Raw genomic sequence first — 54,161 nt, forward strand, 5'->3', positions numbered from 1 at the left:
TACGGTGAGCAGTACGTCGGCCATGCCGACCACCTCCGGACGTCGTTGTCGGCAGATACGGGTCAGACATGGGTCAGTCTGCACCCAGCCACTGACAATCACCCCTGAACGCAGCATCCGGGCAGTTCAGAGCGCTTTCGGCGTCCGATGGCGATGTGGGGTCCGTCTCCCTGTGAGCACCGGGGCGATCGCTCGCGTATGGGAGGGCGGGGACTGGTGCGTCGGTGAGGAGATTGGGGCGTTCGATGGCGGCATTCCGTGGTCCGAGGGTGTGGCTGTGGCGATGGCGGCGCAACCCGCTGCGGCGCCGCAGCGACGAACTGGAGTCCTGGCTCCTGCTCGCCACCTGGGCCCTGACGCTGGTCACCGGGCTGCTCGCCGGACTGGCGACGGCACACGCGGTCGAGAGCAGCCTCGCCCAGCAGCGCGCCGAGTGGCATCCCGTCCTCGCGCTGACCAGTAAGAACACGCCCGCCGCGAGCACATCCGCGGCCAGCCACGAACGCGTGTGGGCGGAGGTGCGCTGGACCGCGGCGGACGGTTCGCCGCACACCGGCCAGGCCCGTGTCGAGCCCGGCAGCACGGCCGGTACCCCGGTCGTCGTGTGGACGGACCGCGACGGCCGCCTCGTCACCAAGCCCGCCAGCGCGTCCCAGGCCGGACTGCGGGCCGGAATGTCCGGGGTGCTGGTGGGGGCGAGCGCCGCCGCCGTGCCCCTCGGCGGCGGGCGGCTGTTGCGCAGGCGTCTGGAGCGGCAGCGCATGGAGCAGTGGGACGCGGAGTGGGAGAAGTTCGGCCCTCAGTGGGGATGGAAGACGGGCTGAGGGGCGGGCCGAGCCGAATCGGTGCCGCCCGGAGCCGTACGGCCGATGGTCGTGCCGCTGCGAAGCCCTGCGCCCAGTGGTCAGACGGACCGGTGGTACTGATCCGGTACGTGCACCTCGCCCCCGAGTTCGCGCGCCGCGTGCCGGGCCCATGAAGGGTTGCGCAGCAGCTCCCGGCCCAGCAGTACGGCATCTGCCTCACCGTTGGCGAGGATCTTCTCGGCCTGCTCGACATCGGTGATGAGACCGACGGCGGCGACGGGCATGGACGTCTCGCTCTTCACCCGGGCCGCGAAGGGAACCTGGTAGCCCGGGCCGATGGGAATGCGGACACCGGAGGCGTTGCCACCACTGGAGACGTCGAGCAGATCGACGCCATGGGCGGTCAGTTCGTCGGCGAAGCGGACCGTGTCGTCGGCCGTCCAGGCGTTCTCCTCCAGCCAGTCGGTGGCCGAGATACGGAAGAACAGAGGCTTGTCGTCCGGCCATACGGCCCGCACGGCGTCGACCACTTCGAGGGCCAGGCGCGTGCGGTTCTCGTACGAGCCGCCGTACGCGTCCGTGCGCCGGTTGGAGTGCGGGGAGAGGAACTCACCGATCAAGTAGCCGTGCGCACCGTGGATTTCGACGATCTCGAAGCCGGCGGCGAGAGCGCGGCGCGCGGCGTCGGCGAACTGGCCGACGACCTCCTGGATCCCCTCGACCGTGAGCTCGGTCGGCACCGGGTGGTTCGCGTCGAAGGCGAGCGGGCTGGGCCCGAGCGGCTGCCAGCCATGGGCGTCGGGGCCGACCGGAGCGCCGCCCTTCCAGGGACGATCAGTCGAGGCCTTGCGGCCGGCGTGCGCGAGCTGCACGGCCGGAACGGTGCCCTGCCCCTTGAGGAAGCGCGTGATCCGGCGGAAGGCCTCGGTCTGTGCGTCGTTCCAGATGCCGAGGTCGTACGGCGAGATCCGGCCCTCGGCGCTGACGGCCGTGGCCTCGACGACGATCAGGCCCGTGCCGCCGGTGGCGCGCGCCGCGTAGTGGGCGAAGTGCCAGTCGTTCGGAGCACCCATGTCCGGGCCCTCGGGCGCCGCCGAGTACTGGCACATCGGGGGCATCCAGACCCGGTTCGGGATGGTCAGATCGCGCAGGGTGTAGGGCTCGAAGAGCGCGCTCACGGCGGACTCCAATCGTCACGGGGCCGGGTTACGACTCGTACGATAGGCATCGTAGTACGGGAGATGTCAAACTACGATAGCTCTCGTACAATGAAATCCTCCGGAGCGATGGAGCCCCCAGAAACTTCGGAGACCGCCGGAACCTCCGGACCAGAAGGCCTGAGCACTCTGAGCACAAGGACTGGAGCCGCCGTGACGACCGCCACCCCGACCAGCAGCAGCCGCGAACTCCCGCACCCCGCACGCGAGGAGATCCGGCTGGAGTCCGTGCTGCACGCGCTCTCCGACCCGATGCGGCTCCAGGTCGTACGAGAGCTCGCCGCCGACGGCGACGAGCTCTCCTGTTCGCATTTCGACCTTCCCGTCACCAAGTCCACGACCACGCACCACTTCCGGGTGCTGCGCGAGAGCGGAGTGATCCGGCAGGTCTACCGGGGCACCGCCAAGATGAACGGGCTGCGTCGGGACGACCTAGACGATCTCTTCCCGGGACTTCTTGCCAGCGTCCTGACCGCCGCCGCTCGCCAGGCCGTCCGCCTCGGGGGCGGCTGAACCACCCTTTGAACCGCCCTTCGAGGGAAGGTGGTTGAAGAGCAGGTTCAGCACGATCGCCGTCAGGCAGCCCGCGCTGATCCCGCTGTTCATCACCGTCTGGAACCAGTCCGGGAACTTCTCGTAGACCGTCGGCACCCCGACCGGCAGCATCCCCACGGCGACCGAGACAGCCACGGCCGTCAGGTTGTCGTTGCCCTTGAAGTCCACTTGCGCCAGCGTCCGCAGACCGCTCGCGGCGACCGTCCCGAACATCACCAGACCCGCGCCGCCGAGCACCGGCGCCGGGATCGCCGCGACCACCGCACCCAGCTTGGGCAGCAGGCCGAGCAGAACGAGCATGCCGCCGGCTGCCGCCACGACCCAGCGGCTGCGGACCCGCGTCATGCCGACGAGGCCGACATTCTGCGCGTACGCCGTGTACGGGAAGGTGTTGAAGACACCGCCGAGCACCGTGGACAGGCCGTCGGCGCGCAGACCGTCGGCGAGCGGGCGCGGCTCGACCTTCCGACCGGTCATCTCGCCGACCGCGATGAAGTCACCCGTCGTCTCGGTCATCGTCACCAGCGCCACGACCAGCATCGACGCGATCGCCGACGCCTCGAAGGTGGGGGCGCCGAAGTGGAACGGCGTACTGATCCCCAGCCAGTCCGCGTCCCCGACCCCGCCGAAATCCGTGAAACCGAAGGGCACCGCGACGGCGAGGCCCACGGCGATGCCGATCAGTACCGCGATCCGGCGCAGGAACACCGGGGCGAACCGCTGCACACCGAGCACCACCGCGAGCACGAAGGCTGCCAGCGCCACGTTCTTGGGCTCGCCGAAGTCCTCCGAGCCCGCGCCACCGGCCGCCCAGTTGCCCGCCACCGGCAGCAGCGAGAGTCCGATGATCAGGATCACCGTGCCGGTGACCAGCGGCGGGAAGAACCGCAGCAGTTTTCCGAAGACCGGTGCCAGCAGAATGATCGCGAGTCCGGCGACGATTACCGACCCGTAGATCGCGGGCAGTCCGCCGCCGCCCGTACCGATCAGCACCATCGGCGACACGGCCGCGAAGGTGCAGCCCTGCATGATCGGCAGCCGCACACCGAAGCGCCAGAAGCCGACGCACTGGATGAGCGTCGCGATACCGCACAGCAGCAGATCGGCCGTGATCAGATACGCCATGTCCGCGGGCGACAGCTTCATCGCACTGCCCACGATCAGCGGGACCGCCACGGCGCCCGCGTACATCGCGAGCACGTGCTGCAGCCCGAAGGCGGCCAACTGGCGGACGGGTGGGACCTCGTCCACCGGGTGCACAGGACGTGCGGGTGTGGTGGTTGCCATGGGCACTCCAGGAGCGGCGGGGGAGCGGAGCGGGGACTGCACGTGACCGTAAGGGGCTTGAACAGTTTGTTGATTTCCTCGCTGTTGCCGTCAGGTGTCATGCCCTCCGAGGCCCGCTCGACCCTGCTACGGCCCCGCCGTCCGCGCCGCCTCCATCAGTGACGACCAGTCGGGCAGCTTGACCACGCTCCGCCCGAGCGAGGCCCCGAGCTCCGCCTCGGCCCGCTCGATCGCCAGCCAGCCGGACCACTCGACCGGCCGCAGGCCCTCCGCACGCAGCACCGCGAGGGGATCGTCCGGCACCTCACGGTGTACGAGTACGGGGGCGTCCTCCAGCAGTGAGGTCACCGTCTCCTTCGCGCAGGGCCGGTTGGTGCCGATGACGCCTGTCGGACCCCGCTTGATCCACCCCGCCACGTACTCGCCCGGTGCCACCGAGCCCTCGCGCAGGACCCGTCCCGCGAGATGCGGCACCGTGCCGTGCTCCCCGTCGAACGGCAGGCCTTCCAGCGGTACCCCGCGATAGCCGACCGAGCGCAGGACCAGTTGCGCCTCGATGTCCTCGTACCGCTCTGTGCCCGTCACACCACCGTGCCCGTCCGGCGTCGTCCGCTCGAAGCGCACGGCGCCCACGCGTCCTCCGCCGGGGAGCAGTTCGACCGGGCGGAGGAAGAAACGCAGCCGGATCCGCCGGGAGGCGCCCTGCGGTGGCCGCGTGGCCCAGTCGCGCAGTACCTCCACGTTGCGGCGCCGGGCGGCGGGGAGCGCGGAGGGGTCGGCGTACGCCGGATCGAGCGCCAACTCCTCGGGGTCCACGATCACTTCGGTGTCGGGCAGCGCGCCCAGCTCCCGTAGCTCCTTGGTGGTGAAGCGGGCCTGGGACGGGCCGCGCCGGCCCACCATCTGGATGTCCCGCACCTGGCTGTGGGCCAGCGCGGCGAGTGCTCCCTGCGGCATGTCGGTGGGGCTCAGCTCGGCGGCGCCCCGGGCCAGCATCCGGGTCACGTCCACCGCGACGTTGCCCACGCCGATGACGACGGCCGCACGCGCGCCGAGCACGAAGCCGTCGGCGATGGCGTCCGGATGCGCGCTGTACCAGGACACGAACTCGGTCGCCGACCAGCTGCCCGGCAGCTCCTCGCCGGGCACTCCGAGACGCCGGTCGGTGGCGGCTCCCACGCAGTACACGACCGCGTGGTACAGCTCCCGCAGCCGGGCGGCCGACAGCCCGTCCGGGCCGACCTGGACGCCGCCGAGGAACCGCACCCGTTCGTGCTCCAGGACCGTGCGCAGATTGTTCTGCAGCGACTTGATCTTCTCGTGGTCGGGCGCCACGCCGTACCGCACCAGTCCGTACGGGCACGGCAGCCGGTCCAGGACGTCCACGCGGACCTCCGGCACCTGGCTCTGCTGGACGAGACTCTGCGCGGCGTAGACCCCACTCGGCCCCGAACCGACCACGGCGATGTGCAGCACGGCGGAACTCCTTCCCGTAGGAGCTACCTCCACAATCGCACCGAGCCGCCCCCCACGGGAGGGCCACGAACGCGTCGCTACGCCACCGGAGTGCACCACCGCGCGCTCTGCCCGGCCCGCCCCAAAGTCGCGCGCCACCGGCACCTTCCATCCGACGCGCGCCGCCCGCGCCGGGCCGACCCCGCAGAAGTGGCATACGCGCCCCGGGTCAGGGCATGTCCCTCATCTTGTTGATCTCTGTCGTCTGCTGGGCGATCACGTCGTCGGCCATTTCGCCGATCTGGATGTTGTTGCCCTGCGCGAGCACATCCGTGGCCATGGTGATGGCACCGTCGTGATGGGTGATCATCAGCTTGAGGAACAGTTCGTCGAAGGCTTTGCCCTTCGCCGCGCGCAACTTCTTCAGCTGGGCCTCGGTCGCCATGCCCGGCATCGCCTCATGGTCGTGCGCCTGGTCGCCCTTCTTGTCGCCGCCGTGGGCCTGCTGCCAGCCCTTCATGGCGTCGATTTCCGGCCCTTGTGCGGCCGCGATCCGCTCGGCGAGGCGCTTCACCTGGGTCGACTCGGCGCGTTTCGGGGCGAGTTCGGTCATGTCCAGGGCCTGGGTGTGATGCTCGATCATCATCCGCGCGTATGTGAAGTCCGCCGAGTTGGGGGAGTCGTCGGGCCGCCGCTTCTCGGCGTCCTCGGCGGAGAGCGTCTCAGCCGCCTCGCCCGGTTTCCCCGGAGCGATCACCGAAGGACCCTTGCCCGACGCGGACTTGGGCTCGTCGTCCGAGCCGGTGCAGCCGGCGAGCGTGAGCACGGCGACCGTCACGGAGGCGGTGACCACGTGACGGTACGTACGACGAATGAGCACAGCGGCCTCCTGCGGCACACGAAATGGCGGACACCTTGTGGGTGTTGGGAACCGTCCTACCCCGTTGCCGATCGCCGATGACACGTTGCCGTTCGTGAATGATCAGAAGAATTCGTTACGGCTGCATTGCGCCCTGTTGTTCTGAGCATGATGAAGACGATACTGCGGTGGTGCCTTAACCGTTCAACTGCGAACGGCTACAAGGGAGGACGCAGTGACCCTGTTGAACAACCACCGAACACGGCGCAGACGACTGGGAGTTGTCGCGACCGCGGCCGGACTCCTGGCCGCGCTGCTCACGGCCGGTCCGGCGGTCGCGACCCCCGACCCCGGGGACACGCCGGCCACCCCGGACAAGGTCTCCAAGAGCAAGGCGGCCGAGGTCAGGGAGGCGATAGAGAGCGGCGAAATCCCCGGGAAGGACGAGATCGTCCACTCGGACAACATCACCCACCTCGCCAACATCCCCAAGGACGCGCTGCCGGGCACCAATTCGGACCTGGCCTTCCAGGGGAAATACGCGTACTCCGGCAACTACGACGGCTTCCGCGTCTTGGACATCAGCAACCCGAAGGCCCCGAAGACGGTCTCCCAGGTCCTCTGCCCCGGCTCGCAGAACGACATCTCCGTCTCCGGCGACCTGCTCTTCCTCTCCACCGACTCCTCGCGCAGCGACAACTCCTGCAGCAGCACCACGCAGCCCGCGACCGAGAAGTCCTCGTGGGAGGGCATGAAGATCTTCGACATCAGCGACAAGCGGAACCCCAAGTACGTCGCCGCCGTCGAGACCGCCTGCGGCTCGCACACCCACACGCTGGTGCCCGAGCGCAGGGACGTCTACGTGTACGTCTCCTCGTACTCGCCCAGCGCCACCTTCCCGGACTGCCAGCCGCCGCACGACGGCATCTCGGTCATCAAGGTGCCGCGCAAGGCGCCCCAGAAGGCGGCGGTCGTCGGCTTCCCGGTGATCTTCCCCGGTGAGGGCCCTGACGGCGGCGGCAATCCCGGCGCGCCCACCAACCCAGGTGTCTCCAAGACCACCGGCTGCCACGACATCACCGTGCTGCCCTCCAAGGACCTCGCGGCGGGCGCCTGCATGGGCGACGGCATCCTGTTCTCCATCAAGGACCCGGAGAACCCGAAGGTCATCGACCAGGTCCAGGACAACGTGAACTTCGCGTTCTGGCACTCGGCGACCTTCAACCAGAAGGCCAACAAGATCGTCTTCACCGACGAGCTGGGCGGCGGCGGCGCGGCCACCTGCAACGCGGAGATCGGCCCGAACAGGGGCGCCGACGGCATCTACGACATCGTCGGTAAGGGCGACAAGCGCAAGCTCGTCTTCCGCAGCTACTTCAAGATCGACCGCCACCAGGCGCCCACCGAGGTCTGCGTGGCCCACAACGGCTCGCTGATCCCGGTCAAGGGCAGGGACATCATGGTCCAGGCCTGGTACCAGGGCGGCGTCTCCGTCTGGGACTTCACCAACTCCTCGAAGCCCAAGGAGATCGCCTACTTCGAGCGCGGCCCGGTGGACACCGAGCGGCTCACGACCGCCGGCCCGTGGTCGGCGTACTACTACAACGGCTACATCTACTCGAACGACATCGCCAAGGGCTTCGACGTCCTGAAGATCAGCGACCGGCGTACGGACCCGGCGAGGTGGATCCGTATGTCCGAGCTGAACGCGCAGACCCAGCCGGACTATTTCGACTGGCGAGGCTGACCGGCTCGGCCGGCCCGGCCTGCCGCGCCGGCTTCGGGGTCCTGGGGCGAGAAGAACCGTGACAGGTCCCCGCCATTGGTCCCGCCGGGCGCCTCGGCGTCCGGCGGGACACCCAGCTCCCAGTCGAGCCCATAGCGCTTGAACAGCTCGGCCCGCAGAGTCGGCAGCGGCATCGGGACGCCCGGCACCAGGGCCGCGTACACCGAGCCCATGAGCAGCGCCCGCAGCATCGGATACTCGACGGCGGGGTCCTGCGAACCGTAGCGGGTGACGGTGTCCCTGAGCAGTTCCGCCAGGCGTTGCTGCTCCGGGCACTGTACGAACCCCTCGGCCTGCAGGATCCCGGCCATGTGCTGGCGCATCAGCAAGGGATGGTCCCGGGCCAGGCCCAGGATCGCGTCGATGGCGCGCGCCATGCGCTCCCGGCCGTCCTCGGTGCGCGGCTCGCGCTCCAGTGCCTCCTGGAGCGTGCAGTGCATCAGCCGGTGGACCGCCGACTGCACGAGCTGACGCTTGCCCGGGAAATAGTACGAGACGAGTCCGCGCGCGGAGCCCGCGCGGTCAGCGATGTCGCCAAGTGTTGTCGCCTCGTAACCATGCGCGCTGACCAGCTCAAGGGCGGCCTGCAGCAGCTTTTCCCGGGATCGCCGCCGCAACTCTTCATTGACCGAGCGGCTGCGGGGGGACATTCTGTAACTCCTGGGTTGACTGGCTGCCAGCCAACTATACTCAGCGCGTCCATGGTAGCCCCTTCCCAGGGGTCCCCTTCGGGCTGCCGTCCGCCTGGGCGACGCGGGGGATCGTCCAGGCGGACGGGAATCTCAGAGCTCTCAGCCGACCAGGTCCAGGACCGGGCGGAGCCCGTCCGGACGCTTGGTCACCGGCAGATGGTCGACGAAGTGCACCGCGCAGCCCAGAGCCGCCGCGCCGCCGTCCGCGCGGCGGTCGTCGCCCACCATCAGCGTCTCCCGCGGATCGACACCGAGCGCGTCGCAGGCGGTCGCGAACAGGCGCGGGTCCGGTTTCTGGATGCCGTGTTCGTACGACAGGACGTACGCGTCGACGTACGGATCGAGCCCATGGTCCCGGAAGACGGGCCGTAGGTCCCAGCCGATGTTGCTGACCACACCGACCACCACACCGCGCTCACGCAGCGCGCCCAGCACCTCGGCCGTGTCGGGGTACGGGCGCCAGGCGGTCGGTGTCATATGGCGGTCGTACAGCGCGTCGTGCAGGGCCGGATCGGGCAGCGACACCTGACGGGAGAGGCCGGTGTAGGCGGTCCGGTGCAACTCGGCGCTCTTGTCGCGGATCTCCCACACCGGGGCGAGCTCATCGGGGATCCGCCCCGAGGGGAAGGACCCGCCCGGCAGCGCGCCCACCGTGTCCAGGGCCCGGGCAGCCCGGATCAACTCGGGCTCGGGGAGGGAGATTTCGGTCTCGGCCAGCACCGCGCGCAACCAGGACTCGGTGGATTCGATACGGAAGAGCGTTCCGGAGAAGTCGAACAAGACAGCAGCCACGCGCCGGACCTTACCGGTGTTCCTGTTCGGCGAGTGGCCGCTGTGGCGCATCGGCCGAAGGCGCCGGCCACCGCTCGTACGCCACCACCGTGAGCGCGACGGTCAGCGCGCCGAGCAGCCAGCCGCCGAGCACGTCCGTCGGCCAGTGCACGCCCGTCCAGACCCGGGTGAGGCCCACGCCGACGACGGAGACCGCCGCGAGGGTCACGGCGATACGCCACAGGACGCGTCCGACGCCGTACAGGTGCAGGAGCCAGAGCAGCAGGCCGCACACCACCGCCGCCGTCATGGCGTGGCCGGACGGGAAGGCGGCGTAGTGGGCCGAGTCCACGGGGTCGGGCCACACGGGCCGCTCCCGGCCTACCGCGGCCTTCATGCCCTGCTGAAGCAGGGTGCCGAGGAGGGTGGCGGCTCCCAGCCAGAGGGCGGGCCGCCAGGCCGAGCGCCGGATGATCAGCCAGAGCACGGTCGCGGTGGCCAGGGCACGCATGGTCCAGGGGTCCCACACCCAGTCCGTCAGGATGCGGGCCGTCTGCGTGACGTCGGGCTCGTCGACCGCCCACTCGTGCGTCGTACGCGCGATGTCGCCGTCCAGGTCCATCAGCGGGTCCCAGGACAGGACGACCAGTGCGAGCAGCAGCACGGAGGGAACGACGAGGGCCACCGCGGCCCGGACGGCGGCTGTGGGGGCCGGCGTGCGGGGCGGCGAGTCGACAGTGGGGGAGTGCATGGAACGATTCTCGCGGACCGCTGGGGCCGAAGGCCAACTCCGGGGCGTACGTCGACTTGTGCGCTTGGTTACCCCAGCGCCCGCAGCCCCGGCACGAACGCCACCAGCAGTGGAACCACCGGTACCAGCGCCGCGGACGCCGTGAGCCGCAGCCGGTGGACGGGCGGCAGGCGGTCCGGAGGAGTGAGCAGACGGTTCACGCGCTGCGGGACATGGGCCTGCGGAGTGGGACAAGGGCCGAACACACCCCGGTCCTCGTTCAGTTCCACCAGCGCGAGGGCGGTCGTCAGCCGGCCGAAGCGGCGGGAGGCCATGTCGTCGGCGGCGAGTTCGACCAGCCGGTGCATCTCGTCGCGGAACGCCGCGAACACGGGAACCTGCGGAAAGCCGTTGGCCAGTGCCGCCGAGGAGTGCAGCAGCCAGTCGTGCCGGGCCCGCGCGTGCCCCTGCTCATGGGCGAGCACGGCGTCCAGCTGGCTCCCCTTGAGGCGGCGCAACGTGGCGGTGGTGATGACGAGTCGGGGCGCCGCCCCGGGCAGCCACCAGGCGTCCGGACGCTCGCCCTCCAGCACGACGAGCCGGTCGCTGCCGGGCTCCTCGCCGGGCAACAGCGGGGCGCGTACGCGGAGTTCGGCCCGCTCGCGGCGGCGGCGCGCACGGGCCCGTACGATCTCGCGGACCAGCATCGCCGCGCTCCACAAGCCACCGCAGGCGAGCGCCACGGCGGTCGCCGCGGCCCAGGGGCTCGCTTCGGCGAGCGCGTAGGCGTCCACGACGTGGTGCGGGGCGGGGGCGAACACATGGCCGCGCACCGCCTGCCAGGCGGCAGCCGCACTGAGGGTCATCGACAGCACGCAGCACAGCAGGACCGCCGCCACCACGCACTGCCACACCCACAGGGCGACCACCGGTTCGCGGTCCGCCCAGTTGGCTCGGGCGAGCAGCCGCGGAGCCAGGACGGCGGCCAGAGCGCCGAGCAGCAGCAGTGCCGCGGGGACCATCATGAGGGCAGCCTATGAGCGGGGCGGCGCCAGGGGATACGGGCTGCCGTGGCAAAGTGACGCAGACCACGGTTTCGTACAGTCGGGTCACAGTGTGAGAAGCATCGCGAGCATCCCGATGCCCATCGAGAGTCGGCATGCCAGCGCCAACTCCGGACGGTCTCCCCAGCCGACCGTGCGGGTGCCCCCTTCGGGTGCGTCGACGACGGCCGGCATCAGGCGCGTCCCGGTCCACAGCACGTATCCGGTGAAGTACGCGAAGAGTGCCCCGGTGAGCACGGGCAGCCCGGAGTGTGTCCCGCCTGCCATCACCACCGCCATGTAGAACATCGCGGCCGCGCCCACCAGATGGTGCAGATGATGGCGGCAGGTCCGCGCCGCCCACAGGGCGCGCAGCGCGGCCGCGCCGAACACGGCCGCGCAGACGAGCCAGGCCCATCTCGGCGGCGTCAGCACCGCGGCGGGCACGGCCATCGCGGCCATGCCGAATCCCATGAGCGCCTCACCGCCCGCCGTGCGCCGCTGCTCCTCGACACAACTGCGCATCCGCAGCAGACAGTAGGCCCCGGTCGCCGCGCACAACGCGACGAGCAGCCAGAGCGCCGACACCGGTCCGTGCACCGCGCACCTCCCCGATCGACGGTGTTCGGACAGTCCGGTCGAAGAGATGCCCTGGCCTGCTCGCGGGCACGCGAGCGCAAGGGTGTACACGGGGAGCGTGCGGGGGTGCACCTGCCTCGGGAGCGGGTGCTGCGCGCCGGGCAGGCCGGACGCCGTACGCTCGCAGCGACGGTACGACGGCAGGGACTGCGGGCACTCGGGGGCGCACAGCATGACGACAGTGAACGGGCGGGCGATAGCGGGGGACACCGTCGCGACGGTGGTACGGCAGTGGCGGACGGTCCACCCCGACCTCGACACCGGACCCATCGAGATCATCGGCCGCATCAACCGCTGCGCCGCCCTGCTCCAGCAGGCGGAGGATGCCCCGCTGCGCCATGCCGGGCTCACCCGTCCCGAGTTCGAGCTGCTGGCCGCCCTGCGCCGCACCGGCCGTGAACTGACCCCCAGTGAGCTGGCCCGGGAGACCTTCTCCTCCGGCGCCGCCGTCACCAAGCGGCTCAAGCAGCTGACGGGGCGCGGCCTCGTCGAGCGCCGCGGTGACAGCCGTGACCGGCGTGTCGCCCATCTGCGTCTCACGGACGCCGGACGCGAGCTCGTCGACGAAATCGTCCCCGGCCAACTCGCGTACGAGACGGCCGTCCTGTCCGGGCTCGACCCTTCGACGCAGGGTGAACTCGGTGCGCTTCTCGGGGAGTTGCTGGGCCGACTGGAAGAGCGGCTGGGCGCGCCGCGGGTCTGAGTGTTTCTGTCGCGTCGGAAACTTCTTGGTTACCGACCGTTGACATGAGACCTGTGTCACTCCTAGCGTTCGGCACGCCGGTTCGGGAAACCGGCTGACGTACGAAATGTCGAACGACTCTGGGTGTGGGGGAGGTGTGTCCGCGATGTCGAACCGGTTCGACGAGGTGGCCGAAAACAGCCGCGCCCCCATCCAGGGCGACCGCACCTCTGCGGCCAAAGACAGCCGCATTCCCGTGAACAACGGCAGCCCCACGTCCGTCAACATCGGCGAGATCGCCCGGCTCGCCGGTGTCTCGCGCAGCACGGTCTCGTACGCCCTGAGCGGCAAGCGGCCGATCTCGGAGCGGACCCGGCTGCGCATCCAGCAGGTCATCGACGAGCACGGCTTCCAGCCCAACGCCAGCGCCCGCGCTCTGGCCCACGGCCGCACCCAGACCATCGGCGTGGTGTTCCCGCCGGCCGGACGGCGCTACACCGACATGCAGCTCGACTTCCTCAGCGCGGTGATCGACGCCGCCGCCGTGCACGACCACGACGTATTGCTGTCCCGCAGCGGTGAGGGCTGGGACGAGGCCTTCGACCGGCTGGTGGGCCAACGCCGTGTGGACGGCGCGATCCTGATGGAGATACGCGTCCAGGACTCGCGCGTGGACAGGCTCCTCGGCAGCGGATTCCCCTTCGTCACCATGGGGCGGACCGCGGACCCCGATGCCCTGTCCTGGGTCGACATGGACTGGACGGAGCTCACCGCACGCTGCGTACGGCATCTCGCCGAGCTCGGTCACCGGCGGCTCGCCCTGGTGAACCGGCCGCGGAAGCTGTTCGCCGTGGGGTACGAGGCGGCGCACCGAGCCGTCGACGGCTTCCGGACGGCCGTCGCCGAGCTGGGGCTTGCCGGCGAGATCCACCACTGCGGGGACGACGCGGCCTCCGGCGAGGCGGTCGTCCAGGAACTCCTCGACCATGACCCGCTGACGACCGGGATCGTGGTGCTCAACGAGGCGGCGCTCGTGGGCCTGTACCGCGGGCTCGACCGGGCGGGCCTGTCCGTGCCCGGCGATGTATCGGTGACCGGCGTCGTCGGCGCCCGCTGGGCCGAGACGGTCACCCCGATGATGACCGGCTTCGACAACTCGTCGGACGTCATGGGCCGGCTCGCCGTGGACCTGCTGCTGGAACGGCTGGCGGGCTCCTCGACGGCAAGGCCCCGGCAGCACCTGCTCACCCCCGAACTCACGGTCCGCGCGAGCACTGGCCCCGCGCAGACGCGCAGTTGATCCACGCACCCTCTGGGAGACGCACATGTCGAACCGGTTCGACCGCCGCTCGTTCATGCGGATATCGGGCACTGGAGTTCTCGCCGCGGGCCTGGCCGGCCCGCTCACCGCCTGCGGCGGCTCGGAGAGCAGCTCGTCCGGCTCGAACGAACTCGTCTGGTGGGACTACCTCGTCGAGGAGGCCCGCCAGCCCGGGATGAAGGCCCTCATCGCCGACATCGAGAAGCAGGTCGGCGTCAAGATCACCCGGCGGACCTTCCCCTTCGCCGAGCTGGAACCCGCGATCATCAAGGGCGCCGCCTCCGGGGACCTGCCGGACATCGCGATCGTCGACAACACCTCGATGAACTCCTTCGTCCCGCAGGGACTCCTCACCGACCTCACCGACCGCGTGAAGAAGTGGGGCCAGTCGAAGGCGTACTACGAAGGCCCGTGGAACAGCGGCGTCATCGACGGCAAGACATACTCCGTGCCGAACAACTCCAACTGCCTCTGCCTGTACTACAACACCGAGATGCTCGAGGCCGCGGGCGTCGAGCCCCCGAAGACCTGGGACGAGCTCGCGGAGGCGGCGAAAAAGCTCACCAAGGGCGACACGTTCGGGTTCGCCATGAGCGCGATCAAGACCGAGGAGGGCGTCTTCCAGTTCGAGCCCTTCCTGTGGTCCACCGGCGGCGACCTGGACACCTTCGGCACCGACGGCGCCAAGGCGCTCGGATTCCTCAAGGAGTTGGTGGACGCCGGCTCGCTGTCGAAGCAGAGCGTGGGCTGGACGCAGCAGGACGCCAACACCCAGTTCGTGTCCGGCCGCGCGGCCATGCAGATCAACGGGCCCTGGCAACTGCCCGCCCTGCAGGACCAGACGAAGGTCAAGTGGGGCGTCGTCCCGATTCCCGTCGACAAGGAGCCGGCGAGCTGCCTCGGCGGTGAGAACTGGGTGATCCTCAAGACCAGCAGCAAGGCCGACCAGTGCTGGGAGGCCATCGTGCGCAGCCAGGAGAAGACGGTCCTGGCCAAGTACCTCGACGGGCTCGGCCTGTTGCCCGCCCGCTCCGACATGGCCGACGCGGGCAAGTGGGCCACCGACCCCACCCTGAAGGTCTTCGTGCAGGAGTTCGCCAACGCGCGCCCCCGCTCCTACGGCCCGAACTACCCGCAGATGTCGCAGGCGATGGCCGAGGCCCTCCAGGCGTCCCTCACGGGCAGCTCCAGCCCGCAGGCCGCCGCGCGGAAGGCCGCGTCCGCGATCACGCCCAAGCTGCAGAAGTAAGGCAGGGAATGAGCCTTCAGGTGAAAGCCCCCGAGCCGCTGAAGGCGGTGGAGAAGACCCAGACCGTGCGGCGCGGCCGATCCCTCTCGGCGCGTCGCACGGGGGCCGGGTACGTCATGTCGGCGCCGGCCCTGCTGTTCCTCGGCGCGACCATGCTCTTCCCGCTCGCCTACAACTTCTGGACGTCCGTCCACGATGTGGCCATCGGTGATCTCATCACCGGGGACTGGCAGTTCAGCGGCGCCGACAACTACGACAGCGTCGTCTCCGAAGGCGCCTTCTGGCATGCGATGCGCATCTCGCTGGTGTTCACGGCCGGCTCGCTGTTCTTCCAGTTCACGATCGGTTTCGCGCTGGCGCTGCTGTTCGCGAAGACGTTCCCGCTCGCGGGCCTGTTCCGCTCGCTGATGCTGGTGGCCTGGCTGCTGCCGCCGATCGTCAGCGGCACCCTCTTCCGCTGGATGCTCGACGCCGACGCGGGCGCGTACAACGAACTCCTGCGCCTTGTCGGCCTCGACTCCCTCGCCCACAACTGGCTCACCGACCCCAGCACCGCCCTGCCCGGCGTCATCGCCGCCAACATCTGGGTGGGCGTGCCCTTCAACATGCTGCTGCTCCTGGTCGGCCTGCAGTCCATCGACCCGACGCTCTACGAGGCGGCCGAGATCGACGGCGCCGGCCCCTGGCAGCGGCTGCGGCACATCACCGTCCCGATGATGAAACCGGTCTCGGCGGCCGTGCTGCTGCTCGGCCTGATCTACACCTTCAAGGTCTTCGACCTGGTCTTCGTCCTCACCGGCGGCGGACCCGTCGACAGTACGAGAGTCCTGCCGCTGTACGTGTACGAGGTCGCGTTCAAGCTCTTCCAGCTCGGCCGGGGCGCGGCGGCGGGCGCACTCCTGCTGGTCATCCCGCTGATCGTCGCGATCGTCTACGTACGACGCCTGCGCAAGGAAGGAGCCGCCTCATGACCCGTACCGAACGGCCCTGGCTGCTCACGCTCGTCGCGGGCGTCATCACGGCCTTCTTCCTGCTGCCGCTGTACTGGATGATCGCCACCTCGCTGAAGAAGCCCGACCAGGTGCTCGTCTCACCACCGCAGTGGATCCCCTCGCCGTTCACCGGCGAAAGCTACTCGCGGGCCCTCGACAAGCCGATGCTCGGCCAGGCGCTGCTCAACAGCGTCGTCATCTCGCTCGGCGTCGTGGCGCTGACGCTGCTGCTCGCGGTGCCCCTGACGTACGCGGTCGCCCGGATCCGGATGCGGGGCTCCGGTGCGATGGTCCTGTCGCTGCTGGTGGCGCAGTTGCTGCCGAGCATCGTGCTGGCCGCGCCGCTGTTCATCGTGCTGCGGCAGGTGGAGCTGACCAACACCCTCATCGGGCTCGTCATCGCGGATACGACGCTGACCTTGCCCTTCGCGGTCATCGTGCTGCGGCCACTGGTGCGGGCCATGCCCGTCGAGGTGGAGGAGGCGGCGCTGGTGGACGGCTGCGGCCTGCCCGGGGTGCTGTGGCGGGTCGTGCTGCCCATCATGCGGCCCGGACTGATCGCGATCGGCGGCTTCTCGTTCCTGCTCGGCTGGGGCGAGTTCGTCTTCGGGATCACGCTGAACAGCGATCCGAAGGTGCAGCCGGTGACCGTCCTGCTCAACACCTTCGTCGGTCAGACGGGTACCGACTGGGGGCCGCTCATGGCGGTCGCCACGCTCGTCAGCATCCCCGTGGTGTGCGTCTTCGCGATGCTCCAGCGCTACATCGTGGGCGGGCTGACCGCCGGAAGCGTCAAGTCCTGAGGTCCACCGCGACCGACTCGGCGACTTCGTGGCCGCCCGGTAGCCGTCGGGTCGGCGGCACCGTCCGCCGACCCGCGACCCCTGCGGACAACTACCCGGTCTCGCCCGGCAGTTGAGCGCCCGCTGCCGCGGCGTCGTCCCCGCCCACGGGGTGCAGCACCCGTGGCTGCGCGGCCTCGTGCCCGCGAAGGGAAGGGGCCGTGCCGTCCCACCAGTCGGCGTTGCCGTCCTCGATGCAGCGGAGCAGGATTCCTTCGCGCAGCGCCCAGGGGCAGATGGTCACCTCGTCGATACCCATCAGCTTCATGGTGGTGTGCGCGACGATCGCCCCGGCCAGGGACTGTCCGGCGCGGGCAGGGGAGATGCCGGGCAGCACGGCGCGTTCCGCGGTCGGCAGCTCGGCGAGCCGGCGTGTGGCCCTGCCGAGGTCTGCGAGAGTCATGCCGCGCGGCGTGAAGGGCCCCGACCGGCCGGGCGGCGCCCCGCACAGCCGGCCGAGCTGCTGGAACGTACGCGAGGTGACGACGGTCGTACGCGGCGCCTCCCAGCGAATGCGGGCCGCGACATCGCGCAGCTGGTGGCGGACATGGCGGCGCAGCGCCCTGACCCTGCGCTCCGAGGGCGGGTCCTGGCCGCGGAAGTGCTCGCGGGTCAGCCGGTTGGCGCCCAGCGGCAGCGAGATGGCGAAGTCGGGCAGCTTGCTGCGGCCGAAGGCCACTTCCAGCGAACCGCCCCCGATGTCCAGCATGGCCAGCGGCCCCGCACGCCATCCCATCCACCGCCGCGCGGCCAGGAACGTCAGCTCGGCCTCGACCTCACCGGGCAGGATGTGCAGCGGCACCCCGGTCTCCGCGGCGACCTTCCGCAGGATCTCCGCGCGGTTCGGGGCGTCCCGCACGATCGCCGTGGCGAAGGCGAAGGGCGCCGTCACACCCCAGCGCATACCCTCCTCTCTGGCGGCCGTGACGGCGTCGACAAGCCGGGCCACCTGCTCGTCCGGCAGGTGGCCGCCCCGCTCGACGTACTCCGACAGTCTCAGCCGCCGTTTCGAGGTGTGCACGGGCAGTGGAACAGCACCGTCCGTCTCGGCGATGACCAGCCGTACCGTGTTCGAACCGACATCAAGCACTCCCATACGCATGGCTTCCCAGTACCCCGGGCGGTGTCCGCCATGCGGTGGCCCGGCGCGCCCGCGTGCGCACCCCAGAAGGGCTCGCGAGGCACCGTTTCAGCTGGTCCTCAGGGGTACACGAAGGATATGGACACCTTCGGCAGAGGTTTGGCCGTCCCTCACGAGATCGCGGCAGGGGCGATCCCCTTCGTGATGGGGGTGGTGATCGCGTCGATGCTGGTGCTCGCGGTGTGGTGGGGCATGCGCGTGCGTGACCGGGAACCCGGGCCGCCGGACCCCGAGGACCAGCCCCATCTCCCCGAATCCGGCCCCGTCCACGAGATCCGCGAGATGCGCGAGCCCGACGAGGTGCCGCATGACGGAGGGGTGCTCCTCCCGCACGAGCTGCGGGGCTTCGGCAACATCCGCTCGCACACCGCGAAGGACCAGACGCCGCCGACCTGGAGCCCGAACAGCAGCGGCGGTTTCGGCAGCGGCTCGCCCGGACACCACTGAGGGTCGCCGGCCGGTCTACGAAGGGGCGGGGCTTGTGACGGAGCCCCGTCCCGTCGAGGGCTGCCCGCGCGACCCGGCCGGGTGGGGCTTTGGGCCGGGCGTCAGCAGCAGGGAGCGGCCGTGACCGCCATGCAGCCGTTCCTCGACCGGCTCGACCACCCCGTGTACGTGGTGACCGTCGCGGCCGACGGAGAGCGAGCCGGCTGCCTGGTGACCTTCGCCTCGCCGTGCTCGATCAAGCCCGCCCGTTTCATGGTCTGGCTGTCGACGCTGAACCGGACCTACCGGGTGGCAAGGTCCGCCGAACAACTCGCCGTACATCTGCTCGGCCGCGACCAGCACGGGCTCGCGGAACTGTTCGGCGGCGAGACCGGCGACCGCGTGGACAAGTTCGCCCGCACGGCCTGGACGCCGGGCCCCGGTGGCGTTCCTGTGCTGGACGACACGCTCGCCTGGTTCGCCGGCCGGGTCGAAGGGCACGTCGACACGGGCGATCACATCGGCTTCCTCCTCAGCCCTGTCGCGGGCGAGGCACAGGAGCGAACGGAGCGGGAGCCGCTGTGCCTGAGCGATGTCGTCGACGTCACCGCAGGGCATCCCGTCAGCTGAGTTCGGGCAGTTCACACACGGCGATCCCGTCCTCCAGGAGGCTGCCCAGCACCAGGGCGCCCTCGTGTGCGTACACGCTGGTCACCATCCGGTAGCCCGCCCTGCGCCGCCTGAGGTCGTGGCGGACGCCGCCGTCGGGGCCGATGCCCATGACGCGTGCGACCGGCAGCGGGCGGATGTGCAGGGGGCGTACGGCTCGCCAGACCGCCCGGCGGACCTGGACCGGCGCGTGCCGCAGCCAGTCGAGGGGCGCTTGCCGTGGGCCCGCGAGGGCGACCCAGATCGCCCCGTCCGCGGCACGGGAGAGGTTGTCCGGGAAGCCCGGGAGGTCCTCGATCAGAGTGTCGCGGTGGCCGGCCCGCGGCCCGGACAGCCACAGCCGGGTCAGACGGTACGCGCCGGTCTCGGCCACCACGACACAGGACTCGTCCTCGGACAGCACGACTCCGTTGGCGAAGTCGAGGCCGTCCAGCAGGACCTCCGGCGCGCCGTCGTCGGGCCGGAGCCGGAACAGCCGGCCCGTCGCCGTGTGCTCCATCAGATCGCCGAGCCAGTCCTGAAGGCCGTATCGCGTGCTGGAAGCGGTGAAGTACACGGTGCCGTCCGCCGCCGCGATCGCGTTGCTGCAGAACCGCAGCGGCGCGCCCGCCACGGAGTCGACGAGAACCTCGACCTTGCCCTCGCCGGAGCCGCCGGAGTCGGGGGTGACGCGCAGCAGTCCGCGCTCCGCGTCGCACACCAGCAGCCGTCCGTCCGGCAGGACCTCGAGCCCCAGCGGCCGTCCTCCGGTGCGGGCGACCTGCTCCACCCGGGCGGGACCGTGGGGATGGACGCGCAGGATGCGACCGTCCTCGACGCCCGTGACCACGCGCCCTTCGTGGTCGACGACCACGTCCTCCGGGCCATTACCGCCGAGCGGGATCCGACGCGGGGACGGCAGCGGTCGAGGGGCGGTTCGTCGTGGTGTCATGAAGAGCGTTGTGCCCGGATGCAGCGCCTCAACTCCTCGGCGTAGGGCAGCGCGACACCGGCACCGATCACCACGCCCAGACCCAGCAGATAGGGGGCGGGCAGCGGCCTGTCCTTGGGCAGCAGCTTCCAGTCGTCGCGGCCGGGACCGCCACGCAGCGTCGCACGCACCTGATCCGCGTGCAGGCAGCCGATGAAGGCGAGCCCCGCCAGCGGCAGCACCTCCAGGAAACTGTGGATGTGCTGCTCGACGGGACGGACTTCGCGCTTCTCGGTCGCCAGGGTCACGTCGTAGAGGGCGGTGGCGCCGTGGGCCGCCGCGGCCCCGCCCATGACGGACAGGACAAGGGGATTGATCCGGGCCAGCAGGCCCATGACGACCGGGACCCCGGCCTCGGTCATCATGAGCGCGTGCACGACGGACTCCTTCGTGCCGGACGTGTGCTCGATCCGGGTGCGCCGGTGCATCCACCAGTCGGCGACCGCGGGCACGACCCACAAAGGCAGCACACCGTAGAGCAGAAACCTCCGGTTCGCGTCCTCCACGTCGGTGGAAGAGAAGGAGACCGGCAACCGGGCGCGTCCCCGCCGCCAGTGCCTCCAGGAGTCGGTCAGGGACTTGCCGGGCAGAGCCATGGAAACCTCCGTCGCAACACGAGGATGTGACGTGCCCGGCTCCGGTACCCGGCACCGGCCCGGGCACACTCACCGTCGGCCGTCGCGCCGGGCTTGCGACGGGCTCGGCGTCAGCGGTCCCGCAGCGCCTTGATCAGCTCGTCCTTCGACATCGAGGAACGGCCCTTGATGCCGACCTTCTTGGCTTCCTCGTAGACGTCCGACTTCGACTGTTCCTCGTACTTGCCGCGCTTGCCGCCCTTGCGGGAGGAGGACGTCGGGCTGTTGGCGATCCGCGCCGCCTTCTCCTTGCTCGCGCCCTCACGGCGCATCGACTGATACGTCTTCTAGTCCTTGATCTGCGGCCTGGGCATGAAGATCCCTTCCTTCCTCGAAAGCAGGTTTCGGGTACCCCCGACCGGCCACCCGGAACACATGGTGCGAATCGGATACACGATGATGACCGAGCAGGCCGGCCCCCGTGAGCTCGTACGGCATGTGGTGGCCGCGGAGCAGGCCGGATTCGACTTCTCCGTCACCTCGGACCACTACTTCCCGTGGCTCGAGGAACAGGGCCACGCCCCGTACGCGTGGAGCGTGCTCGGCGCCGCGGCCCAGGCCACCTCCACGATTCCCCTGATGACGTACGTGACCTGCCCGACGACCCGCTATCACCCGGCGGTCGTCGCGCAGAAGGCCGCCACCACGCAGCTGCTCGCCGAGGGCCGCTTCCGGCTCGGGCTCGGCTCCGGCGAGAACCTCAACGAGCATGTGGTGGGCGGCGGTTGGCCCGCCGCGCACGTGCGGCTCGAGATGCTGGAAGAGGCCGTGGAGATCATCCGCGCCCTGTTCACCGGTGAGACGCTGAACCACCACGGCGAGCACTTCGACGTGGTCAACGCCAAGCTGTACGACCTCCCCGACGAACCGACCCCGATCGGCATCGCCGCCTCGGGCGAGCACTCCTGCGCACTCGCCGGCCAGCTGGCCGATCTGCTGATCGCCACCGAGCCCAAGCCCGAGCTGGTGGACTCCTTCGACCGCCACGGCGGAACCGGCAAGCCCAGGGTGGGCCAACTCCCCGTCTGCTACGACCCCGACAAGGACGCCGCCGTCACCCGGGCCCACGAGCAGTTCCGCTGGTCGCTCGGCGGCTGGCCGGTCAACGCCGAACTCCCGGGCCCCGCGAACTTCGACGCGGCCACCGGGAACGTACGCCCGGAGGACGTCGCACAGACCATCCCGTGCGGCGACGACGTCGACACCTTCGTCGAGGCCGTACGCCCCTACGTCACGGCGGGCTTCACCGAGATCGCCCTCGTCCAGGTCGGCGGCGACCACCAACTCCCGTTCCTGGAGTGGGCGGAGAAGAAGCTGCTACCGGCGCTGAAGGAACTGTGAACGAGACCCGAGCGAAAGGACGTCCGCACCATGGCCATCGCCGAGTACCGCCTCGTAGCCCTGGACTGCCCGGATCCACCGGCTCTCGCCGGCTTCTACGCGGGCGTGCTCGGCGGTGACGTGAAGCAGTACAACGACGACTGGTACGACCTCTACGTGCCCGGCGGCCAGCACCTCGCGTTCCAGCGCGCTCTCGGCCACCGCCCGCCCGACTGGCCGCGCGCCGACGACAACTCCCAGCAGATGCATCTGGACTTCACCGTCCCGGACATCGACACCGCCGAGACCCAGGTACTGGCCCTCGGCGCCACCCCACTCGACCTGGACGACGAGAACGGTCGGCGCCGCTTCCGCGTGTACGCGGATCCGGTGGGACACCCGTTCTGCCTGTGCTGGGACTGACGAGGGAGGCTTACGGCCGATACCGCAGTGGATGGTCCGCCGGTATCTCCACCACCACGATCTCGGTTCCGTCCGGATCGGTGAGCCACATCTCGATCAGACCCCACGGTTCCTTGACCGGGGGCCGCAGGATCTCGACGCCCCGAGCCGTCAGCTCCTCGTACGCGGCTGTCGCGTCCGCCACCTGGAGCCACAGTTTGACCGCGGGGGAGGGGGGTTCGGCGGAGCGGCCGGCGACTTCCAGGAAGCCGCCGCCGAGGAAGTAGACGGTGCCGCGTTCGGGGCCGGTGCCGAACTCGCGGTAGACGGCGAGACCCAGTTGCTCGCCGTAGAAGGCGCGGGAGCGCTCGGGGTCGGTCGGGCGGAGCAGGGTCCGGCTGCTCAGTACATGCACCATGGAGCCGCACCCTAATAGGAGAGTTACGCTCTTCGGTGCCCGAGCCGCGCCGAGATTCGGAGAACCCTTCCATGGACACCGCCGCCTCCACCGGACTGACCTTCCGCGATGCCACGGACGCCGACGTCGACGCTCTGGTCGCGCTGATCGAGTCGGCCTACCGCGGGGACTCCAGCCGGACCGGCTGGACCACCGAGGCGGACATCCTCCAGGGGCAGCGGACGGACCCGGAGGGCGTGCTCGAGGTCATCAAGTCGCCCGACAGCAGGCTGCGTACCGTCGAGCGCGACGGCACCCTGATCGCCTGCTGCCAGCTCGAACACCGCGGTGACCACGCCTACTTCGGCATGTTCGCGGTCAGCCCGGCGCAGCAGGGCGGGGGCCTCGGAAAGGTGATCCTCGCCGAGGCCGAGCGATACGCGCGCGAGATCTGGGGCGCCGCGGAGATGCACATGACCGTGATCACCGCACGAGAAGACCTCATCGCCTGGTACGAGCGGCGCGGCTACCGCCGTACGGGACAGATGACGCCCTTCCCGTACGGCGACGAGCGGTTCGGCATCCCGCAGCGCGACGACCTGCAGTTCGAGCTGCTGGTCAAGCCGCTCGCATAGCCGTTACGCCGTGAAGCGGCCCGTGCGCTTGATCTCCGGGTAGTCGGTGGTCGCGCCGTCCAGCTCCAGGGCGCGTACCAGCCGCAGATGATCCTGCGTGTTCACCACCCAGCCGATGATCCGCAGATCCGCCTTGCGTGCGCACTCGACGACCTCCAGGGTGAGCCGCCGGATGTTCAGTACGACACTGGTGGCGCCGACCGCGGTGGCGCGCTCGACGACATCGGTGCCGTAGCGACTGGCGACCAGCCCGGTGCGTACGCCCGGGACGAGCCGCGCGATCTCGGCGATCGCCTCGTCGTGGAACGACAGCACCTCGACCCGGTCGGCCAGATCCCGCCGGTGCATGACCTCGGCGAGCGCCTGAGCCGCCGCGACGTCCTTGATCTCGGCCTGGAGCGGGGCCGTGACGGCGTCCAGGACCTCCTCGAAGACCGGGATGCGCTCACCGCGGCCCGCGTCCAGTGCGCGCAGCTCGGCGAGGGTCTGCTCGGCGATCGGCCCCGAACCGTCGGTCGTCCGGTCCACGTCGGCGTCGTGCATGACGACGAGCGCGCCGTCCTTGCTCAGATGCAGATCGAGTTCGATCACGTCGAGGCCGGCCTGCTCGGCGGCGACGAAGGAACGGAGGGTGTTCTCGGGTTCGACACCCATGATTCCGCGATGACCGATGGTGAGGAAGTTCAAGACTGGCTCCGCTTCCGTCGACGGCGGCTCGGCTGCCGCGCGCTGCGGTCCCGTGCCCACGCGGCCAGGCGGCAGCCTAATCGCCCGGCTCGACGATGAACCCGGTCCGAACGAGAGGAATCACGCCGTCCAGCTGCCTGTCAGACGCTGTGCAGCCGCCCGGGCGCAGCCTGTTGCGGTGGCCCGGCTCACCCCTGGGTGGGCGAGTCCCGAGGCGGGTTGACCGGCCCCACGTCGACCGGCCGCATCGCTACCCAGGCGGCGGTGGAACTAATCGCCGAAACGGTATCCGGCAGGAAAAAGAGCGGTGAAGGTAGGGGTGACGCAGGACGATTTCCCGAACCTCCACTTGTGGGAGAGAACCCCACATGCATACGGTGTGGGTACGCGAGGTTCTCCCGTGGAGGATGGGGTCATGACGGAAATTCTTGTGCAGGTGGGTACGGAGGAGCAGGTTCCTCCCAGTGGCAGGGTGGTGGAGCACCCGGCCTGGCCCGTGCTCAAGGATGCCGTGGAGCGGATCCGGCCATGGCAGTCCAAGGACGGCTCGATCGACTTCGAAGCCGAGGGCGCCCCCGATCCCGGCGACGCTGAGCTCGCCGTACGCCGTGTCGTGGACGCCGTCGAGGCGCTCGCCCCGCTGCTGCCGCACGACGCCGCGTACCACAAGGCGCTCGCCGACGACCTGCGCCGCTGGGCCGACGACGGCTTCAAGGTGCCCGACTTCCTCGACTCGCTGCTGGCCTTCCAGCCCGCCGCCAACCGCCGGGACGGCCTCCAGCACCTGGTCGTCTTCCCGATGTACACGCAGAACGGCAACCCGAACCGCAACCTCGAAGCCCTCGTGCTGCGCATGGTCTGGCCGGACTGGCTCGCCGAGCTGGAGCGCACCCGCTACGACAACCCGCTGTTCTGCGGCATCACCTTCGAGGACTTCACCTCGGGCTACGACACCAACTCGGCCGTCCTCTTCCCGGAGACCATCGCCGTACGCGAGGCCCCCGAGCGGTTCAGCTGGGGCGGCATCTTCTGTGACCGCGAGGCCGCCCGGTTCCGCCGGGTCACCGAGGCCGCCGTCGGCATCCTCGGGCTCGAACTTCCCGACGACGTACGCGAGATGGTCGCCGACCAGGACCGCTGCCAGCAGGCCTTCGTCCTGTGGGACATGGTCCACGACCGCACCCACAGCCATGGCGACCTGCCCTTCGACCCGTTCATGATCAAGCAGCGCCAGCCCTTCTGGATGTACGGCCTGGAGGAGCTGCGCTGCGACCTCACCGCCTTCAAGGAGGCCGTGAAGCTGGAGGCCGACGGCGTCCCGCAGGGCCGTGACGTCCAGTACGCGGTGCTGTTCGACCGGATGTTCCGCTTCCCGGTCACCGGAGAGCGCGTCCGTAACTACGACGGCCTCGGCGGCCAGCTGCTCTTCGCGTACCTGCACAAGCACGATGTCGTCCGCTGGAGGGACAACAAGCTGTCCATCGACTGGCAGCGCGCCCCGCAGGTCACCAACGAGCTGTGCGCAGAGATCGAGAAGCTGTACCGCGACGGCATCGACCGTCCGAAGCTGGTCCACTGGTTCGCCGGCTACGAACTGGTCTCCACCTACCTCGCCCCGCACCCGGGCTCCAAGTGGGCCAAGGGCCCGGACGCCCTGGATCTGAGCCAGCCGCCGCGAAAACTCGTCGATGACGTGCTTCCGGACGAGTTTCCGCTGAGCATGTTCTATGAAGCACTCTCCAAGAAGCTGAAGAACGTGATCGCCTCAACCCGGGGCATCACCGGAGAGCGCGCCGAGCGGGTCGCTGCGTGAGCGACGTCGCGATCAACATTGCTCAGGAGGCGAGGACCATGGGGAACGGGGCGCTCGACGGCGCGGTGATCGCGGTGGCCGGTGCGGGTGGTCCGGCCGGCCGGGCAGCGTTGATGCGGCTCGCCGAGGCGGGAGCGGTCGTCATCGGCTCCGACAACGATCCGGAGCGGCTCGCGGAGGCCGTGGACGCGGCGAGCTACGCACACGGCGGCGCCACCGTCGTCGGGGACACGGTCGACCTGCTCGACCGGCAGTCGTCCCAGGACTGGGCCACCCGCATCGAGAAGGACTTCGGCCGCGTCGACGGCCTGGTCCACCTCGTCGGCGGCTGGCGCGGCAGCGAGACCTTCACCAGGACGAGCCTCGACGACTGGGACTTCCTCGAGATGCTGCTCATCCGTACCGTGGCGCACACCTCCCTCGCCTTCCACGAGGCCTTGCAGCGCAGCGATCGCGGCCGCTACGTCCTGATCAGCGCCGCGGGCGCGAGCAAGCCCACCGCGGGCAACGCCGCCTACGCCGCCGCGAAGGCCGCGGCCGAGGCCTGGACGCTGGCCCTGGCCGACTTCTTCCGCAAGGCGGGGGGCGAGTCCGGGCCCACGTCGGCGGCTGCGATCCTGGTCGTGAAGGCGTTGGTGCACGACGCGATGCGCGCCGAGCGCCCCAACGCGAAGTTCGCGGGCTTCACGGACGTCAGGGAGCTGGCCGAGGCCATCGTCGACGTCTGGGAGCGGCCCGCCGCCGAAGTGAACGGACAGCGTCTGTGGCTGACAAAGAAGCCGTGAACCCTCCGAAGACCGACGCGCGGCGTCATCACGACCCGGAGGTCCGTGGCTTCGCCAGCGACAACTACGCGGGGGCCCATCCCGAGGTGCTCGCCGCCCTGGCCCTGGCCAACAGCGGCCACCAGGTCTCGTACGGCGAGGACGCGTACACCGACCACCTCCAGCAGGTGATGCGCAGTCACTTCGGTGCGACGGCCGAGGTGTTCCCCGTCTTCAACGGCACGGGGGCCAACGTCGTGGCACTCCAGGCGCTCACGGACCGCTGGGGTGCGGTGATCTGCGCGGAGAGTGCGCACATCAACGTCGACGAGGGCGGCGCCCCCGAGCGCATGGGCGGCCTCAAGCTGCTGACGGTGCCCACTCCCGACGGCAAGCTCACGCCGGAGCTGATCGACCGGCAGGCGTACGGCTGGGAGGACGAGCACCGCGCGATGCCGCAGGTCGTCTCGATCACCCAGAACACCGAACTCGGCACCATCTACACGCCCGAGGAGATCCGAGCGATCTGCGAACACGCTCACGCCCACGGCATGAAGGTGCACCTCGACGGCGCCCGGATCGCCAACGCCGCCGCCTCGCTGAACGTGCCGATGCGCGCGTTCACCAACGCGGTCGGCGTGGACGTCTTGTCCTTCGGCGGCACCAAGAACGGCGCGCTGTTCGGCGAGGCCGTCGTCGTCCTCAACCAGGACGCCGTCAGCCATATGAAGCACCTGCGCAAGCTGTCGATGCAGCTCGCCTCCAAGATGCGCTTCGTTTCCGTGCAGTTGGAGGCCCTGCTCGCCAAGGACCTGTGGCTGCGCAACGCCAGCCACTCCAACGAGATGGCCCAGCGCCTCGCCGAGGGCGTGCGCGCGGTGCACGGCGTCGAGATCCTCCACCCCGTCCAGGCCAACGCCGTCTTCGCCCGGCTGCCCCACGACGTCAGCGAACGCCTCCAGAAGCGCTACCGCTTCTACTTCTGGGACGAGGCCGCGGGCGACGTCCGCTGGATGTGCTCCTTCGACACGACGGAGGACGACGTGGACGGCTTCGTGGCGGCACTGAAGGAGGAGATGGCGCGCTAGTGCCCCGACAGGCTCGCGACAAACCGGGCGTCGACGCGCAGTTCTCGCTCAGCGTGCCTCGGCGGCCTTTACCTCTTCGGGCGTCGGAGCCGTGCCGCCGAGATGGGCCGGCATCCACCAGGTGTCGCTCGGGTCCTTGGGGCGTACGGGGTAGGCGCGCTGGGCGGCTTCCAGGAGTTCCTGGACGCGCTCGCGTACTTGGCGGGTGATCGCGCCCGCGTACTTGTCGCGGGAGGCCTCGATCGCCTCGCCCACGCGGATGGTGATCGGGATGTGGCTGCGCTTGAAGTTCTTCGGGTGACCCTTCGTCCACAGTCGCTGCGTACCCCAAAGGGCCATCGGGATCAGCGGGACGCCGGCCTCCTGGGCCATGCGCGCGGCACCCGACTTGAAGCTCTTCAGCGTGTACGACTGCGAGATGGTGGCCTCGGGGAAGACCCCGACGATTTCACCGGAACGCAGTGAGTCCAGCGCGTGCGCGTACGCAGCCTCACCGTTCTTGCGGTCCACGGGGATGTGCTTCATGTTGCGCATCAGCGGGCCGGAGACCTTGTGCCGGAACACCGACTCCTTCGCCATAAAACGGACCAGGCGCTTCTGCGGCAGGGCGGCGAGACCGTCGAAGATGAAGTCGAGGTAGCTGATGTGATTGCTCACCAGCACCGCACCGCCCGAGCGCGGGATGTTCTCCGATCCCTTGCAGTCGATCTTCAGGTCCCAGGCCTTGAACAGCGTGCGGGCGAGACCGATGGCGGGACGGTAGGCAAGCTCAGCCATGGACGGAGTGGACCCTTCTCTCTGCCTGGGAAGGGGGCTCCCGGCGGGAAAGTTACGCAGCCGTAGGTTTACGGCATTGGGCAGATCGTGCCCGAAGAACGGACGAGTAGCCAGTCTTGGTTCCTTCGAACCGCGAGATTCTCGTCACTTCGGGGGACAGGCCCACTCCAGTGGGCCGGGAATCTTCGGGCTTTCATAAGTGCTGAAGTGTCGTGGTGCTCGCGGTGGCGAGCGACTACGGAGTGCCGCATCGGCAGCGGAGCAGGAGGTGAAAGTGCGCGGGCGTGACGGTGAAAAGCGGATCGGCGCGGCTGAGTTGGGGGAGAACCTCGGTGAACGGGCCACGCTCGTCCAGTTCTCCAGCGCCTTCTGCGCGCCCTGCCGCGCGACCCGCAGGGTGCTCGCCGAAGTGGCCGGAATGGTCCCGGGCGTGACACACATCGAGATCGACGCCGAGGACCACCTGAATCTCGTACGCGAACTCGACATCCTCAAGACCCCGACCGTGCTCGTGCTCGACACGAACGGATTCGTTGTGCGCCGAGCGACCGGGCAGCCGCGCAAGGCGGACGTGATCGCCGCGCTGGGTGAGGCCGTTGGAACGCCTTGACGGCAGCGGCATGTGCCCCGCGCCGCTGCCGGTGACGCATCTCCCAGATGTCGGAACACACTTGACTGTGCGCACCACCTATCGTCAGCCTGGCCGTGTGCCCCCGGAACTCCTTCTCCACGAGCGCGTCTACGTGGACCTCGCCCGCAACGCGAGCGCGCGCTGTCCGGTCTGTTGAGCAGTCCAGGACCTCGTCGCCCCCTGCAGAAGGACAACTCCATGACGGCCCTGCCCGGCCTCAGCACTCCCCAACTCGCCTCTCCCGACCTGCTCCGCTCCGTCTTCCGGCGGCACGCGGCCGGAGTCGCCGTGATCACCGCCCAGCGCGGCGGCAGCCCGGTCGGCTTCACCGCCACCTCGCTCACCTCCGTCTCGGCCGAGCCCCCGATGATCTCGTTCGGCATCGGCACGCACGCCTCGAGCTGGCCGGTGATCTCCGAGACGGAACACGTCGGCGTCCACATACTCGGCGAGCACCAGCGGGAGCTGGCCGCCACCTTCGCCCGCAGCGGCGCCGACCGTTTCGGCGCGGCCACAGGGTGGCGCCAGGGTCCGGAAGGGGTGCCCGTGCTCGACGACGTCCTGGCCTGGCTCGTGTGCCGGATCGTCGCGCGCGTACCCGCGGGGGACCACCGCGTCGTCCTCGCTGAGGTCGTCCTCGGGGATCCCACCGGCGCCGGGCGCCCACTGCTCTACCACCAGGGGCGCTTCCATGGTCTGCGCGACTGAGCGGCCCCGGCCCTGTGCATGAGCGTCGGATTCCGATTACGCTGCGTTGCAAAGGTCACAGTTCAAAGCGCTTGCTTAGCGGGCAAGAACTGGGTGTACTGGCGAGTAATATTTGGTTCGGAGCGCAGGCCGCCCCAACCGGGACGGGCCGCTTGAGGCGCCTATGCTGCCTGAAACAAAGCAGCTCGGAAATGACGATTGCAGTAGGAGAGCCGGCGTGAGCTTGAGGATCGTTGTCACTGTGAAGTACGTGCCCGACGCCACTGGCGACCGGCACTTCGCCGATGACCTGACCGTCGACCGCGACGACGTGGACGGTCTGCTCTCGGAGCTCGACGAGTACGCGGTCGAGCAGGCACTGCAGATCGCCGACGAGGCCGACGACGCTGAGATCACCGTCCTGACGGTGGGCCCGGAGGACGCCAAGGACGCGCTCCGCAAGGCCCTGTCCATGGGCGCCGACAAGGCCATCCATGTCGAGGACGACGACCTGCACGGCACCGACGCGATCGGCACCTCGCTGGTGCTGGCCAAGGCGATCGAGAAGGCCGGCTATGACCTGGTCATCTCCGGCATGGCGTCCACCGACGGCACCATGGGTGTCGTCCCCGCGCTGGTGGCCGAGCGCCTGGGCGTCCCGCAGGTCACCCTGCTCTCCGAGGTCTCCGTCGAGGACGGCACGGTCAAGGGCCGCCGCGACGGCGACTCCGCCTCCGAGCAGCTGGAGGCCTCCCTCCCGGCGGTCGTGTCCGTCACCGACCAGTCGGGCGAGGCGCGCTACCCGTCCTTCAAGGGCATCATGGCCGCCAAGAAGAAGCCGGTGACCTCCTGGGACCTGTCCGACCTCGACATCGAGGCCGAGGAGGTCGGCCTGGAGGGCGCCTACACGGTCGTCGACTCCGCCACAGAGCGCCCGGCGCGCACGGCCGGCACGATCGTCAAGGACGAGGGCGAGGGCGGCAAGCAGCTCGCTGAGTTCCTCGCGGGCCAGAAGTTCATCTAAGGCCCAGCCCGCTTACCGCCCCTCATCTTTCGCAAGCAGGAGAGAAGAAGTCCCATGGCTGAAGTTCTCGTCTACGTCGACCACGTGGACGGTGCCGTCCGCAAGCCCACCCTGGAGCTGCTGACCCTGGCCCGTCGCATCGGCGAGCCGGTCGCCGTCGCCCTCGGCGCGGGTGCCGCCGACACCGCCGCCGCGCTCGCCGAGCACGGCGCGACCCGCGTACTGACCGCCGACGCTCCTGAGTTCGCCGACTACCTGGTCGTACCGAAGGTGGACGCGCTGCAGGCCGCGTACGAGTCCGTCTCCCCGGCCGCCGTCCTTGTTCCCTCCTCGGCCGAGGGCAAGGAGATCGCCGCTCGCCTCGCGGTCCGTATCGGCTCGGGCATCATCACCGACGCCATCGACCTGGAGGCCGGCGACGAGGGTCCGGTGGCCACGCAGTCGGTGTTCGCCGCCGGCTTCTCCACCAAGTCCCGTGTCTCCAAGGGCACTCCGGTCATCACGGTCAAGCCGAACAGCGCGGCCGTGGAGCCCGCCCCGGCTGCCGGCGCGGTCGAGGCTCTGTCCGTGACCTTCTCGGACAAGGCGACCGGCACCAGGATCACGTCCCGTACGCCCCGTGAGTCCACCGGCCGCCCGGAGCTGACCGAGGCCGCGATCGTGGTCTCCGGCGGCCGTGGCGTCAACGGCGCGGAGAACTTCGCGATCATCGAGGCGCTCGCCGACTCCCTCGGCGCGGCCGTCGGCGCCTCGCGCGCCGCGGTGGACGCCGGCTGGTACCCGCACTCCAACCAGGTCGGCCAGACCGGCAAGTCCGTGTCCCCGCAGCTGTACATCGCCTCCGGTATCTCCGGCGCGATCCAGCACCGGGCCGGTATGCAGACCTCGAAGACGATCGTGGCGGTCAACAAGGACGCCGAGGCCCCGATCTTCGACCTGGTCGACTACGGCGTGGTCGGCGACCTCTTCGAGGTCGTCCCGCAGCTTACCGAGGAGATCAAGACCCGCAAGGGCTGAGCACCATTGAGCAGTACGAGGCCCCTGTGACCGTCGACGCGGTCACGGGGGCCTCGGCTCATCCCGGGCTCGTGCCCGTGCTCAGCCCAGAGCCAGGGACGCCTGGACGGGCAGATGGTCGCTCGGGAACTGGCCGTTCGCGGAGAAGGTGTTGATCGAGGCCCGGTGCGCGGTGACGCCGGGAGTGGTGAGGACCCAGTCGATACGGTCGCCGTCCGGGATCAGTGGCCGGTAACCGTGGAAGGTCGCGTACAGCTTGCTCCGCTCGGCCGCCGTGTCCCAGGTGTCGACGAGGCCGGCGCCCAGCATCGTGTCGTAGACCGGGTTCTTGTGCGCGGCGACGTTGAAGTCGCCGGTCACCACCAGCGGCAGTGACCGGTCGAGGCCCGCGATGCGCTCGGCGATCAGCTGGGCGGCACGCGCGCGTGCGTTCTGGCTCGCGTTGTCGAGGTGGGTGTTGAGGAAGTGGAACTCCCGCTCCCCGTCGCGCAGATCGCGGAAGCGGACCCAGGTCACCATGCGGATGGAGCCGCCGCCCCAGGTGTTCGAGCCGATGACGTTGGGTGTGTCGGAGAGCCAGAAGTGGTCGTACTCCACGGGGGCGAGCCGGCGGGTGTCGTAGAAGATCGCCATGAACTCGTCGCGGCTGCCGCCCGCGCGGCCCGTGCCGATCCAGTCGAAGTTCGGTCCGAGGTCGGCCTCGATGTCGCGCACCTGCTGGTAGAGGCCTTCCTGAGTGCCGATGACATGGAGGCTTTCGCGGCGCAGCAGTTCGCGCGTCACGGGGCGGCGGGCGGCCCAGCTGTTGGGTTCGCTGGTGCTCGCGTACCGCAGATTGAACGACATGACTTCCAGGCGGCGGCTGGATCTGTCCGGCGCCGCGGCGGTCGCGGTGAGGGGTGCTGTACTGGACAGAGGCAGGGCGACCGCGGCGGCGATGGCGGTCTTCAGGCCCAGACGACGCGTGACTCGGCTGTGCTTGATGGGCACGGGAGGGCTCCTTCGGTGGCGGATGCCGGGCGAGTCGTGCGCATCGCAGTGTCGGAGTTGGGCGTGAACATGTCGAGATCCCGCGGTGACTACGGAGGGAAGTCCCGGGTGGGTCTGGGCGGAGGAGGGTGTTGACCAGCGGGAAGGTCCGCGGATAACTTCGCTCTACGGATTGTTGATTCCGGCCAGCGGAAACTGGAGAGGGTGTCGGGATGGGCCAGGGCGCGCAGGAGAAGGTGACGACGAGCCTCGCGGGCGCCGTCAGCGAGGAGATCAGCGCCTCCCTCGCTCCGGTCGATGCCGAACTGGAGCGCCGTTACCCCGGAGATCCGGGCACCCGCCAGCCCGTCCACACCGTCTACGTCCCCGGGGACGTGTTCGCCGCCGACACCATCCGCTCCTGGGGCGACCAGGCCCTCGCTGCCCTCGACGAACACGCCCCGGACGCCGCCTCGTTCGCCGCCGTCCTCGGCCTCGCCGACGAGCTGGCCGAGCCCGTCCACGCCCGCGTACGGGCCAAGCTGGAGCACGAGCCCATCGAGGATCTGCGCGTCGACTTCGAGGACGGTTACGGCCCGCGCCCCGACGCCGAGGAGGACGAAGCCGCCGCCCGTGCCGCGCGGCTGGTCTCGGAAGCGTACGAGAAGGGCACGGCCGCCCCGTACATGGGCATCCGTATGAAGTGCATGGAGGCGCCGGTACGCGACCGGGGCATCCGGACGCTCGACATCTTCCTGACCGGGCTGATGGAGGCCGGCGGACTGCCCGAAGGTCTGGTGCTCACGCTGCCGAAGGTGACGTACGCCGAGCAGGTCACCGCGATGGTGCGGCTGCTGGAGGAGTTCGAGAAGGCGCATCACCTCGAACCGGGGCGGATCGGGTTCGAGATCCAGATCGAGACCAGCCAGGCCATCCTCGCCACTGACGGCACCGCGACCGTCGCGCGGATGATCCAGGCCGCCGAGGGCCGTGCCACCGGGTTGCATTACGGCACCTTCGACTACAGCGCCTGCCTCGGCGTCAGCGCCGCCCACCAGGCGAGTGATCATCCGGCAGCCGACCACGCGAAGGCGATCATGCAGGTCGCGGCGGCGGGTACCGGCGTACGGGTCTCGGACGGCTCCACCAACGTCCTTCCTGTGGGCCCGACTTCGAAGGTCCACGACGCCTGGCGGCTGCACTACGGCCTCACCCGCCGGGCTCTGGCCCGCGCCTACTACCAGGGCTGGGACATGCACCCGCGCCACATCCCGACCCGGTACGCCGCCGTGTTCGCCTTCTATCGCGAGGGCTTCGAGCAGGCCGCGTCGCGCCTCACCCGCTACGTCAACCGCGCGGGCGGCGACGTGATGGACGAACCCGCGACCGCCAAGGCGCTCAGCGGCTACCTGCTGCGGGGCCTGGACTGCGGTGCCCTGGACATCGCGGAGGTGGCGCGTGTGACGGGTCTGACCCGTGTGGACCTGGAGGGTTACGCGGCGCCGAGGCGGGGCGATCTGACGGTTTCCGCCAAGTGACCGAGAACGTCCTCGTCAAGTAGCGGGCCTGTCACAGGAGTTGCCACTGGCGCGCGCTGTCACCCCTGGCACCTAGGCTGTACGGGAGTTGATGGGTGTGTCACAGGAACGGGGCAGCGGTGTCTTCGGGGGAGAACGAACACACGGACGGGATCGGCCGACTCCTCGCCGGGCGCTATCGGGTCGTGGCCCAGCTTGGACGCGGCGGTATGGGCATTGTCTGGCGGGCCCATGACGAGGTGCTGGGCCGAGAGGTCGCGGTCAAGGAACTGCGGACGTACACCGACGCCGCAGCGCCCGAACTGGCCGACCTGGGGCGCAGGATGCAGCGCGAGGCGCGCGCGGCGGCCCGCGTGCGCCACCCCGGAGTCATCGCCGTGCACGACGTGGCCGAGGTCGACGGGCGTCCGCTGATCGTCATGGAGCTGGTCGACGGGCCCTCCCTGGACGATGTCCTGCGTGAGCAGGGCCCCCGTGAACCGCGCGAGGCCGCCGAGATCGGCGCGAAGGTCATGGACGCGCTGGCCGCGGCCCACCAGGCCGGAGTCCTGCACCGCGACGTGAAGCCCGGCAACATCCTGCTCGACCGTTCCGGCCGCGTGGTCCTCACCGACTTCGGCATCGCGACGATGGAGGACCCCGGCGACGGCTCCACCACGCATCTCACCCGAAGCGGTGAACTGGTCGGCTCCCTGGACTACTTGGCGCCCGAGCGCGCCCAGGGCCACGACTTCGGGCCCGCCTCCGACGTGTGGGCCCTGGGCGCCACGCTGTACGCGGCCGTCGAGGGCACCTCGCCGTTCCGCCGTACGTCGACCTGGTCCACGCTCACCGCGATCGTGGCCGAACCGCTGCCGGAGCCACGGGCCTCCGGGCCGCTGGGCCCCGTACTGCAGGAGCTGATGCAGAAGCAGCCGCAGGACCGGCCGGACGCCGACCGGGCACGCGAGCTGCTGGAAGCCGTGGCGCAGATCCCTGACCAGGACGCCGCGACCACCAACCTGCGCGGATCCGCACCGAAGCAACGCGAGGCCACCGAGCGGAGTGTCCCGGCGGTACCGCCCGGCTTCGGGGCTCCGGGCTCGGCCGGGCCGGGCCCCGGAGCGCCACAGCCTCAGGACGGGGCCACCGCCTCCGACGGCGGCCCCCGGCGTCGTAAGGCCCGAGTCCTTCTCGCCGCCGCTGCCGTCGCCGTCGTCCTGGCCGCGACCGGCGTCTCCGTGGCCCTGCTGACCGACTCCGACGACTCCAAGACGGCCGGGCGGCCTTCGGCCTCCCGGGAAGCCGGCGACTCCCCGTCCTCGGCAGGCCCCAGTCGTGGCACGGTGGACGCGTCGGACGACCCTGAGTCCGACCCCACCCAGCAGGGCGACCAGCAGTCCTCGCCCGCGCCCGGGAAGCCGGAGCGCCCGGAGGCCGCCGAGCCGACGAAGAAGGCCCCCGCCCCCTCGCCGGGCCCCACCGAGGGCGGCGGTGCCACAGGCGGCGGCAACTCGGGCGGCACGAGCGGCGGCGGCTCCAGCCCCGCTCCCGTCTGCAGTCCCATCGGCGGCGGCAAGTACAACTGCGAGGTCTGGCGCGCCGCCGCGTCCTACACCGCGGACGGAGCCGAGGTCGGCATCCTCAAGGCGGGCACCAACTACTTCTACTGCCAGCAGAACCTGGGCCGCCGCGAGACCTATGACGAGTGGACGAACATCTGGTGGGCGAAGACGGACGACGACAGCGGCAACAAGAACGTCTTCATCAGCGACGTCTACATCGAAGGTGGCGACAACGACGCACCGGTGCCGGGATTGCCGGAATGCTGAGCGCGTACGTACTTCTCCAGGCCGGAAGCCGTCGTCCACCCCTCCTCGGCGAACAGCCGGGTGCCGCGCATGCACAGGGCCTGGTCGCCGCGCGCGCGGACGCAGAACTCCTCGGGTGTGGAGCCGAACAGTTCCCTCAACCGCGGTGACTCGGCGAGGAGTTCGGTGAGCAGCGCATGCTCGCCGAGGTGCCTGCGCGGGGTCCCGGAGCCGTTGTGGAGGACGCCACGGCGGTTGACGTAGAGATGGGCGCCGTCGAGCAGCTCGCCCGACTCCAGCTCGATGGGAACGTCGGCAGATGGCAGCAGCACACGGTCGTACGCACCCGATGGCGCGGTGACTCCCTCGCTCCTGTCGATCGCGTCGAGCTGCGCCGGGTTCAGCCAGGTGAGGAACAACTCCCGGGTGAGTCCGGGAGCGCGGAAGGGCGAGGCGGACACGTAACCGAGCCCGGTGATATGCGCGGAGACACCGATCTCGATGCCCGTGACCTTCGCCTTCACCAGGGGGATGGGTGCGGTGACCCCGTACTCCCGCATCTTGTGCCGGAGTTGGGCGGGGCAGGCGTTGGAGCCGACCGCGAGGACCGGGACGCGGTCCTCGAAGGTGAGGCGGGTCAGCGGCAACAACCGGTCGCCGTCCAGGAGTCCGGACTCCTCGGGCCAGGCGCCCGGATAGGTCAGGGGGTGGTCGCGCGGGGCCTCGGCGAGGCCGAGTGCCGTGAGGGTGCGGTGATCCGGATACGTCATCGGTCAGCTCGCCGGCGGCAGTTCGCCCGAGCCGCGGGTGATCAGTCTGGTCGGGAGTTCGATGCGCTCCGGGAGGGCGAGTGTGCCGTCGAGCCGGCGGAAAAGACGGTCGGCGGCGGTGCGGCCGAGCTGGGCGGCGTCCTGGGCGACGACGGTGACGCCGGGCTGGAGGAGATCGGCGAGTTCGATGTCGTCGAAACCGACGAGGGCGACAGGCCGGGAGCGTTCGGCGAGGACGCGGACGACGGTGACCGTGACGCGGTTGTTGCCCGTGAAGATCGCGGTGACGGGAGAGGGCCCCGACAGCATGGCCTCGGCGGCCCGGCGGACCCGCTGCGGATCGGTGACGCCCAGGGAGGTCCAGGCCTCCTCGACCGGGACGCCCGCGGCCTCCATGGCGGTGCGATAGCCGCGCAGCCGCTCGGCGGCGGTGTGGATGCGGGGCATGTCGCCGATGAAGCCGATTCGGCGATGCCCGTGGGCGATGAGATGGGCGACGCCGTCGCGCGCACCGCCGAAGTTGTCGGACAGGACGACGTCCGCGTCGATCTGACCGGCGGGGCGGTCCACGAAGACCGTGGCGACGCCCGCCTTTATCTCCGGTTCCAGATAGCGGTGGTCGTCACCGGCCGGGATGACGACGAGCCCGTCCACGCGGCGCGCGCACAGCGCCAGGACCAGTTCCTGCTCGCGGTCCGGGTCCTCGGCGCTGGAGCCGTTGATCAGCAGGGCGCCGTGCGCGCGGGCCACTTCCTCGACCGCGCGGCTGAGTGGGCCGTAGAAGGGGTCGGAAAGATCCTCCAGGACCAGGCCGATGCTCGCGGTGCGCCCCTTGCGGAGCACCCGCGCGCTGTCGTTGCGGCGGAAGCCCAGTGCGTCGATCGCCTCCTGCACCCGGCGCTCGGTGTCCGGGGTGACCCCCGGCTCACCGTTGACTACGCGCGACACCGTCTTGAGGCCGACTCCGGCACGTGCCGCGACGTCTTTCATGGTCGGACGATTGCCATAGCGGTTGTCGGGTCGGCGGGCGGTCTCGGCCACGATGCGCTGTCCTGTCCTGTTGTCCACGGGATGCGTTGGTCCTGATGTGCTCAATACATGCTCAACACGTGCTCATTGCGGATGTGGCGTCGAGCATAGGGCCTGGACAACGTTGTCAGATGCGGGAGACACTATCCCCCGCAATCTCCGGCCTGCCCTGCTACGGGACCAGTCGTGCTGCCTGACTTCAAGGCCAGTCCTGCTGCCTGTTTCGTCCGGCCGGTGGGCCGGGGGGCATCCCTGGTAAGACTGCGGGGGCGCCGCCGCCGCGGGCCGCCGCAGGAAAGACACCGCACCGGGAGACTCAGACACAGATGCACACCGACCTCGTGGCCGCGCTCGACATCGGCGGCACCAAGATCGCCGGAGCGCTGGTGGACGGCCATGGCCGGATCCTCCTGCACACGCAGCGCGCCACGCCCGCGCAGGAGGACGGCGACACCATCATGCGAGCCGTCGAGGCCGTGCTCGGCGAGCTGACCGGCTCGCCGCTGTGGAGCCGCGCCACCGCCCTCGGCATCGGCAGCGCGGGCCCGGTGGACGCCTCGACGGGCACGGTGAGCCCCGTGAACATCCCGGGCTGGCGCGACTACCCGCTGGTCGAGCGGGTCAGCGCCGCCACCGAAGGGCTTCCCGTGGAGCTGATCGGCGACGGCGTGGCGATCACGGCCGCCGAACACTGGCAGGGCGCGGCCCGCGGGCACGACAACGCGCTGTGCATGGTCGTCTCCACGGGCGTCGGCGGCGGTCTGGTCCTGGGCGGCCGGCTGCATCCGGGGCCCACGGGCAACGCCGGCCACATCGGTCACATCAGCGTGGACCTCGACGGCGACCTCTGCCCGTGCGGGTCCCGCGGCTGCGTCGAGCGCATCGCCAGCGGGCCGAACATCGCCCGCCGCGCCATCGAGGGCGGCTGGCAGCCCGGCCCCGACGGCGACACCTCGGCCGCCGCGGTGGCCGCCGCCGCCCGCGCGGGCGACTCCGTCGCTCTGGCGTCCTTCGAGCGCGCCGCCCAGGCCCTGGCCGCAGGCATCGCCGCGACGGCGACCCTGGTGGAGATCGACATCGCGGTGATCGGCGGGGGAGTGGGCAAGGCGGGCGACCTCCTGTTCACGCCCCTGCGCGCCGCCCTGCGCGACTACGCGACGCTGTCGTTCGTCCAGCGACTCACCGTGGCGCCCGCCCAGATGGGGACGGACGCGGGGCTGGTCGGCGCGGCGGCGGCAGCGCTCAGCAGGCAGTCGAGCGCGACGACGGCGGCGGGGGTGGGAGGCTGACCGTGACTCATGCCGGGTTTCGCAGTTGAGTCGGGCATGAAGAAGCGAAGCATGCTCGCCGTCGCGTCCCTCGCCGCCGGATTCGTCGTGGCTGCGGTCACCCCGTCCCACTCACTCGAAGGCGACGCCCTCGGCAAGCTCGACGTACAGGACACGATCGGCACGCTGGACAAGACGGTCAGCGACGGCAAGGCGGCCGTCAAACCCGTGGTCGAGAACACGCAGCGGAAGGGCTGACCGAACTTCGGCCCCGCGGGGCTGTATCTCGACATCTCGACATACCCACGTCCCGACGTCCCGACAAGAAGCCCGGCCCGCCCACGGCCGGGCTTTCGCATGTGTACGACCCTTTGTCCGCCCGTGTGTCCGGCTCCTGTCTCCGGGGCGGCGGAAGGCGCCCTCATCAGGACCTGGTTTCCGTGGCAAGGTGGAGGGCAAGCCTCAGGGGGTCAACAGAAGAGGGGGAACCGTGACCGTCGTTTGGATCAACGGCGCGTTCGGTGCGGGGAAGACCACCACCGCACGGGAACTGATCGACCTGATCCCGAACAGCACACTCTTCGACCCCGAGCTCGTCGGAGCCGGGCTGACGCATCTGCTGCCGCCCAAGCACCTCGCCGAGGTCGGCGACTTCCAGGACCTGCCGATCTGGCGTCGGCTCGTGGTCGACACCGCGGCCGCGCTGCTCGCCGAACTCGGCGGCGTCCTGGTGATTCCCATGACCCTGCTCCGCCAGGACTACCGCGACGAGATCTTCGGCGGGCTCGCCTCCCGCAGGATTCCGGTACGGCATGTGCTCCTCGCCCCGGCGGAAACGATCCTGCGGGAACGAATAGCCGGCCGGGAGGTGCCACCCGACCTCCCCGACGGGGAGATACGGGTGCGCCAGTGGTCGTACGACCACATCGAGCCCTACCGCGCCGCCCTGGCCGGCTGGCTCACCGTCGACGCCCACCTCGTGGACACCAGCGCGCTCACCCCGTACGAGTCCGCGGAGCGCATCGCCGACGCCGTGCGCACCGGCGCCGTCCCCGTCTGCGACATCGTGCAGACTCCGGAGCCCACCGCGGAGACCGTCGCCGCGGGGGTGCTCCTCTTCGACGAGCAGAATCGCGTACTCCTCGTCGACCCCACGTACAAGGCCGGCTGGGAGTTCCCCGGCGGTGTCGTCGAACGGGGCGAGGCCCCCGCGCGCGCCGGCATCCGCGAGGTCGCCGAGGAGACCGGCATCCAACTCGACGACGTACCACGCCTGTTGGTCGTCGACTGGGAACCGCCCGCGCCGCCCGGCTACGGCGGACTGCGCCTCCTCTTCGACGGCGGACGGCTCGACGGCGCCGAGGCCCGGCGGATGCTGCTGCCGGGCCCCGAACTGCGCGGCTGGCGCTTCGCCAGCGAGGAGGAGGCCGCCACCCTGCTGCCGCCGGTCCGCTACGAGCGCCTGCGCTGGGCGTTGCGCGCACGGGAACAGGGGGCGGCGCTCTATCTGGAGGCCGGCGTGCCCGTGGGATAGGCCCTCAGTCAGAGCCCGCGAACTCGCTCAGCCCGCCGCGTAGTTGCGCAGGAAAAGCGCCTCGGCGACCGAAAGGCGTTCCAACTCCTCAGGAGACACGCTCTCGTTCACCGCGTGAATCTGCGCCTCCGGCTCGCTCAGGCCGATCAGGAGGATCTCCGCGCGCGGGTAGAGGGACGCGAGGGTGTTGCACAGCGGGATGGAGCCACCCTGCCCGGCGTACTGCATCTCCTCCCCGTCGTACGCGACGCGCATCGCCTCGGCCATCGCCGCGTACGCCGGGCTGGAGGTGTCGGCGCGGAACGGCTGGCCCTGGCCGCTGAGCTCGGTGCTCACCCGTGCGCCCCACGGCGTGTGCGCCTCGAGGTGGGCCTGGAGCAGCTTGGTCGCCTCGGTCGCGTCCACGCCCGGCGGCACCCGCAGGCTGACCAGGGCGCGGGCGCTCGCCTGCACGGACGGGGTGGCGCCGATCACCGGCGGGCAGTCGATGCCGAGCACGGTCACGGCAGGACGCGCCCAGATACGGTCGGCGACCGTGCCGGAGCCGATCAGCTCCACACCGTCGAGCACCTTGGCGTCCTCGCGGAACTGGCCTTCCTCGTACTGCAGTCCGGCCCAGCGCGCTTCGCCCGTCAGCCCGTCGACCGTCGTCGAACCGTCCTCGGCGCGCAGCGAGTCCAGTACCCGGATCAGCGCGGCCAGCGCGTCGGGTGCCGCGCCACCGAACTGCCCCGAGTGCAGATTGCCGCCGAGGGTGTCGATCCGGACGCGTACGGCGGTCATGCCGCGCAGCGCCGTGGTGACCGTCGGCACGCCGACCCGGAAGTTGCCGGAGTCACCGATGACGATCGTGTCGGCGGTGAGGAGATCCGGGTGTTCCTCGGCGTACCGCTCCAGACCGCCCGTGCCCTGTTCCTCCGAACCCTCCGCGATCACCTTGACGTTGACCGGGACACCGCCGTTCGCCTTGAGTGCGCGCAGGGCGAGAAGGTGCATGATGACGCCGCCCTTGCAGTCGGCGGCGCCCCGCCCGTACCAGCGGCCGTCGCGCTCCGTCAGCTCGAACGGCGGTGTCACCCACCCCGTTTCGTCGAGCGGCGGCTGCACGTCGTAGTGCGCGTACAGCAGCACGGTCTTCGCGCCCTCGGGGCCGGGCAGGAAGCCGTACACCGACTGTGTGCCGTCCGGGGTGTCGAGCAGTGCCACGTCCTGGAAGCCCTCGGTGCGCAGCGCCTGGGCCACCCAGTTCGCGGCGCCCTCGCTCTCGCTGCGGGGGAACTGGCCGAAGTCCGCCACCGACTTGAAGGCCACCAGCTCGGTGAGCTCCGCCTTCGCCCTGGGCATCAGCGAGGCAACGGTCTCGGCGACCGGGTTCGACGACATGGGCACGCTCCTCATAGGTGCGACGTTGTACGGATGGGTACGTGTGGGATGCACGCGCGTACGGGTGCGCGTCGCGCATACGCTGCCGATACTCCCACAGCGGTCTTCGGCTGGGGGGTGATCCAAACGGCACCCCCTGGGCCCGCCGTAGGATGCGGGGGGCAGGAGCGGCAGGCGGCTGGATCGGAGCGGCAGACCATCGTGAGCAGCGAGAACTCTTCGGGCGACGCACAGCGGGTATGGGACGTCGTCGTGGTCGGTGCGGGGCCCGCGGGTGCCTCGGCGGCTTATGCGGCAGCGGTCGCGGGGCGCCGTGTCCTGGTGCTGGAGAAGGCGGAGTTGCCCCGCTACAAGACATGCGGCGGCGGCATCATCGGTCCCTCGCGCGACGCTCTGCCGCCGGGCTTCGAGTTGCCGCTGCGGGACCGGGTGCACGCGGTCACGTTCTCGCTGGACGGCAGGTTCACCCGCACCCGCCGCTCCAGGCAGATGCTCTTCGGGCTCGTCAACCGGTCCGAGTTCGACCAGCGGCTCGTCGAGCACGCGCAGAAGGCGGGTGCCGAACTGCGCACCGGTGTCACGGTCACGCGCGTGGAACAGCACGGCTCCGCCGTACCGGACCGGCGCACCGTGGCCGTCGTACTGCAGGACGGCGAGACCGTGTTGGCGCGCGCCGTGGTCGGCGCGGACGGCAGCGCCAGCCGGATAGGGGCCCACGTTGGAGTGAAGCTCGACCAGGTCGACCTCGGCCTGGAGGCGGAGATCCCCGTCCCGGAGACCGTCGCCGAGGACTGGAAGGGGCGCGTCCTCATCGACTGGGGTCCCATGCCCGGCAGTTACGGATGGGTCTTCCCCAAGGGCGACACCCTCACCGTCGGCGTGATCTCGGCCCGCGGTGAAGGGGCCGCCACCAAGCGGTACTTGGAGGACTTCATCGCCCGGCTCGGGCTCGCCGGCTTCGAACCGAGCATCTCGTCCGGGCACCTGACGCGCTGCCGCGCCGACGACTCGCCGCTCTCGCGCGGGCGGGTGCTGGTGTGCGGGGACGCGGCGGGGCTGCTCGAGCCGTGGACCCGCGAGGGCATCTCGTTCGCGCTCCGGTCGGGGCGGCTCGCGGGGGAGTGGGCGGTACGGATCGCCGAGGCGAACGACGCCGTGGACACCCGACGCCAAGCCCTGAACTACGCCTTCGCCATCAAGGCGGGCCTGGGCGTCGAGATGAGCGTGGGAAAGAGCCTGTTCCTGGTCTTCGCACGCCGGCCCGGTATGTTCCACGCGGCGCTCACGGGTTTTCGGCCCGCCTGGAAGGCGTTCACGGGGATCACCCGCGGGAGGACCTCCCTGGGCGAGATCGTCCGTACGCATCCCCTGGCCGGGCGCGCCCTGAGCTCGCTCGACCGCTGACGCGTAGGGGGCGTGGTTCAGGCCTTGACGGTGATCCGGAAGACGGGGTGGTTGTGCGCCGCGGCGAGCAGCTCCTCGTCGCTGGACTTGGCCGTGACGTCACCGAAGAAACGGCCGACCTCCCAGCCCCACTTCTTGAGGTAGGTGCGCAGGACGACGGGCTTCTCCTCGTCGGGCAGCTCCACGGCCGTGAACTCCTGTGTCTTACGGCCCACTTGGAGCTGCCCGCCGCCGGCCGCCCGCAGATTGCGCACCCACTCGGAGTGGCCGCGTGCCGAGACGAGGTACGGGCCGCCTTCGTAGGGGAGCGGGTTGACCGGCACGCGCCGCCACTCGCCGCTCTTGCGGCCGCGGACGGAGAGCTCGGCGTTGCCGACGAGGCTGAGGCCGCGGCGGGCGAGCCAGCCGATGAAGCGGTTCATGCCGGCCTCGAAGCCGCCGGGCTTGATGTAACGCTGCTGTGCCATCGCGGGACCCCCATTGGTGATGTCGGTTGCGAGAGCACTGCTCTCGCTTGAGAGCAGTGTGCACGAGATTGGTGATCCAAAGCAAGAGCAGTGCTCTCGAATGTGTGCACCGCTCTCCAGGGTGAGCGTTGTGCTGATGCGAGAGCGTCGATCCTGCTTCAGAGCACCGCTCACGTTTGTGTGCAGTGCTCCGAATTCATGGGACACTGCCTGGCATGAGTACCGCCCGAGGGGCCCGCGCCCGAGCCAGGACCGAAGTCACCGCGGCCATCAAGGACGAAGCGCGCAGACAGCTCGCGAAGGAAGGCGCCGCCAAGCTCTCGTTGCGGGCGGTGGCCCGCGAACTCGGCATGGTCTCCTCCGCGTTGTACCGCTACTTCCCCAGCCGCGACGACCTGCTGACCGCCCTCATCATCGACGCCTACGACTCGCTCGGCCAGACCGCGGAGGCCGCGCACGAGAAGGTCGCCGATGCCGGCCCGATCCGGCGCTGGGCAGTGGTGTGCGAGGCGGTGCGCGGCTGGGCGCTCGCGCATCCGCACGAGTACGCGCTGATCTACGGTTCGCCCGTGCCCGGATACGCTGCCCCCGACTCGACCGTGCCGGCGGCGTCCCGGGTCGCGCTGCTGCTCATCGAGATCGTCCGCGACGCGCACCGGGGCGTGGGCGTCGCCCTGCCACGCCTGCCCGCCGAGCTCAAGCCGGAGGCGCGGCGGTTGGGCCAGGACCTCGCGCCGGATCTGCCGCCGGAGGTGGTGATGGCCTTCGCCGCCGCCTGGGCCCAGCTGTTCGGGCTGATCGGCTTCGAGGTGTTCGGCCAGTTCAACCGCGTGGTGGAGGACCGCGAAGCCTTCTTCCGGCACGCCGTCGCCCAACTCGGCCATGGCGTGGGCCTGGTGTTCCCTCAGGACACCGGCACGGGAGGCGGCGGCAGCCGGTCGGGATCCTGAGGCAGGATCGGCGCGAGCAGCCGCGAACGGCGGAGGTGTACTTCCCCGGGAGTACGTCTGATCACCACGCTCGGCGGACGCCCGGACCAGCCGTGGCGTCTAGCGTGGCTGGCATGGAAGAGCAGCGCACACGCCTGAGCGGTGGTCCGTCCTGGGCGCGGGGCGGGGGGCCGCCGTGGCGATGGCGGCACGGGCCGCTGTGGTGGAACGAGGGCGACGACGAGGCAGTGGAGAGCCGGCCCCGCCGGCCATGGCGTTCGACACTGCTGCTCACCGTGTTCGTCCAGGTCGGCAGCAATTTCGCCGCGCAGGAGCAGGAGGGAGCCCGCGAGTCCCTCGGCCTCTTCGCCCGGGCGCTGCTGCTCGTGGGCACCCTTCTGCTCCTGTGGCGGCATCGGTATCCGGTGTTCGTGGTGTTCGGCGTCGCGGCATCGGCGCTGCTCTACTTCGGTGCCGGATATCCGTACGGCCCGATCTTCCTGACCGTTGCGCTCGCCTGCTTCAGCGCCGTCGTCGCCGGGCATCGGCGGGCGGCCTGGGCGGCGCTCGGCATGCTGTGGGTGGCCCATCTGCTGGAGGGGCACTGGCTCTACCAGTGGCTGCCGCCGAACGACGACACGGTGGGCGACTGGGGCGAGGATGTCTCGGTCGCCGCCTGGATGGTGGCCATCGCCGCGGTCTCCGAACTCGTCCGCGTACGCCGTGAACAGTGGGACCGGGACCGTACGGAACGCCGACAGGCGGCCCGGCGGCGCGCCGACGAGGAGCGGCTGCGGATCGCCCGCGAGCTGCACGACGTGCTGGCGCACAGCATCTCGGTCATCAACGTCCAGGCGGGCGTGGGCCTCGCACTGCTCGACTCCGACCCGGATCAGGCCCGTACCGCGCTCACCACCATCAAGGCGGCGAGCAAGGAGGCCCTGGGGGAGGTCCGCCAGGTGCTCGACACGCTCCGCCCGCCCGTCTCCCGCCACCACCCTTCCAACGATGCGCTGCGCGCAGCCCCCTTTGATTCCGGCGACGCGCCGCGTGCGCCGGCGCCCGGCCTCGACCGGCTGCCCGAGCTAGTCGAGCAGGCGGCGAGCGCTGGACTGACGGTCGGAGTCGAGACCCAGGGGAAGCGCAGAACCCTGCCGCCGGGTGCCGATCTCGCCGCCTTCCGCATTGTCCAGGAGGCCCTGACCAACGTCGTACGGCACTCCGGTTCGCGGCACGCGCGCGTGCTGGTCGGCTACGAGGACGACGCGCTGAAGCTCCGTATCGACGACGACGGACCGGCGACCGGCGCGGACGCAGGCGGCAGCGGCAACGGACTGGCCGGAATGCGGGAGCGGGCCGCGGCCCTGGGTGGCACGATCGAGGCCGGGCCGCGCGAGGACGGCGGTTTCCGGGTACTGGCCGTACTGCCGCTCGAGCACAAGGCCAAGCCCGCCGAGCTCAAGGAGGACCGGTGATCCGCGTACTGCTCGCCGACGACCAGTCACTGGTCCGCGCAGGCTTCAAGGCGCTCCTCGACGCACAGAAGGACATCGAGGTGGCCGGAGAGGCCGCCGACGGCGAGGAGACGCTGCGCAAGGTGCGTGAACTGCGCCCCGACGTCGTCCTGATGGACATCCGAATGCCCCTGCTCGACGGTCTCGAAGCAACCCGCCGCATTACAGGGGACGCCGACCTGCACGACGTCAAGGTGGTCATGCTCACCACCTTCGAGCTCGACGAGTACGTCTTCGAAGCCATCCGTTCCGGGGCTTCCGGCTTCCTCGTCAAGGACACCGAACCGGACGAACTGCTGCGCGCGGTCAGGGCCGTGGTCGAGGGCGACGCGCTGCTCTCGCCAGGCGTGACGCGGCGGCTGATCGCCGAGTTCGCGGCCCGGTCCAAGGAGCCGTCCGTCGCTCAGTCGCTCGCCGAGCTCACGGAGCGGGAGCGGGAGGTGATGGCCCTGGTGGGCATCGGGCTGTCCAACGACGAGATCGCCCGCCGTCTGGTCGTCAGCCCGCTCACGGCGAAGACGCACGTGAGCCGCACGATGGTGAAGCTGGGCGCGCGTGACCGGGCCCAACTGGTCGTACTGGCCTACGAGTCGGGATTGGTACGGCCGGGCTGGCTGGGCTGAGGCCCGCGCTGGAAACGGACCAGCACACTGACGACACGTACGAAGAAGAGGATGACCGCGAGCCCGCACCCGGCCATGACCAGCAGGTCTTCGGCGCCGGCAGGCAGGTCGAAGAGCAGCGCCGGACCGGACACGGCCCCGAAGACGAGGGCAGCCAGGACCGCCGCACTGCACAGCGCGTATCCGGTCTCGACGGTGATCGCGTCCCGCTCGGCCTGAGTCCGTCGTCCCCCACTGTTCTCCATGCGCCGAAGTCTCACAGCAGGACGCCCGGCGGGCAAGAACAGCCCGCCGGGCGCACGTAGTTGCGTAGAGGGATGCGGGAGGGATCAGTCGCGGACCGGTACCCGCTCCTCCTGTACGGGCTCGGACTTGGCGATCAAGACCGTCCGCCCGGGCCCCTGCGTACGCTGCTTGCGCAGACCCGTGGCCGTGATGAGCAGCCCTGCCACCGCGATCGCCGTCACCACGATCAGCCCCGTGCGGTAGCTGTCGAGGACGGCCTGCGGAGAGGCGTCGTCGGAGGCGCTCGCGGTCACGACGGCCGTCACGATCGCCAGGAAGATCGCGCCGCCCACCTGCACCGAGGTGTTGAGCAGACCCGAGACCATGCCCTGCTCGTGGTCGTCCACGCCGTTGGTGGCCTGGATGTTGAGTGAGGGGAAGACCAGTGCGCAGGCGGCGCCGATGAACAGCATCGTCGGCAGGATCACCGCCGCATACACCGGGTCGAGGTCGATGCGCAGGAACAGTACGTACCCGAGGGCCATCAGGGCGAAGCCCGCCGGGATCAGCCGCCGGGTGCCGAACCGGTCGACGACGGCTCCCATCTTCGTGGCGGACAGCGCCACCAGCGCGCCCGCGGGCAGAAAGGCGAGTGCCGTCTCCAGGGCCGACCAGCCGAGCAGCGTCTGCAGGTACAGCGTGGCCAGGAACTGGTAGCCGATGTACGAGCCGAAGAAGGTCATCGCGCCGAGCTGGGCCCGGATCTGGTTGCCGGAGCGCAGCACGCCGAGCCGGATCAGCGGGCCCGCCGAGCGCTGCTCGATCCGGACGAAGACCGTGAGCAGGACGGCGACCGCGAGGAACGAGAGCAGCGTACGGGCCGAGGTCCAGCCGACCTCCGGGGCCTGGACGACGGTGTAGACGAGCAGCAGCATCGAGGCCGTGCCGATGATGGCACCGGGAATGTCGTAGCCGTTGTGGTCCTTCTCCCGCTCGCTGCGCGGGAGCAGCTTGAGGCCGGCGATCAGGGCGATGATCGCGATGGGCGCGGGCAGCAGCATGGTCAGGCGCCAGCTTGCCTCGGTGAGTAGCCCGGACAGAACGAGGCCCATGGAGAAGCCGGTGGCGGCGCAGGTGGTGTAGATCGAGAGGGCGCGGTTGCGCAGCGGGCCCTCGGCGAAGGTCGTGGTGATGATCGACAGGCCCGCGGGTGCGGTGAACGCCGCGCTCAGGCCCTTGATGAAGCGGCTGGCGATCAGCAGCGGTCCGGAGTCGACGAGTCCGCCGAGCAGCGAGGCGAGCGCGAAGACGGCCAGGGCGACCAGGAAGACCTGGCGGCGGCCGAGCAGATCGGCGGTCCGTCCGCCGAGGAGCAACAGGCCGCCGTAGCCCAGGATGTAGCCGCTGACGACCCATTGCAGGGCCGAGGTGGAGAGGTCGAGTTCGGATCCGATGGACGGCAGGGCGACGCCGACCATCGACACGTCCAACGCGTCCAGGAACATCGCGGCGCAGAGCACCAGAAGGGTGCCCCACAGACGAGGTGTCCAGCGTTCCTGGGCCGCGGAGTTGGTGAGCGGAGAGGTCATGCACCTCACGCTACATGCGTATGCATTCAATGCAAGCGCATTTAATTCAGATGCAACAAAGCCGGTTCTTTGCTACGGTCCGGCCTCATGGCGGCTATGGAGAACGCCGAGCAGGAGCTCGTCGACCAGTGGCGCGACCTCCTCGCGGTGCATGCGCGCACCGTGTCCGAACTCGATCGGGCACTGCACCAACACGGCTTGTGCGCCAGCGACTTCGAGGTGCTCGACGTGCTGGCAGGGTGCGCCGCGTCCGACGGCGCCGGTGCGTATCGCGTTCAGGAGATCGCCGAGCGGGTCCATCTCAGCCAGAGCGCACTGTCCCGGCTGATCGGCCGGCTCGAGAAGGACGGTCTCGTGGAGCGTTGCATGTGCCCGCAGGACCGGCGGGGTGTGCGCGTCTCGCTCACGTCGAAGGGGCGCACGCTGCACGGCGACGTGCTGCCGGTGCAGCGCGTGGTGCTGGGGCGGATGCTGGCGGACGGTTCGGGCGACTGACGGGGCTGACGGGGTTCGCCGCCTGGTCCCGCCGAGCAGCCAGGACTCAGCTTCAGTTGACTGCCGACGTCTCGCGCCACAGCGTCGCGATGGAGGAGTCTCCGGTCACGCTCGGGAACGGCCGCCGGTTCCACAGCGACAGGTAGAGTTCCGCCGCTGGACCCGCCAACTCGCAGTCTGCCCCGGTCAGTTCGCCCAGCTCACTCACCGGCGGCTCGGGCGACAGTCGTACGGTCCACACCGCGTCGGTGTCCTCGGCCCGCACCCTCAGCACCCGCGGCACCTCCGTGCGCACCCGGCTCTTCTTGCGTGCGTGGAAGCCGAGGAGCAGCTCGTCGATGCCGTCGAGCGCGAAGTCGACGGCGATCGGGCTCGGGGTTCCGGCGAGCGCGGACTCCGCGTCGTACCGGTGCACCGTTGTCTCGTGCGCCTGCCGTCGGGCCCAGAACGCGAGCGGCGAGGGCGCGGGCAGGAAGCTCCAGCAGTCCACGTCGGCAGGGGCGCCCGCGAGCGTGTCGACCAGCCGACGATGGCCTTCGCGGAACCAGGTCAGCAACTCCGTACCGTCCAGATCCGGCAGGCCCTCGCCGGGGTGGTACGAGGTGCGTCCCTCGGCGACGAACGCCGTGGCCCAGCGGTGCACCATGCCCGTGTGCCGCACCAGGTCCCGCACCTGCCAGCCGGGACAGGTGGGCACCTTGGCCTCGGTCCCGGCCTCTTCGGCGGCCCTGGCCAGCAACTGGCCCTCGGCGTCCAGGATTCGAATGTGCTGCGCGGTCTCCATGCGGTGAGTCTGCCGGATGGAGTGCGGTCGAGGGGAAGGGGTCACCGACCTGGACTCCGGCTTGTGGTGGGCGGGCTCGGCCAGTAATCGGCTGTGCCACGCCCACCCATGATCCATAGCCTGGGACGGTCTGCCGGTTGACGCTTCAAGGAGCCCCCCCCACGTGACCACCGCACCGGACCTGCCCGACATCCTGTCGAACGAATTCGCCGAGGATCCCTATCCCGCCTACCGGGTCATGCGCGAGCGCGCCCCGCTGATCTGGCACGAGGCCACCCAGAGCTACATCGTGTCGCGCTACGAAGACGTCGAACGGATCTTCAAGGACCGCGACGGACAGTTCACCACCGACAACTACGTATGGCAGATCGAGCCCGTGCACGGCAGGACGATCCTGACGCTCAGCGGGCGCGAGCACGCGGTGCGACGGGCCCTGGTGGCCCCGGCCTTCCGCGGCCGTGACCTGCAGGAGAAGTTCCTGCCCGTCATCGAGGACAACGCCCGGGCACTCGTCGACGGCTTCCGTCACACGGGAAGCGCCGACCTCGTCGCGGACTTCGCGACACGCTTTCCCGTCAACGTCATCGCCGACATGCTGGGCCTGGACAAGGCCGACCACGACCGCTTCCACCGCTGGTACACATCGGTGATCGCCTTCCTCGGCAATCTCGCGGGCGATCCGGAGGTCGCCGCGGCCGGTGAGCGCACCCGCACCGAGTTCGCCGAGTACATGATCCCGATCATCCGGCACCGCCGTGACCACCTCGGCGACGACCTGCTGTCCACGCTGTGCGCCGCCGAAGTGGAAGGCGTGCGTATGAGTGACGAGGACATCAAGGCGTTCTGCAGTCTGCTGCTCGCGGCGGGCGGGGAGACCACGGACAAGGCCCTCGCGAGTATCTTCGCCAACCTGCTGGCGCATCCCGAACAGCTCCAGGCCGTGCGGGAGGACCGCTCACTGATCGAGCAGGTCTTCGCGGAGACCCTGCGGTACACCCCGCCGGTCCACATGATCATGCGGCAGACGGCCGTGGAGGTCGAGCTGAGCGGCGGCACCGTTCCGCCGGGAGCCACGGTGACCTGCCTGATCGGAGCCGCGAACCGGGACCCCGCCCGCTACCGGGAGCCGGACCGCTTCGACATCTTCCGCGACGACCTGACGACCACGACCGCCTTCTCCGCCGCGGCCGACCATCTCGCGTTCGCCCTGGGCCGCCACTTCTGCGTGGGCGCCCTGCTGGCCCGCGCCGAGGTCGAGATCGGGGTGGGCCAACTCCTCGACGCCATGCCCGACATGCGGCTCGACGATGGGTTTCGGCCAGCCGAGCAGGGCGTGTTCACACGGGGACCGCAGGCGCTGCCGGTGCGCTTCACACCGGCCGGCCTCTGACGGCGTTACCCGGGGCGGGCCTCACCGCAGTGTGGGCGTGAACTCCACCGGCAGTGAGGTCAGCCCTCGCATCCAGATGGACGGCCGCCACACGAGATCCCCCGGATCGACCGACAGGACGACGTCGGGCAGACGCTCCAGCAGCGTCTCAACGGCCGTACGCGCGATGACGTCGGCGAGCAGCGGAGCCGGATAGGGGCAGCGGTGCTCGCCGTTGGAGAAGGACAGATGGGCGCCGTTCCCCTCGGCGCCGACATGGCCCTCGGGCCAGATCTGCGGGTCGGTGTTGGCCGCCGCGAGCCCGAGGACCAGGCAGTCGCCCGCCTTGATCCGGCGCCCGCCGAGCAGGGTGTCGCGCACCGCCCAGCGGCCGATGAAGTTCTGGGTGGGCGTGTCCAGCCACAGCACCTCGGTGAGGGCCTCGCCGACGCTGACCCGGCCGCCGGAGACGTTGAGCGCGAAGCGGTCGTCGGTGAGCAGCAGCCGCAGCGTGTTGCAGATCCAGTTGGCGGTGGGCTGCTGGGCCGCCGCGACGACGGAGATCAGGTCCTGGACGATCGCGTCGTCGCTCAGCCCCTCGGGGTGGGCCAGCATGCGGGAGACGACGTCCGCGCCGGGCTCCGCGCGCTTGTCCTTCACCAGTTGCTGGATGCGTTCCTGGACGCGGACGTAGGCTGCGACCGGATCCTCGCCCTCGCCCGTGTCCAGGGAGATCCGCAAGTCCCGTACGAGGTCGTCGGTGTCCGTGCTGTGGGCCGCCATACCGCACATCTCCACCGCGGCCCGCATCGCCAGGGGGTGTGCGTACGCGCTCATCAGCTCGGTCTCGCCACTGCCCGCGAAGGCGTCGATGAGCTGGTCGGCGATCCGCCCGCAGTTGACCCCGAGTTCGAACTGGTCGACGCCCTCCAGGGCCTCGGTGATGACGCCGGCCCGCCGCTGGTGCTCGGCGCCCTCGGTGAACAGCACCGAGGGCTGGTAGCCGACGAAGGGGAGCAGCGGCCAGTCCGCGGGAATGTGCTCCCACTGGTTCCAGCGCCGCGAGTCGCGGGCGAAGAGTTCGTCGTGGGAGGTGACGAAGGAGACCTCCGGATAACCGAGGACCAGCCAGGCGGGCACGCCGCCGTCCAGCAGTACGGGCGCCACGGGGCCGTGGGAGCGGCGCAGTTCCTGGTACAGCGCGGCGGGGGTCTGCTGGTACTCCAGGCCGCTCAGCGGAACCGCGTCCGCGTGCACCGGGCAGCCCGAGGTGCTCTGCTTCGGGTCGGCGGGGCGCGGGTCGGGGCCGGTCGCGTCGTCGTTCATGGTGTCATCTCCCGGGCCATGGCCAGTTCGTAGAGGTGGTCGACAAGAGTGATCAGGACGTTCTTGCCGGACGAGCGGACCCGTGCGTCGCAGTCGATCAGCGGTATGTGCTCGGGCAGCGTGAGTGCCTGGCGGATCTCGCTCAGGGAGAAGGCGTTGGTGTCGTGCTCGAACCGGTTGACCGCGACGACGAAGGGAGTCTTGTGATGCTCCAGACGGTCGATGGCGTACCAGCAGTCGCTCATACGCCGGGTGTCCACCAGCACGACGGCGCCCAGTGTGCCCGCGAAGAGCCGGTCCCACAGGAACCAGAAGCGCTCCTGGCCCGGGGCACCGAACAGATACAGGACCGTGCGCTCGGTCAGGCTGATCCGGCCGAAGTCGAAGGCGACGGTCGTCGTGGACTTGTCGGCCAGACCCGCCGTCCGGTCGATGCCGACACCGGCCTCGGTCATGACCTCTTCGGTGTTCAGGGGCCGGATCTCGCTGACCGAGCGGACCAGAGTGGTCTTGCCGACACCGAAGCCGCCCACCACGACGATCTTGAGCCCGGTCTCAGCCGTGGCGCTGAGCGGCGTACGGGCAGGGGGCTCAGAGCTTGTGGAGGGCTCAAAGCTTACGGAGTCCATCGAGAACCTCCAGCAGGAGAGCGGATTCGGGCAGGGCGGCCACGGCCGGGGCGGACCGGGGATGGCGAGCGGTGACCTTCGCCATCGCCAGCAGGTCTCCCACCAGGATCCGGACGACCGTCACCGGAAGCCGCAGCTCGGCGGCGATCTCGACCACGGCGGTCGGGCGACGGCACAGCTCCAGGATCCGGACGTGCTCGGACTGCATGCCGCGCGCGGGCTCGCACTCGCTGACGATCAGTGAGACGAGGTCGAGATCGTCGGGGGCCTCGCTGCGGCCCCCTGTGATGGTGTACAGCCGGTCCGGGTCCCCGGTGTCGACCGGACGTCGGCTCATGGGATCAGCTCTCCTCTATCGGGGCGCGGGCCTCGGCACGCAGGTGCTCGCCGATCCGCTCCACCAGGTCGGTCATGTGGTGCCCCACCACACCCGGATCGGCGCCGTCATCCGCGACGACCGCCAGGTGCGCGCCCTCACCGGCCTCGACGATGAACAGCAGTCCGCCGTAGAACTCCG

General features: G+C 70.1%; 58 protein-coding genes and 2 pseudogenes (2 of these 60 cut by a window edge). 31 read left to right on the top strand and 29 right to left on the bottom strand.

Annotation, left to right across the window (positions count from 1 at the left end):
- Positions 1 to 24 carry the start of a WD40/YVTN/BNR-like repeat-containing protein gene (locus tag IEZ21_RS16915; protein ID WP_189322717.1) on the bottom strand. The gene continues 1,062 nt to the left of window position 1, outside the view, so the window shows 24 of its 1,086 coding nt (coding positions 1-24); it begins with the start codon at positions 22 to 24; its stop codon lies off the left edge, out of view.
- A gap of 221 nt (positions 25 to 245) precedes the next feature.
- Here IEZ21_RS16915 and IEZ21_RS16920 point away from each other — a divergent pair, with 221 nt between their 5' ends.
- Positions 246 to 824: an Rv1733c family protein gene (locus tag IEZ21_RS16920; protein ID WP_189322718.1), complete on the top strand. Its 579-nt coding sequence runs from the start codon at positions 246 to 248 to the stop codon at positions 822 to 824.
- Positions 825 to 904: 80 nt separating this feature from the next.
- Here IEZ21_RS16920 and IEZ21_RS16925 read toward each other — a convergent pair whose 3' ends face one another.
- Positions 905 to 1,984 carry an NADH:flavin oxidoreductase/NADH oxidase gene (locus IEZ21_RS16925; protein ID WP_189322719.1) on the bottom strand — a complete coding sequence of 360 codons (1,080 nt, stop codon included), beginning with the start codon at positions 1,982 to 1,984 and terminating at the stop codon, positions 905 to 907.
- Between the two features lie 192 nt (positions 1,985 to 2,176).
- Here IEZ21_RS16925 and IEZ21_RS16930 point away from each other — a divergent pair, with 192 nt between their 5' ends.
- On the top strand, positions 2,177 to 2,536 hold the full coding sequence (locus IEZ21_RS16930) for an ArsR/SmtB family transcription factor (RefSeq protein WP_033318665.1): 360 nt from the start codon (positions 2,177 to 2,179) through the stop codon (positions 2,534 to 2,536).
- Here IEZ21_RS16930 and IEZ21_RS16935 read toward each other — a convergent pair.
- From IEZ21_RS16935 to IEZ21_RS16945, 3 genes are all read right to left on the bottom strand, one after another.
- Positions 2,456 to 3,865 carry a nucleobase:cation symporter-2 family protein gene (locus tag IEZ21_RS16935; protein WP_189322720.1) on the bottom strand — a complete coding sequence of 470 codons (1,410 nt, stop codon included), beginning with the start codon at positions 3,863 to 3,865 and terminating at the stop codon, positions 2,456 to 2,458. The genes IEZ21_RS16930 and IEZ21_RS16935 overlap by 81 nt on opposite strands.
- 126 nt (positions 3,866 to 3,991) lie before the next feature.
- Positions 3,992 to 5,341, bottom strand: coding sequence for an FAD-dependent oxidoreductase (locus IEZ21_RS16940; protein WP_189322721.1), 1,350 nt, complete (start codon positions 5,339 to 5,341; stop codon positions 3,992 to 3,994).
- A gap of 208 nt (positions 5,342 to 5,549) precedes the next feature.
- Positions 5,550 to 6,200, bottom strand: a complete 651-nt coding sequence (locus IEZ21_RS16945; protein ID WP_189322722.1) for a DUF305 domain-containing protein — start codon at positions 6,198 to 6,200, stop codon at positions 5,550 to 5,552.
- 214 nt (positions 6,201 to 6,414) lie between these two features.
- On the opposite strand from IEZ21_RS16945, the gene IEZ21_RS16950 reads away from it, so the two are divergent.
- Positions 6,415 to 7,926: an LVIVD repeat-containing protein gene (locus tag IEZ21_RS16950; RefSeq protein WP_189322723.1), complete on the top strand. Its 1,512-nt coding sequence runs from the start codon at positions 6,415 to 6,417 to the stop codon at positions 7,924 to 7,926.
- Here IEZ21_RS16950 and IEZ21_RS16955 read toward each other — a convergent pair.
- From IEZ21_RS16955 to IEZ21_RS16975, 5 genes are all read right to left on the bottom strand, one after another.
- Entirely contained in the window at positions 7,905 to 8,615 is a 711-nt protein-coding gene (locus tag IEZ21_RS16955; protein WP_189322724.1) for a TetR/AcrR family transcriptional regulator, read from the bottom strand. The genes IEZ21_RS16950 and IEZ21_RS16955 overlap by 22 nt on opposite strands.
- A 141-nt stretch (positions 8,616 to 8,756) precedes the next feature.
- Entirely contained in the window at positions 8,757 to 9,449 is a 693-nt protein-coding gene (locus IEZ21_RS16960; RefSeq protein WP_189322725.1) for an HAD family hydrolase, read from the bottom strand.
- Between the two features lie 10 nt (positions 9,450 to 9,459).
- Positions 9,460 to 10,179, bottom strand: a complete 720-nt coding sequence (locus tag IEZ21_RS16965; RefSeq protein ID WP_189322726.1) for a phosphatase PAP2 family protein — start codon at positions 10,177 to 10,179, stop codon at positions 9,460 to 9,462.
- Positions 10,180 to 10,247: 68 nt separating this feature from the next.
- Positions 10,248 to 11,183 (bottom strand): M56 family metallopeptidase, encoded by a 936-nt coding sequence (locus tag IEZ21_RS16970; RefSeq protein WP_189322727.1) that lies wholly within the window; start codon positions 11,181 to 11,183, stop codon positions 10,248 to 10,250.
- Positions 11,184 to 11,267: 84 nt separating this feature from the next.
- On the bottom strand, positions 11,268 to 11,801 hold the full coding sequence (locus tag IEZ21_RS16975) for a DUF5134 domain-containing protein (protein WP_189322728.1): 534 nt from the start codon (positions 11,799 to 11,801) through the stop codon (positions 11,268 to 11,270).
- Between the two features lie 211 nt (positions 11,802 to 12,012).
- Between IEZ21_RS16975 and IEZ21_RS16980 the strand changes: the two genes are divergently transcribed.
- The 5 genes from IEZ21_RS16980 to IEZ21_RS17000 all read left to right on the top strand — a co-directional run bounded on the left by IEZ21_RS16980 (position 12,013) and on the right by IEZ21_RS17000 (position 16,887).
- Complete coding sequence (locus IEZ21_RS16980; RefSeq protein WP_033318655.1) at positions 12,013 to 12,543, top strand: MarR family winged helix-turn-helix transcriptional regulator; 531 nt, start codon at positions 12,013 to 12,015, stop codon at positions 12,541 to 12,543.
- 145 nt (positions 12,544 to 12,688) lie between these two features.
- On the top strand, positions 12,689 to 13,822 hold the full coding sequence (locus tag IEZ21_RS16985; RefSeq protein WP_189322729.1) for a LacI family DNA-binding transcriptional regulator: 1,134 nt from the start codon (positions 12,689 to 12,691) through the stop codon (positions 13,820 to 13,822).
- 25 nt (positions 13,823 to 13,847) lie between these two features.
- Positions 13,848 to 15,092 carry a sugar ABC transporter substrate-binding protein gene (locus IEZ21_RS16990; RefSeq protein ID WP_189322730.1) on the top strand — a complete coding sequence of 415 codons (1,245 nt, stop codon included), beginning with the start codon at positions 13,848 to 13,850 and terminating at the stop codon, positions 15,090 to 15,092.
- 8 nt (positions 15,093 to 15,100) lie between these two features.
- Positions 15,101 to 16,063 (top strand): carbohydrate ABC transporter permease, encoded by a 963-nt coding sequence (locus IEZ21_RS16995; RefSeq protein ID WP_051744412.1) that lies wholly within the window; start codon positions 15,101 to 15,103, stop codon positions 16,061 to 16,063.
- Complete coding sequence (locus IEZ21_RS17000) at positions 16,060 to 16,887, top strand: carbohydrate ABC transporter permease (RefSeq protein ID WP_189322731.1); 828 nt, start codon at positions 16,060 to 16,062, stop codon at positions 16,885 to 16,887. Before IEZ21_RS16995 ends, IEZ21_RS17000 begins: the two co-directional genes overlap by 4 nt.
- A 91-nt stretch (positions 16,888 to 16,978) precedes the next feature.
- Here the strand turns inward: IEZ21_RS17000 and IEZ21_RS17005 are convergent, their stop codons facing one another.
- Positions 16,979 to 18,028 carry a Ppx/GppA family phosphatase gene (locus tag IEZ21_RS17005; protein WP_189322732.1) on the bottom strand — a complete coding sequence of 350 codons (1,050 nt, stop codon included), beginning with the start codon at positions 18,026 to 18,028 and terminating at the stop codon, positions 16,979 to 16,981.
- 138 nt (positions 18,029 to 18,166) lie between these two features.
- Between IEZ21_RS17005 and IEZ21_RS17010 the strand changes: the two genes are divergently transcribed.
- Positions 18,167 to 18,514 (top strand): DUF6479 family protein, encoded by a 348-nt coding sequence (locus tag IEZ21_RS17010; RefSeq protein WP_246567816.1) that lies wholly within the window; start codon positions 18,167 to 18,169, stop codon positions 18,512 to 18,514.
- Positions 18,515 to 18,643: 129 nt separating this feature from the next.
- Positions 18,644 to 19,123, top strand: a complete 480-nt coding sequence (locus IEZ21_RS17015) for a flavin reductase family protein (protein WP_189322903.1) — start codon at positions 18,644 to 18,646, stop codon at positions 19,121 to 19,123.
- Here IEZ21_RS17015 and IEZ21_RS17020 read toward each other — a convergent pair.
- The 3 genes and pseudogenes from IEZ21_RS17020 to IEZ21_RS17030 form a co-directional block, all read right to left on the bottom strand.
- Positions 19,116 to 20,093, bottom strand: a complete 978-nt coding sequence (locus IEZ21_RS17020) for an SMP-30/gluconolactonase/LRE family protein (protein WP_189322734.1) — start codon at positions 20,091 to 20,093, stop codon at positions 19,116 to 19,118. The two genes, IEZ21_RS17015 and IEZ21_RS17020, sit on opposite strands and share 8 nt — an antisense overlap.
- The gene (locus IEZ21_RS17025) at positions 20,090 to 20,728 is read right to left on the bottom strand and encodes a diguanylate cyclase (RefSeq protein WP_246567818.1); all 639 of its coding nucleotides are present in this window, start codon (positions 20,726 to 20,728) and stop codon (positions 20,090 to 20,092) included. Before IEZ21_RS17025 ends, IEZ21_RS17020 begins: the two co-directional genes overlap by 4 nt.
- Positions 20,729 to 20,838: 110 nt before the next feature.
- Positions 20,839 to 21,042: pseudogene (locus tag IEZ21_RS17030) on the bottom strand (DUF7218 family protein); the annotation flags it as partial.
- Positions 21,043 to 21,142: 100 nt separating this feature from the next.
- On the opposite strand from IEZ21_RS17030, the gene IEZ21_RS17035 reads away from it, so the two are divergent.
- Positions 21,143 to 22,108: an LLM class F420-dependent oxidoreductase gene (locus IEZ21_RS17035; RefSeq protein ID WP_189322735.1), complete on the top strand. Its 966-nt coding sequence runs from the start codon at positions 21,143 to 21,145 to the stop codon at positions 22,106 to 22,108.
- Between the two features lie 30 nt (positions 22,109 to 22,138).
- On the top strand, positions 22,139 to 22,510 hold the full coding sequence (locus tag IEZ21_RS17040; RefSeq protein WP_189322736.1) for a VOC family protein: 372 nt from the start codon (positions 22,139 to 22,141) through the stop codon (positions 22,508 to 22,510).
- A gap of 10 nt (positions 22,511 to 22,520) precedes the next feature.
- Here the strand turns inward: IEZ21_RS17040 and IEZ21_RS17045 are convergent, their stop codons facing one another.
- Positions 22,521 to 22,907: a VOC family protein gene (locus IEZ21_RS17045; protein ID WP_189322737.1), complete on the bottom strand. Its 387-nt coding sequence runs from the start codon at positions 22,905 to 22,907 to the stop codon at positions 22,521 to 22,523.
- A 71-nt stretch (positions 22,908 to 22,978) separates the two neighbouring features.
- Here IEZ21_RS17045 and IEZ21_RS17050 point away from each other — a divergent pair, with 71 nt between their 5' ends.
- Complete coding sequence (locus IEZ21_RS17050) at positions 22,979 to 23,521, top strand: GNAT family N-acetyltransferase (protein WP_189322738.1); 543 nt, start codon at positions 22,979 to 22,981, stop codon at positions 23,519 to 23,521.
- 3 nt (positions 23,522 to 23,524) lie between these two features.
- On the opposite strand, the gene IEZ21_RS17055 is transcribed toward IEZ21_RS17050, so the two are convergent.
- Positions 23,525 to 24,208 carry a glycerophosphodiester phosphodiesterase gene (locus IEZ21_RS17055; protein ID WP_189322739.1) on the bottom strand — a complete coding sequence of 228 codons (684 nt, stop codon included), beginning with the start codon at positions 24,206 to 24,208 and terminating at the stop codon, positions 23,525 to 23,527.
- 415 nt (positions 24,209 to 24,623) lie between these two features.
- Here IEZ21_RS17055 and IEZ21_RS17060 point away from each other — a divergent pair, with 415 nt between their 5' ends.
- From IEZ21_RS17060 to IEZ21_RS17070, 3 genes are read left to right on the top strand one after another with little or no spacing between them, the layout of a single operon-like run.
- The gene (locus IEZ21_RS17060) at positions 24,624 to 26,021 is read left to right on the top strand and encodes a DUF6421 family protein (protein ID WP_189322740.1); all 1,398 of its coding nucleotides are present in this window, start codon (positions 24,624 to 24,626) and stop codon (positions 26,019 to 26,021) included.
- Between the two features lie 38 nt (positions 26,022 to 26,059).
- The gene (locus IEZ21_RS17065) at positions 26,060 to 26,806 is read left to right on the top strand and encodes an SDR family NAD(P)-dependent oxidoreductase (protein WP_189322741.1); all 747 of its coding nucleotides are present in this window, start codon (positions 26,060 to 26,062) and stop codon (positions 26,804 to 26,806) included.
- Positions 26,803 to 27,873: a threonine aldolase family protein gene (locus tag IEZ21_RS17070; RefSeq protein ID WP_189322742.1), complete on the top strand. Its 1,071-nt coding sequence runs from the start codon at positions 26,803 to 26,805 to the stop codon at positions 27,871 to 27,873. The genes IEZ21_RS17065 and IEZ21_RS17070 overlap by 4 nt, the downstream gene beginning before the upstream one ends.
- A gap of 48 nt (positions 27,874 to 27,921) precedes the next feature.
- On the opposite strand, the gene IEZ21_RS17075 is transcribed toward IEZ21_RS17070, so the two are convergent.
- Complete coding sequence (locus tag IEZ21_RS17075; protein WP_033318643.1) at positions 27,922 to 28,650, bottom strand: lysophospholipid acyltransferase family protein; 729 nt, start codon at positions 28,648 to 28,650, stop codon at positions 27,922 to 27,924.
- 215 nt (positions 28,651 to 28,865) lie between these two features.
- Between IEZ21_RS17075 and IEZ21_RS17080 the strand changes: the two are divergent.
- The 4 genes and pseudogenes from IEZ21_RS17080 to IEZ21_RS17095 all read left to right on the top strand — a co-directional run bounded on the left by IEZ21_RS17080 (position 28,866) and on the right by IEZ21_RS17095 (position 32,009).
- Positions 28,866 to 29,260: pseudogene (locus IEZ21_RS17080) on the top strand (TlpA family protein disulfide reductase).
- A 219-nt stretch (positions 29,261 to 29,479) separates the two neighbouring features.
- Complete coding sequence (locus IEZ21_RS17085; RefSeq protein ID WP_189322744.1) at positions 29,480 to 29,989, top strand: flavin reductase family protein; 510 nt, start codon at positions 29,480 to 29,482, stop codon at positions 29,987 to 29,989.
- Between the two features lie 217 nt (positions 29,990 to 30,206).
- Entirely contained in the window at positions 30,207 to 30,992 is a 786-nt protein-coding gene (locus IEZ21_RS17090) for an electron transfer flavoprotein subunit beta/FixA family protein (protein ID WP_033318641.1), read from the top strand.
- A gap of 54 nt (positions 30,993 to 31,046) precedes the next feature.
- Positions 31,047 to 32,009: an electron transfer flavoprotein subunit alpha/FixB family protein gene (locus IEZ21_RS17095; RefSeq protein ID WP_189322745.1), complete on the top strand. Its 963-nt coding sequence runs from the start codon at positions 31,047 to 31,049 to the stop codon at positions 32,007 to 32,009.
- An 81-nt stretch (positions 32,010 to 32,090) separates the two neighbouring features.
- Here the strand turns inward: IEZ21_RS17095 and IEZ21_RS17100 are convergent, their stop codons facing one another.
- Positions 32,091 to 32,999 carry an endonuclease/exonuclease/phosphatase family protein gene (locus IEZ21_RS17100; RefSeq protein ID WP_189322746.1) on the bottom strand — a complete coding sequence of 303 codons (909 nt, stop codon included), beginning with the start codon at positions 32,997 to 32,999 and terminating at the stop codon, positions 32,091 to 32,093.
- A 212-nt stretch (positions 33,000 to 33,211) separates the two neighbouring features.
- On the opposite strand from IEZ21_RS17100, the gene IEZ21_RS17105 reads away from it, so the two are divergent.
- Positions 33,212 to 34,516, top strand: coding sequence for a DUF6986 family protein (locus IEZ21_RS17105; protein WP_189322747.1), 1,305 nt, complete (start codon positions 33,212 to 33,214; stop codon positions 34,514 to 34,516).
- A 119-nt stretch (positions 34,517 to 34,635) separates the two neighbouring features.
- The gene (locus tag IEZ21_RS17110; protein WP_189322748.1) at positions 34,636 to 36,327 is read left to right on the top strand and encodes a serine/threonine-protein kinase; all 1,692 of its coding nucleotides are present in this window, start codon (positions 34,636 to 34,638) and stop codon (positions 36,325 to 36,327) included.
- On the opposite strand, the gene IEZ21_RS17115 is transcribed toward IEZ21_RS17110, so the two are convergent.
- Positions 36,273 to 37,076, bottom strand: a complete 804-nt coding sequence (locus IEZ21_RS17115; RefSeq protein ID WP_189322749.1) for a hypothetical protein — start codon at positions 37,074 to 37,076, stop codon at positions 36,273 to 36,275. The two genes, IEZ21_RS17110 and IEZ21_RS17115, sit on opposite strands and share 55 nt — an antisense overlap.
- 3 nt (positions 37,077 to 37,079) lie before the next feature.
- Positions 37,080 to 38,144, bottom strand: coding sequence for a LacI family DNA-binding transcriptional regulator (locus tag IEZ21_RS17120; RefSeq protein WP_246567822.1), 1,065 nt, complete (start codon positions 38,142 to 38,144; stop codon positions 37,080 to 37,082).
- Between the two features lie 287 nt (positions 38,145 to 38,431).
- Here IEZ21_RS17120 and IEZ21_RS17125 point away from each other — a divergent pair, with 287 nt between their 5' ends.
- From IEZ21_RS17125 to IEZ21_RS17135, 3 genes are all read left to right on the top strand, one after another.
- Positions 38,432 to 39,394 carry an ROK family protein gene (locus tag IEZ21_RS17125; RefSeq protein WP_189322750.1) on the top strand — a complete coding sequence of 321 codons (963 nt, stop codon included), beginning with the start codon at positions 38,432 to 38,434 and terminating at the stop codon, positions 39,392 to 39,394.
- Between the two features lie 36 nt (positions 39,395 to 39,430).
- Entirely contained in the window at positions 39,431 to 39,631 is a 201-nt protein-coding gene (locus IEZ21_RS17130) for a hypothetical protein (RefSeq protein WP_033318633.1), read from the top strand.
- 232 nt (positions 39,632 to 39,863) lie between these two features.
- Positions 39,864 to 40,907, top strand: coding sequence for an NUDIX hydrolase (locus IEZ21_RS17135; RefSeq protein WP_189322751.1), 1,044 nt, complete (start codon positions 39,864 to 39,866; stop codon positions 40,905 to 40,907).
- A gap of 27 nt (positions 40,908 to 40,934) precedes the next feature.
- Here the strand turns inward: IEZ21_RS17135 and IEZ21_RS17140 are convergent, their stop codons facing one another.
- A complete protein-coding gene (locus tag IEZ21_RS17140) occupies positions 40,935 to 42,290 on the bottom strand; it encodes a dipeptidase (RefSeq protein ID WP_189322752.1) in 1,356 nt (451 codons plus the stop codon).
- Between the two features lie 201 nt (positions 42,291 to 42,491).
- On the opposite strand from IEZ21_RS17140, the gene IEZ21_RS17145 reads away from it, so the two are divergent.
- Complete coding sequence (locus IEZ21_RS17145) at positions 42,492 to 43,694, top strand: geranylgeranyl reductase family protein (protein ID WP_189322753.1); 1,203 nt, start codon at positions 42,492 to 42,494, stop codon at positions 43,692 to 43,694.
- Positions 43,695 to 43,711: 17 nt separating this feature from the next.
- Here the strand turns inward: IEZ21_RS17145 and IEZ21_RS17150 are convergent, their stop codons facing one another.
- A complete protein-coding gene (locus tag IEZ21_RS17150) occupies positions 43,712 to 44,161 on the bottom strand; it encodes a nitroreductase family deazaflavin-dependent oxidoreductase (RefSeq protein ID WP_189322754.1) in 450 nt (149 codons plus the stop codon).
- A gap of 215 nt (positions 44,162 to 44,376) precedes the next feature.
- Here IEZ21_RS17150 and IEZ21_RS17155 point away from each other — a divergent pair, with 215 nt between their 5' ends.
- The 3 genes from IEZ21_RS17155 to IEZ21_RS17165 all read left to right on the top strand — a co-directional run bounded on the left by IEZ21_RS17155 (position 44,377) and on the right by IEZ21_RS17165 (position 47,227).
- Complete coding sequence (locus tag IEZ21_RS17155; RefSeq protein WP_189322755.1) at positions 44,377 to 45,111, top strand: TetR/AcrR family transcriptional regulator; 735 nt, start codon at positions 44,377 to 44,379, stop codon at positions 45,109 to 45,111.
- Between the two features lie 113 nt (positions 45,112 to 45,224).
- Positions 45,225 to 46,565, top strand: coding sequence for a sensor histidine kinase (locus IEZ21_RS17160; protein WP_189322756.1), 1,341 nt, complete (start codon positions 45,225 to 45,227; stop codon positions 46,563 to 46,565).
- Positions 46,562 to 47,227: a response regulator transcription factor gene (locus IEZ21_RS17165; RefSeq protein ID WP_189322757.1), complete on the top strand. Its 666-nt coding sequence runs from the start codon at positions 46,562 to 46,564 to the stop codon at positions 47,225 to 47,227. Before IEZ21_RS17160 ends, IEZ21_RS17165 begins: the two co-directional genes overlap by 4 nt.
- Here IEZ21_RS17165 and IEZ21_RS17170 read toward each other — a convergent pair.
- Both IEZ21_RS17170 and IEZ21_RS17175 read right to left on the bottom strand, forming a co-directional pair.
- Positions 47,188 to 47,472, bottom strand: a complete 285-nt coding sequence (locus tag IEZ21_RS17170; RefSeq protein ID WP_189322758.1) for a DUF6332 family protein — start codon at positions 47,470 to 47,472, stop codon at positions 47,188 to 47,190. The genes IEZ21_RS17165 and IEZ21_RS17170 overlap by 40 nt on opposite strands.
- 84 nt (positions 47,473 to 47,556) lie before the next feature.
- A complete protein-coding gene (locus IEZ21_RS17175; RefSeq protein ID WP_189322759.1) occupies positions 47,557 to 49,041 on the bottom strand; it encodes an MFS transporter in 1,485 nt (494 codons plus the stop codon).
- An 87-nt stretch (positions 49,042 to 49,128) separates the two neighbouring features.
- Here IEZ21_RS17175 and IEZ21_RS17180 point away from each other — a divergent pair, with 87 nt between their 5' ends.
- The gene (locus IEZ21_RS17180) at positions 49,129 to 49,536 is read left to right on the top strand and encodes a MarR family winged helix-turn-helix transcriptional regulator (RefSeq protein WP_189322760.1); all 408 of its coding nucleotides are present in this window, start codon (positions 49,129 to 49,131) and stop codon (positions 49,534 to 49,536) included.
- A gap of 52 nt (positions 49,537 to 49,588) precedes the next feature.
- Here IEZ21_RS17180 and IEZ21_RS17185 read toward each other — a convergent pair whose 3' ends face one another.
- Positions 49,589 to 50,320 (bottom strand): maleylpyruvate isomerase family mycothiol-dependent enzyme, encoded by a 732-nt coding sequence (locus IEZ21_RS17185; protein WP_189322761.1) that lies wholly within the window; start codon positions 50,318 to 50,320, stop codon positions 49,589 to 49,591.
- Between the two features lie 163 nt (positions 50,321 to 50,483).
- Between IEZ21_RS17185 and IEZ21_RS17190 the strand changes: the two genes are divergently transcribed.
- On the top strand, positions 50,484 to 51,710 hold the full coding sequence (locus tag IEZ21_RS17190) for a cytochrome P450 (RefSeq protein ID WP_189322762.1): 1,227 nt from the start codon (positions 50,484 to 50,486) through the stop codon (positions 51,708 to 51,710).
- A gap of 21 nt (positions 51,711 to 51,731) precedes the next feature.
- Here the strand turns inward: IEZ21_RS17190 and IEZ21_RS17195 are convergent, their stop codons facing one another.
- The 4 genes in view from IEZ21_RS17195 to IEZ21_RS17210 are tightly spaced (at most 4 nt apart) and all read right to left on the bottom strand, a layout consistent with a single transcriptional unit that may run on beyond the window.
- A complete protein-coding gene (locus tag IEZ21_RS17195; RefSeq protein ID WP_189322763.1) occupies positions 51,732 to 53,015 on the bottom strand; it encodes a cytochrome P450 in 1,284 nt (427 codons plus the stop codon).
- Positions 53,012 to 53,644 carry a GTP-binding protein gene (locus IEZ21_RS17200; RefSeq protein WP_189322764.1) on the bottom strand — a complete coding sequence of 211 codons (633 nt, stop codon included), beginning with the start codon at positions 53,642 to 53,644 and terminating at the stop codon, positions 53,012 to 53,014. The genes IEZ21_RS17195 and IEZ21_RS17200 overlap by 4 nt, the downstream gene beginning before the upstream one ends.
- Positions 53,625 to 53,981 carry a DUF742 domain-containing protein gene (locus tag IEZ21_RS17205; RefSeq protein WP_033318731.1) on the bottom strand — a complete coding sequence of 119 codons (357 nt, stop codon included), beginning with the start codon at positions 53,979 to 53,981 and terminating at the stop codon, positions 53,625 to 53,627. The genes IEZ21_RS17200 and IEZ21_RS17205 overlap by 20 nt, the downstream gene beginning before the upstream one ends.
- 4 nt (positions 53,982 to 53,985) lie before the next feature.
- A protein-coding gene (locus IEZ21_RS17210) for a roadblock/LC7 domain-containing protein (RefSeq protein WP_033318618.1) crosses the window boundary here: on the bottom strand, positions 53,986 to 54,161 show its 3' portion. 235 nt of this gene lie beyond the right edge of the window; only the last 176 of its 411 coding nucleotides appear in the window; its start codon lies off the right edge, out of view — the gene reads right to left on this strand; its stop codon occupies positions 53,986 to 53,988.

Origin of the sequence: Streptomyces flaveus (assembly GCF_014647675.1) — a bacterium.
Lineage (GTDB): Bacteria > Actinomycetota > Actinomycetes > Streptomycetales > Streptomycetaceae > Streptomyces > Streptomyces flaveus.

Excerpts from the sequence above, each read along its gene's own strand:
- IEZ21_RS17140 (WP_189322752.1), bottom strand. The coding sequence starts at position 42,290 with ATGTCGTCGAACCCGGTCGCCGAGACCGTTGCCTCGCTGATGCCCAGG.
- IEZ21_RS17185 (WP_189322761.1), bottom strand. The coding sequence starts at position 50,320 with ATGGAGACCGCGCAGCACATTCGAATCCTGGACGCCGAGGGCCAGTTG.
- IEZ21_RS17155 (WP_189322755.1), top strand. The coding sequence starts at position 44,377 with ATGAGTACCGCCCGAGGGGCCCGCGCCCGAGCCAGGACCGAAGTCACC.
- IEZ21_RS17175 (WP_189322759.1), bottom strand. The coding sequence starts at position 49,041 with ATGACCTCTCCGCTCACCAACTCCGCGGCCCAGGAACGCTGGACACCT.
- IEZ21_RS16985 (WP_189322729.1), top strand. The coding sequence starts at position 12,689 with ATGTCGAACCGGTTCGACGAGGTGGCCGAAAACAGCCGCGCCCCCATC.
- IEZ21_RS17000 (WP_189322731.1), top strand. The coding sequence starts at position 16,060 with ATGACCCGTACCGAACGGCCCTGGCTGCTCACGCTCGTCGCGGGCGTC.
- IEZ21_RS16935 (WP_189322720.1), bottom strand. The coding sequence starts at position 3,865 with ATGGCAACCACCACACCCGCACGTCCTGTGCACCCGGTGGACGAGGTC.
- IEZ21_RS17200 (WP_189322764.1), bottom strand. The coding sequence starts at position 53,644 with ATGGACTCCGTAAGCTTTGAGCCCTCCACAAGCTCTGAGCCCCCTGCC.
- IEZ21_RS17095 (WP_189322745.1), top strand. The coding sequence starts at position 31,047 with ATGGCTGAAGTTCTCGTCTACGTCGACCACGTGGACGGTGCCGTCCGC.
- IEZ21_RS17075 (WP_033318643.1), bottom strand. The coding sequence starts at position 28,650 with ATGGCTGAGCTTGCCTACCGTCCCGCCATCGGTCTCGCCCGCACGCTG.
- IEZ21_RS17085 (WP_189322744.1), top strand. The coding sequence starts at position 29,480 with ATGACGGCCCTGCCCGGCCTCAGCACTCCCCAACTCGCCTCTCCCGAC.
- IEZ21_RS17035 (WP_189322735.1), top strand. The coding sequence starts at position 21,143 with ATGGTGCGAATCGGATACACGATGATGACCGAGCAGGCCGGCCCCCGT.
- IEZ21_RS16965 (WP_189322726.1), bottom strand. The coding sequence starts at position 10,179 with ATGCACTCCCCCACTGTCGACTCGCCGCCCCGCACGCCGGCCCCCACA.
- IEZ21_RS17125 (WP_189322750.1), top strand. The coding sequence starts at position 38,432 with ATGCACACCGACCTCGTGGCCGCGCTCGACATCGGCGGCACCAAGATC.
- IEZ21_RS17105 (WP_189322747.1), top strand. The coding sequence starts at position 33,212 with ATGGGCCAGGGCGCGCAGGAGAAGGTGACGACGAGCCTCGCGGGCGCC.
- IEZ21_RS17050 (WP_189322738.1), top strand. The coding sequence starts at position 22,979 with ATGGACACCGCCGCCTCCACCGGACTGACCTTCCGCGATGCCACGGAC.
- IEZ21_RS16955 (WP_189322724.1), bottom strand. The coding sequence starts at position 8,615 with ATGTCCCCCCGCAGCCGCTCGGTCAATGAAGAGTTGCGGCGGCGATCC.
- IEZ21_RS16920 (WP_189322718.1), top strand. The coding sequence starts at position 246 with ATGGCGGCATTCCGTGGTCCGAGGGTGTGGCTGTGGCGATGGCGGCGC.
- IEZ21_RS17020 (WP_189322734.1), bottom strand. The coding sequence starts at position 20,093 with ATGACACCACGACGAACCGCCCCTCGACCGCTGCCGTCCCCGCGTCGG.
- IEZ21_RS16995 (WP_051744412.1), top strand. The coding sequence starts at position 15,101 with ATGAGCCTTCAGGTGAAAGCCCCCGAGCCGCTGAAGGCGGTGGAGAAG.
- IEZ21_RS17045 (WP_189322737.1), bottom strand. The coding sequence starts at position 22,907 with ATGGTGCATGTACTGAGCAGCCGGACCCTGCTCCGCCCGACCGACCCC.
- IEZ21_RS16980 (WP_033318655.1), top strand. The coding sequence starts at position 12,013 with ATGACGACAGTGAACGGGCGGGCGATAGCGGGGGACACCGTCGCGACG.
- IEZ21_RS17115 (WP_189322749.1), bottom strand. The coding sequence starts at position 37,076 with ATGACGTATCCGGATCACCGCACCCTCACGGCACTCGGCCTCGCCGAG.
- IEZ21_RS16970 (WP_189322727.1), bottom strand. The coding sequence starts at position 11,183 with ATGATGGTCCCCGCGGCACTGCTGCTGCTCGGCGCTCTGGCCGCCGTC.
- IEZ21_RS17150 (WP_189322754.1), bottom strand. The coding sequence starts at position 44,161 with ATGGCACAGCAGCGTTACATCAAGCCCGGCGGCTTCGAGGCCGGCATG.
- IEZ21_RS17005 (WP_189322732.1), bottom strand. The coding sequence starts at position 18,028 with ATGCGTATGGGAGTGCTTGATGTCGGTTCGAACACGGTACGGCTGGTC.
- IEZ21_RS17180 (WP_189322760.1), top strand. The coding sequence starts at position 49,129 with ATGGCGGCTATGGAGAACGCCGAGCAGGAGCTCGTCGACCAGTGGCGC.
- IEZ21_RS17195 (WP_189322763.1), bottom strand. The coding sequence starts at position 53,015 with ATGAACGACGACGCGACCGGCCCCGACCCGCGCCCCGCCGACCCGAAG.
- IEZ21_RS17205 (WP_033318731.1), bottom strand. The coding sequence starts at position 53,981 with ATGAGCCGACGTCCGGTCGACACCGGGGACCCGGACCGGCTGTACACC.
- IEZ21_RS17170 (WP_189322758.1), bottom strand. The coding sequence starts at position 47,472 with ATGGAGAACAGTGGGGGACGACGGACTCAGGCCGAGCGGGACGCGATC.
- IEZ21_RS17025 (WP_246567818.1), bottom strand. The coding sequence starts at position 20,728 with ATGGCTCTGCCCGGCAAGTCCCTGACCGACTCCTGGAGGCACTGGCGG.
- IEZ21_RS17130 (WP_033318633.1), top strand. The coding sequence starts at position 39,431 with ATGAAGAAGCGAAGCATGCTCGCCGTCGCGTCCCTCGCCGCCGGATTC.
- IEZ21_RS17065 (WP_189322741.1), top strand. The coding sequence starts at position 26,060 with ATGGGGAACGGGGCGCTCGACGGCGCGGTGATCGCGGTGGCCGGTGCG.
- IEZ21_RS16990 (WP_189322730.1), top strand. The coding sequence starts at position 13,848 with ATGTCGAACCGGTTCGACCGCCGCTCGTTCATGCGGATATCGGGCACT.
- IEZ21_RS17040 (WP_189322736.1), top strand. The coding sequence starts at position 22,139 with ATGGCCATCGCCGAGTACCGCCTCGTAGCCCTGGACTGCCCGGATCCA.
- IEZ21_RS17015 (WP_189322903.1), top strand. The coding sequence starts at position 18,644 with ATGCAGCCGTTCCTCGACCGGCTCGACCACCCCGTGTACGTGGTGACC.
- IEZ21_RS17060 (WP_189322740.1), top strand. The coding sequence starts at position 24,624 with ATGACGGAAATTCTTGTGCAGGTGGGTACGGAGGAGCAGGTTCCTCCC.
- IEZ21_RS17160 (WP_189322756.1), top strand. The coding sequence starts at position 45,225 with ATGGAAGAGCAGCGCACACGCCTGAGCGGTGGTCCGTCCTGGGCGCGG.